67 protein-coding genes and 2 pseudogenes (1 of these 69 only partly in view) are annotated in these 51,844 nt (G+C 64.2%); 34 read left to right on the top strand and 35 right to left on the bottom strand.

All coding sequences use genetic code 11. The features are described from left to right. Positions 1-574, bottom strand: partial view of an ABC transporter ATP-binding protein gene (locus AC0L3K_RS26435; RefSeq protein ID WP_018459153.1) — the 5' portion only. The gene continues 182 nt to the left of window position 1, outside the view; 574 of the gene's 756 nt are visible here — the first part of the coding sequence; the start codon lies at positions 572-574; its stop codon lies beyond the left edge, outside the window. A 335-nt stretch (positions 575-909) separates the two neighbouring features. Between AC0L3K_RS26435 and AC0L3K_RS26430 the strand changes: the two genes are divergently transcribed. Next, positions 910-1,593: a hypothetical protein gene (locus AC0L3K_RS26430; protein WP_007592094.1), complete on the top strand. Its 684-nt coding sequence runs from the start codon at positions 910-912 to the stop codon at positions 1,591-1,593. Positions 1,594-1,596: 3 nt separating this feature from the next. Here AC0L3K_RS26430 and AC0L3K_RS26425 read toward each other — a convergent pair whose 3' ends face one another. After that, on the bottom strand, positions 1,597-1,971 hold the full coding sequence (locus tag AC0L3K_RS26425) for an ArsC family reductase (RefSeq protein ID WP_007592095.1): 375 nt from the start codon (positions 1,969-1,971) through the stop codon (positions 1,597-1,599). 105 nt (positions 1,972-2,076) lie between these two features. On the opposite strand from AC0L3K_RS26425, the gene AC0L3K_RS26420 reads away from it, so the two are divergent. From AC0L3K_RS26420 to AC0L3K_RS26410, 3 genes are all read left to right on the top strand, one after another. After that, positions 2,077-2,448 carry a tRNA-binding protein gene (locus AC0L3K_RS26420; RefSeq protein WP_007592097.1) on the top strand — a complete coding sequence of 124 codons (372 nt, stop codon included), beginning with the start codon at positions 2,077-2,079 and terminating at the stop codon, positions 2,446-2,448. 219 nt (positions 2,449-2,667) lie between these two features. After that, entirely contained in the window at positions 2,668-3,300 is a 633-nt protein-coding gene (locus AC0L3K_RS26415; protein ID WP_007592099.1) for a TetR/AcrR family transcriptional regulator, read from the top strand. 3 nt (positions 3,301-3,303) lie between these two features. Next, a complete protein-coding gene (locus AC0L3K_RS26410; RefSeq protein ID WP_473367153.1) occupies positions 3,304-4,086 on the top strand; it encodes a sulfite exporter TauE/SafE family protein in 783 nt (260 codons plus the stop codon). A 2-nt stretch (positions 4,087-4,088) separates the two neighbouring features. Here the strand turns inward: AC0L3K_RS26410 and AC0L3K_RS26405 are convergent, their stop codons facing one another. From AC0L3K_RS26405 to AC0L3K_RS26360, 10 genes are all read right to left on the bottom strand, one after another. Next, complete coding sequence (locus AC0L3K_RS26405; RefSeq protein WP_035994942.1) at positions 4,089-4,793, bottom strand: glutathione S-transferase family protein; 705 nt, start codon at positions 4,791-4,793, stop codon at positions 4,089-4,091. Positions 4,794-4,886: 93 nt separating this feature from the next. Then, positions 4,887-5,030: a hypothetical protein gene (locus AC0L3K_RS26400; protein WP_007592105.1), complete on the bottom strand. Its 144-nt coding sequence runs from the start codon at positions 5,028-5,030 to the stop codon at positions 4,887-4,889. Positions 5,031-5,144: 114 nt separating this feature from the next. Beyond that, positions 5,145-5,810: a DUF429 domain-containing protein gene (locus tag AC0L3K_RS26395; RefSeq protein WP_007592108.1), complete on the bottom strand. Its 666-nt coding sequence runs from the start codon at positions 5,808-5,810 to the stop codon at positions 5,145-5,147. A gap of 34 nt (positions 5,811-5,844) precedes the next feature. Then, positions 5,845-6,192 (bottom strand): carboxymuconolactone decarboxylase family protein, encoded by a 348-nt coding sequence (locus AC0L3K_RS26390; protein WP_007592111.1) that lies wholly within the window; start codon positions 6,190-6,192, stop codon positions 5,845-5,847. 3 nt (positions 6,193-6,195) lie between these two features. Continuing rightward, positions 6,196-6,717, bottom strand: a complete 522-nt coding sequence (locus tag AC0L3K_RS26385) for an RNA polymerase sigma factor (RefSeq protein WP_007592113.1) — start codon at positions 6,715-6,717, stop codon at positions 6,196-6,198. Beyond that, positions 6,714-6,923: a YgaP family membrane protein gene (locus AC0L3K_RS26380; protein WP_007592115.1), complete on the bottom strand. Its 210-nt coding sequence runs from the start codon at positions 6,921-6,923 to the stop codon at positions 6,714-6,716. Before AC0L3K_RS26380 ends, AC0L3K_RS26385 begins: the two co-directional genes overlap by 4 nt. Positions 6,924-7,022: 99 nt before the next feature. After that, positions 7,023-8,207, bottom strand: coding sequence for a serine hydrolase domain-containing protein (locus tag AC0L3K_RS26375; protein ID WP_473367152.1), 1,185 nt, complete (start codon positions 8,205-8,207; stop codon positions 7,023-7,025). Positions 8,208-8,282: 75 nt separating this feature from the next. Beyond that, positions 8,283-8,975, bottom strand: coding sequence for a GNAT family N-acetyltransferase (locus AC0L3K_RS26370; RefSeq protein ID WP_007592119.1), 693 nt, complete (start codon positions 8,973-8,975; stop codon positions 8,283-8,285). A 4-nt stretch (positions 8,976-8,979) separates the two neighbouring features. After that, positions 8,980-9,327: a Lin0512 family protein gene (locus AC0L3K_RS26365; RefSeq protein WP_007592122.1), complete on the bottom strand. Its 348-nt coding sequence runs from the start codon at positions 9,325-9,327 to the stop codon at positions 8,980-8,982. A 182-nt stretch (positions 9,328-9,509) separates the two neighbouring features. Next, positions 9,510-11,174, bottom strand: a complete 1,665-nt coding sequence (locus tag AC0L3K_RS26360) for an acetolactate synthase large subunit (protein ID WP_473367151.1) — start codon at positions 11,172-11,174, stop codon at positions 9,510-9,512. Positions 11,175-11,345: 171 nt separating this feature from the next. On the opposite strand from AC0L3K_RS26360, the gene AC0L3K_RS26355 reads away from it, so the two are divergent. The 3 genes from AC0L3K_RS26355 to AC0L3K_RS26345 all read left to right on the top strand — a co-directional run bounded on the left by AC0L3K_RS26355 (position 11,346) and on the right by AC0L3K_RS26345 (position 13,090). Next, positions 11,346-11,699: an MmcQ/YjbR family DNA-binding protein gene (locus tag AC0L3K_RS26355; RefSeq protein WP_007592125.1), complete on the top strand. Its 354-nt coding sequence runs from the start codon at positions 11,346-11,348 to the stop codon at positions 11,697-11,699. A 74-nt stretch (positions 11,700-11,773) separates the two neighbouring features. Next, entirely contained in the window at positions 11,774-12,646 is an 873-nt protein-coding gene (locus tag AC0L3K_RS26350; RefSeq protein ID WP_035992844.1) for a bifunctional helix-turn-helix transcriptional regulator/GNAT family N-acetyltransferase, read from the top strand. A gap of 57 nt (positions 12,647-12,703) precedes the next feature. After that, positions 12,704-13,090, top strand: a complete 387-nt coding sequence (locus tag AC0L3K_RS26345) for an ester cyclase (protein ID WP_007592129.1) — start codon at positions 12,704-12,706, stop codon at positions 13,088-13,090. 22 nt (positions 13,091-13,112) lie between these two features. Here AC0L3K_RS26345 and AC0L3K_RS26340 read toward each other — a convergent pair whose 3' ends face one another. The 3 genes from AC0L3K_RS26340 to AC0L3K_RS26330 form a co-directional block, all read right to left on the bottom strand. Beyond that, positions 13,113-14,333, bottom strand: a complete 1,221-nt coding sequence (locus AC0L3K_RS26340; RefSeq protein ID WP_007592130.1) for an MFS transporter — start codon at positions 14,331-14,333, stop codon at positions 13,113-13,115. A 271-nt stretch (positions 14,334-14,604) separates the two neighbouring features. Then, complete coding sequence (locus AC0L3K_RS26335) at positions 14,605-15,183, bottom strand: DUF308 domain-containing protein (protein WP_007592132.1); 579 nt, start codon at positions 15,181-15,183, stop codon at positions 14,605-14,607. Between the two features lie 105 nt (positions 15,184-15,288). Next, positions 15,289-15,873, bottom strand: coding sequence for a TetR/AcrR family transcriptional regulator (locus AC0L3K_RS26330; protein ID WP_007592134.1), 585 nt, complete (start codon positions 15,871-15,873; stop codon positions 15,289-15,291). A gap of 76 nt (positions 15,874-15,949) precedes the next feature. Between AC0L3K_RS26330 and AC0L3K_RS26325 the strand changes: the two genes are divergently transcribed. The 3 genes from AC0L3K_RS26325 to AC0L3K_RS26315 all read left to right on the top strand — a co-directional run bounded on the left by AC0L3K_RS26325 (position 15,950) and on the right by AC0L3K_RS26315 (position 17,400). Further along, entirely contained in the window at positions 15,950-16,447 is a 498-nt protein-coding gene (locus tag AC0L3K_RS26325) for a peptide deformylase (protein ID WP_007592136.1), read from the top strand. A gap of 110 nt (positions 16,448-16,557) precedes the next feature. After that, positions 16,558-16,971, top strand: a complete 414-nt coding sequence (locus AC0L3K_RS26320; RefSeq protein WP_007592137.1) for a GFA family protein — start codon at positions 16,558-16,560, stop codon at positions 16,969-16,971. 24 nt (positions 16,972-16,995) lie between these two features. Then, positions 16,996-17,400 carry an MAPEG family protein gene (locus AC0L3K_RS26315; RefSeq protein ID WP_007592139.1) on the top strand — a complete coding sequence of 135 codons (405 nt, stop codon included), beginning with the start codon at positions 16,996-16,998 and terminating at the stop codon, positions 17,398-17,400. A 37-nt stretch (positions 17,401-17,437) separates the two neighbouring features. Here AC0L3K_RS26315 and AC0L3K_RS26310 read toward each other — a convergent pair whose 3' ends face one another. From AC0L3K_RS26310 to AC0L3K_RS26300, 3 genes are read right to left on the bottom strand one after another with little or no spacing between them, the layout of a single operon-like run. After that, positions 17,438-17,800 carry an ArsR/SmtB family transcription factor gene (locus tag AC0L3K_RS26310; RefSeq protein WP_007592142.1) on the bottom strand — a complete coding sequence of 121 codons (363 nt, stop codon included), beginning with the start codon at positions 17,798-17,800 and terminating at the stop codon, positions 17,438-17,440. Then, positions 17,800-18,462, bottom strand: coding sequence for an SRPBCC family protein (locus AC0L3K_RS26305; protein ID WP_007592144.1), 663 nt, complete (start codon positions 18,460-18,462; stop codon positions 17,800-17,802). The genes AC0L3K_RS26310 and AC0L3K_RS26305 overlap by 1 nt, the downstream gene beginning before the upstream one ends. Positions 18,463-18,518: 56 nt before the next feature. After that, positions 18,519-19,316, bottom strand: coding sequence for an AraC family transcriptional regulator (locus AC0L3K_RS26300; protein WP_354163874.1), 798 nt, complete (start codon positions 19,314-19,316; stop codon positions 18,519-18,521). Positions 19,317-19,565: 249 nt separating this feature from the next. Here AC0L3K_RS26300 and AC0L3K_RS26295 point away from each other — a divergent pair, with 249 nt between their 5' ends. Then, on the top strand, positions 19,566-21,116 hold the full coding sequence (locus tag AC0L3K_RS26295; RefSeq protein WP_007592145.1) for a carboxylesterase/lipase family protein: 1,551 nt from the start codon (positions 19,566-19,568) through the stop codon (positions 21,114-21,116). A gap of 7 nt (positions 21,117-21,123) precedes the next feature. On the opposite strand, the gene AC0L3K_RS26290 is transcribed toward AC0L3K_RS26295, so the two are convergent. From AC0L3K_RS26290 to AC0L3K_RS26280, 3 genes are all read right to left on the bottom strand, one after another. Then, positions 21,124-22,383, bottom strand: coding sequence for a serine hydrolase domain-containing protein (locus AC0L3K_RS26290; protein ID WP_473367150.1), 1,260 nt, complete (start codon positions 22,381-22,383; stop codon positions 21,124-21,126). Positions 22,384-22,494: 111 nt separating this feature from the next. Continuing rightward, positions 22,495-23,253, bottom strand: coding sequence for an SDR family oxidoreductase (locus AC0L3K_RS26285; protein WP_473367149.1), 759 nt, complete (start codon positions 23,251-23,253; stop codon positions 22,495-22,497). 168 nt (positions 23,254-23,421) lie between these two features. Continuing rightward, entirely contained in the window at positions 23,422-24,303 is an 882-nt protein-coding gene (locus AC0L3K_RS26280) for an AraC family transcriptional regulator (RefSeq protein WP_007592151.1), read from the bottom strand. A gap of 323 nt (positions 24,304-24,626) precedes the next feature. On the opposite strand from AC0L3K_RS26280, the gene AC0L3K_RS26275 reads away from it, so the two are divergent. Further along, positions 24,627-24,974, top strand: coding sequence for a hypothetical protein (locus tag AC0L3K_RS26275; protein WP_007592152.1), 348 nt, complete (start codon positions 24,627-24,629; stop codon positions 24,972-24,974). Positions 24,975-25,045: 71 nt separating this feature from the next. Here AC0L3K_RS26275 and AC0L3K_RS26270 read toward each other — a convergent pair whose 3' ends face one another. Continuing rightward, complete coding sequence (locus AC0L3K_RS26270; protein ID WP_473367148.1) at positions 25,046-25,504, bottom strand: suppressor of fused domain protein; 459 nt, start codon at positions 25,502-25,504, stop codon at positions 25,046-25,048. Positions 25,505-25,880: 376 nt separating this feature from the next. Here AC0L3K_RS26270 and AC0L3K_RS26265 point away from each other — a divergent pair, with 376 nt between their 5' ends. Then, the gene (locus AC0L3K_RS26265) at positions 25,881-26,327 is read left to right on the top strand and encodes an Rrf2 family transcriptional regulator (protein ID WP_007592157.1); all 447 of its coding nucleotides are present in this window, start codon (positions 25,881-25,883) and stop codon (positions 26,325-26,327) included. 139 nt (positions 26,328-26,466) lie between these two features. Next, entirely contained in the window at positions 26,467-27,111 is a 645-nt protein-coding gene (locus tag AC0L3K_RS26260; protein WP_473367147.1) for an NADPH-dependent F420 reductase, read from the top strand. A gap of 75 nt (positions 27,112-27,186) precedes the next feature. Here the strand turns inward: AC0L3K_RS26260 and AC0L3K_RS26255 are convergent, their stop codons facing one another. The 3 genes from AC0L3K_RS26255 to AC0L3K_RS26245 form a co-directional block, all read right to left on the bottom strand. Continuing rightward, a complete protein-coding gene (locus AC0L3K_RS26255; RefSeq protein ID WP_473367146.1) occupies positions 27,187-27,591 on the bottom strand; it encodes a nuclear transport factor 2 family protein in 405 nt (134 codons plus the stop codon). A gap of 1 nt (position 27,592) precedes the next feature. Further along, on the bottom strand, positions 27,593-28,489 hold the full coding sequence (locus AC0L3K_RS26250; RefSeq protein WP_198288229.1) for an MBL fold metallo-hydrolase: 897 nt from the start codon (positions 28,487-28,489) through the stop codon (positions 27,593-27,595). Positions 28,490-28,561: 72 nt separating this feature from the next. Then, positions 28,562-29,206, bottom strand: a complete 645-nt coding sequence (locus tag AC0L3K_RS26245) for a DsbA family protein (RefSeq protein ID WP_007592163.1) — start codon at positions 29,204-29,206, stop codon at positions 28,562-28,564. A 106-nt stretch (positions 29,207-29,312) separates the two neighbouring features. Here AC0L3K_RS26245 and AC0L3K_RS26240 point away from each other — a divergent pair, with 106 nt between their 5' ends. Next, positions 29,313-30,218: a LysR family transcriptional regulator gene (locus AC0L3K_RS26240; RefSeq protein WP_007592166.1), complete on the top strand. Its 906-nt coding sequence runs from the start codon at positions 29,313-29,315 to the stop codon at positions 30,216-30,218. 49 nt (positions 30,219-30,267) lie between these two features. On the opposite strand, the gene AC0L3K_RS26235 is transcribed toward AC0L3K_RS26240, so the two are convergent. From AC0L3K_RS26235 to AC0L3K_RS26225, 3 genes are all read right to left on the bottom strand, one after another. Further along, positions 30,268-30,705, bottom strand: coding sequence for a type II toxin-antitoxin system VapC family toxin (locus tag AC0L3K_RS26235; RefSeq protein ID WP_007592168.1), 438 nt, complete (start codon positions 30,703-30,705; stop codon positions 30,268-30,270). A 3-nt stretch (positions 30,706-30,708) separates the two neighbouring features. After that, a complete protein-coding gene (locus tag AC0L3K_RS26230) occupies positions 30,709-30,951 on the bottom strand; it encodes a type II toxin-antitoxin system Phd/YefM family antitoxin (RefSeq protein ID WP_007592169.1) in 243 nt (80 codons plus the stop codon). A 104-nt stretch (positions 30,952-31,055) separates the two neighbouring features. Beyond that, positions 31,056-31,952, bottom strand: coding sequence for a LysR family transcriptional regulator (locus AC0L3K_RS26225; RefSeq protein WP_007592170.1), 897 nt, complete (start codon positions 31,950-31,952; stop codon positions 31,056-31,058). A gap of 262 nt (positions 31,953-32,214) precedes the next feature. Between AC0L3K_RS26225 and AC0L3K_RS26220 the strand changes: the two genes are divergently transcribed. The 5 genes and pseudogenes from AC0L3K_RS26220 to AC0L3K_RS26200 all read left to right on the top strand — a co-directional run bounded on the left by AC0L3K_RS26220 (position 32,215) and on the right by AC0L3K_RS26200 (position 35,510). After that, positions 32,215-32,949, top strand: a complete 735-nt coding sequence (locus AC0L3K_RS26220; protein ID WP_007592172.1) for an SDR family NAD(P)-dependent oxidoreductase — start codon at positions 32,215-32,217, stop codon at positions 32,947-32,949. A 52-nt stretch (positions 32,950-33,001) separates the two neighbouring features. Further along, complete coding sequence (locus tag AC0L3K_RS26215; protein ID WP_007592174.1) at positions 33,002-33,754, top strand: glucose 1-dehydrogenase; 753 nt, start codon at positions 33,002-33,004, stop codon at positions 33,752-33,754. 32 nt (positions 33,755-33,786) lie between these two features. Continuing rightward, a complete protein-coding gene (locus AC0L3K_RS26210; protein WP_007592176.1) occupies positions 33,787-34,386 on the top strand; it encodes an NADPH-dependent F420 reductase in 600 nt (199 codons plus the stop codon). A gap of 70 nt (positions 34,387-34,456) precedes the next feature. Continuing rightward, a pseudogene (locus AC0L3K_RS26205) lies at positions 34,457-34,860 on the top strand (nuclear transport factor 2 family protein). 17 nt (positions 34,861-34,877) lie between these two features. Then, a pseudogene (locus AC0L3K_RS26200) lies at positions 34,878-35,510 on the top strand (class I SAM-dependent methyltransferase). A gap of 122 nt (positions 35,511-35,632) precedes the next feature. Here the strand turns inward: AC0L3K_RS26200 and AC0L3K_RS26195 are convergent. From AC0L3K_RS26195 to AC0L3K_RS26180, 4 genes are all read right to left on the bottom strand, one after another. Then, positions 35,633-36,376: an SDR family oxidoreductase gene (locus AC0L3K_RS26195; protein WP_007592179.1), complete on the bottom strand. Its 744-nt coding sequence runs from the start codon at positions 36,374-36,376 to the stop codon at positions 35,633-35,635. Positions 36,377-36,620: 244 nt separating this feature from the next. Next, the gene (locus tag AC0L3K_RS26190; protein ID WP_007592181.1) at positions 36,621-37,031 is read right to left on the bottom strand and encodes an SMI1/KNR4 family protein; all 411 of its coding nucleotides are present in this window, start codon (positions 37,029-37,031) and stop codon (positions 36,621-36,623) included. A 76-nt stretch (positions 37,032-37,107) separates the two neighbouring features. Then, positions 37,108-37,491: a hypothetical protein gene (locus AC0L3K_RS26185; protein WP_007592184.1), complete on the bottom strand. Its 384-nt coding sequence runs from the start codon at positions 37,489-37,491 to the stop codon at positions 37,108-37,110. Next, complete coding sequence (locus tag AC0L3K_RS26180) at positions 37,491-37,643, bottom strand: integrase (RefSeq protein WP_035992850.1); 153 nt, start codon at positions 37,641-37,643, stop codon at positions 37,491-37,493. Before AC0L3K_RS26180 ends, AC0L3K_RS26185 begins: the two co-directional genes overlap by 1 nt. Positions 37,644-37,762: 119 nt before the next feature. On the opposite strand from AC0L3K_RS26180, the gene AC0L3K_RS26175 reads away from it, so the two are divergent. Next, a complete protein-coding gene (locus tag AC0L3K_RS26175) occupies positions 37,763-38,155 on the top strand; it encodes a VOC family protein (RefSeq protein ID WP_007592186.1) in 393 nt (130 codons plus the stop codon). A gap of 113 nt (positions 38,156-38,268) precedes the next feature. Here AC0L3K_RS26175 and guaA read toward each other — a convergent pair whose 3' ends face one another. After that, positions 38,269-39,867 (bottom strand): glutamine-hydrolyzing GMP synthase, encoded by a 1,599-nt coding sequence (gene guaA, locus AC0L3K_RS26170; protein WP_473367155.1) that lies wholly within the window; start codon positions 39,865-39,867, stop codon positions 38,269-38,271. Between the two features lie 148 nt (positions 39,868-40,015). On the opposite strand from guaA, the gene AC0L3K_RS26165 reads away from it, so the two are divergent. The 3 genes from AC0L3K_RS26165 to AC0L3K_RS26155 all read left to right on the top strand — a co-directional run bounded on the left by AC0L3K_RS26165 (position 40,016) and on the right by AC0L3K_RS26155 (position 41,423). After that, a complete protein-coding gene (locus AC0L3K_RS26165) occupies positions 40,016-40,387 on the top strand; it encodes a nuclear transport factor 2 family protein (protein WP_007592190.1) in 372 nt (123 codons plus the stop codon). Between the two features lie 235 nt (positions 40,388-40,622). Continuing rightward, positions 40,623-40,955, top strand: coding sequence for a DHCW motif cupin fold protein (locus AC0L3K_RS26160; protein WP_219683300.1), 333 nt, complete (start codon positions 40,623-40,625; stop codon positions 40,953-40,955). A gap of 258 nt (positions 40,956-41,213) precedes the next feature. Continuing rightward, on the top strand, positions 41,214-41,423 hold the full coding sequence (locus AC0L3K_RS26155) for a cold-shock protein (RefSeq protein ID WP_007592195.1): 210 nt from the start codon (positions 41,214-41,216) through the stop codon (positions 41,421-41,423). Positions 41,424-41,548: 125 nt separating this feature from the next. Here AC0L3K_RS26155 and AC0L3K_RS26150 read toward each other — a convergent pair whose 3' ends face one another. Beyond that, positions 41,549-42,847: an RsmB/NOP family class I SAM-dependent RNA methyltransferase gene (locus AC0L3K_RS26150; RefSeq protein ID WP_007592197.1), complete on the bottom strand. Its 1,299-nt coding sequence runs from the start codon at positions 42,845-42,847 to the stop codon at positions 41,549-41,551. 34 nt (positions 42,848-42,881) lie between these two features. Then, positions 42,882-43,304, bottom strand: a complete 423-nt coding sequence (locus AC0L3K_RS26145) for an MAPEG family protein (protein ID WP_007592199.1) — start codon at positions 43,302-43,304, stop codon at positions 42,882-42,884. Between the two features lie 169 nt (positions 43,305-43,473). Here AC0L3K_RS26145 and AC0L3K_RS26140 point away from each other — a divergent pair, with 169 nt between their 5' ends. From AC0L3K_RS26140 to AC0L3K_RS26095, 10 genes are all read left to right on the top strand, one after another. Beyond that, complete coding sequence (locus tag AC0L3K_RS26140; RefSeq protein WP_007592201.1) at positions 43,474-44,133, top strand: hypothetical protein; 660 nt, start codon at positions 43,474-43,476, stop codon at positions 44,131-44,133. A 70-nt stretch (positions 44,134-44,203) separates the two neighbouring features. Then, on the top strand, positions 44,204-45,046 hold the full coding sequence (locus AC0L3K_RS26135; RefSeq protein ID WP_007592203.1) for a metallophosphoesterase family protein: 843 nt from the start codon (positions 44,204-44,206) through the stop codon (positions 45,044-45,046). Positions 45,047-45,186: 140 nt separating this feature from the next. Beyond that, the gene (locus AC0L3K_RS26130; protein ID WP_007592206.1) at positions 45,187-46,482 is read left to right on the top strand and encodes an alanine racemase; all 1,296 of its coding nucleotides are present in this window, start codon (positions 45,187-45,189) and stop codon (positions 46,480-46,482) included. Between the two features lie 11 nt (positions 46,483-46,493). After that, the gene (locus tag AC0L3K_RS26125; RefSeq protein ID WP_007592208.1) at positions 46,494-47,153 is read left to right on the top strand and encodes an amino acid ABC transporter permease; all 660 of its coding nucleotides are present in this window, start codon (positions 46,494-46,496) and stop codon (positions 47,151-47,153) included. Positions 47,154-47,164: 11 nt separating this feature from the next. Next, entirely contained in the window at positions 47,165-47,815 is a 651-nt protein-coding gene (locus AC0L3K_RS26120; RefSeq protein WP_007592210.1) for an amino acid ABC transporter permease, read from the top strand. Next, a complete protein-coding gene (locus tag AC0L3K_RS26115) occupies positions 47,802-48,530 on the top strand; it encodes an amino acid ABC transporter ATP-binding protein (protein ID WP_354127921.1) in 729 nt (242 codons plus the stop codon). The genes AC0L3K_RS26120 and AC0L3K_RS26115 overlap by 14 nt, the downstream gene beginning before the upstream one ends. 35 nt (positions 48,531-48,565) lie before the next feature. Continuing rightward, positions 48,566-49,363: a transporter substrate-binding domain-containing protein gene (locus AC0L3K_RS26110; protein ID WP_007592214.1), complete on the top strand. Its 798-nt coding sequence runs from the start codon at positions 48,566-48,568 to the stop codon at positions 49,361-49,363. Between the two features lie 56 nt (positions 49,364-49,419). Next, positions 49,420-49,764 (top strand): RidA family protein, encoded by a 345-nt coding sequence (locus AC0L3K_RS26105; RefSeq protein WP_354127920.1) that lies wholly within the window; start codon positions 49,420-49,422, stop codon positions 49,762-49,764. 63 nt (positions 49,765-49,827) lie between these two features. Next, positions 49,828-50,856: a succinylglutamate desuccinylase/aspartoacylase family protein gene (locus AC0L3K_RS26100; RefSeq protein ID WP_007592216.1), complete on the top strand. Its 1,029-nt coding sequence runs from the start codon at positions 49,828-49,830 to the stop codon at positions 50,854-50,856. Positions 50,857-50,998: 142 nt separating this feature from the next. Then, positions 50,999-51,844 (top strand): LacI family DNA-binding transcriptional regulator (locus AC0L3K_RS26095; protein ID WP_473367145.1); only part of this gene is annotated, 846 nt, incomplete at its 3' end.

Below are 51,844 nucleotides of genomic sequence, written 5' to 3'. Positions count from 1 at the left end.
TCAGCGCCGCGATCTTGTCGATGTCCTCGTGGCCCATGCCGGCCATCGGCTCGTCCAGCAGCATCATCTCCGGGTCGAGCGCGAGCGTGGTTGCGATCTCCAGTGCGCGCTTGCGCCCGTAGGGCATCTCGACCGCGGGCGTATTGGAAAACTCGCTGAGGCCGACATCGTTCAACAGCTCGCGCGCGCGATCGTTGAATTGGTTGAGCACGGACTTTGAGCGCCAGAAATCGAAGGAGCTGCCGTGCTGGCGCTGAAGCGCGACGCGGACGTTTTCCAGCGCGGTGAGATGGGGAAATACGGCCGAGATCTGGAACGAGCGAACCAGCCCCAGGCGGGCCACGTCGGCGGGCGCCATCGCGGTGATGTCCTGCCCCTTGTACAGGATTTTTCCGGCAGACGGTTTGAGGAACTTGGTCAAAAGATTGAAACACGTCGTCTTGCCGGCACCGTTCGGGCCGATCAACGCGTGAATGCTCCCACGGCGAACCTTGAGCGCAACGTCGCGGACGGCGAAGAAGCCCGCGAACTCCTTGGTCAAGCCTTCCGTTTCGAGAATGAACTCATCGGCCAAACAGTTTTCCCCCTGCCCGCACAACGCGCGTGGCTATCCTTGTTGCTTCGGCTTTCCGGAGGCCTTGGAGCCACTCCCTGGAGCCCATCCGGAACGCCGCCTCCGGGCGCGGAATATGCCGGAGGTGACGGGGGTTAGGCAAGGCGGAAAGCTGAGCAGGTCAGGCCTCCGGCCGGGAGACTTATGCTCCCTTAGTCGGACGTGTTTTGATGTCGCGCCTGCCCGGCTTCCCGGTTCGCAAAGCGCCGATCATCAAGCCGTCGTTAACGGTCTTTCGTTCCATGCGCCAGCCTTCATAGAAAATTTTCCCGCAGCGAGGATCATGCGCGGGTTTCATGCGTCCGGAATTTCTATTCGCCGGGAATATTGTCTTGGATTTTGCAAGCGCCGCTCCTTCCGTGGTCAAGTCGATCAGGCAGCGTGATCTCCTGAACACGTGGCTGCGGCTCTATGCGCGCGAGCAGACGGCCCCGGCGATTTGGGAGTACCAGCCTGCGCGGCTCGAGGAAGAGCTCTCCGATCTGATCTATTATACGGTGGACATGTCGACGCCGACACCGCGTCTGACCATCCAGAGCGAAGGTACGCGCATCTCGCGCGCCTATGGACACACCGGCAAGGGCGTTCTGCTCGACGACTATATCGGGCCGCGTCTCGTGCCCCTGGTAATGCCGGTCTATCATGAATGCGTGGCGCGCGGGGTGCCAGTCTACAGCGTTGCCGACGTCGATGACATCTACGGCCGTATCGTCGCCTATGAGCGCCTGCTGCTGCCGTTCCAGACCGACGGCAAGGTCTGTCACATCATCGCATCGCTCAAGACCTTCTGCGAGGACGGCGGCTTCGAGATCAAGAATCTGATGCGCGGAAATGACGCGCTGCCGCGCCCGAGATTGCGCGCGGTGATCGACCGCGACCTGTTCCACCGCACCCCAGGCCGCATCGCGCCGGCCGAACTGGTCGAGTTCGCGGACCAGCAGGGCTCCGGCCTTCCCAGCGAGATCATCGAGCTGAACTAGCGCTCAGCGCGATTTGGCGGCCGCTTCCTTGGTCTTGACTTCCTTGGCATAGACGTCCGGCTTGAAGCCGACCAGCAGCTTGCCACCAAATTCAAGCACCGGCCGCTTGATCATCGATGGTTGCGCTAGCATCAACGCCAGCGCCTTTTTCTCGGAGAGGCCTTCCTTGTCGGCATCGGGCAGCTTCTTGAAGGTCGTCCCGGCGCGATTGAGCAGCGTCTCCCAACCGACCTTGTCGCTCCACTGCTTGAGCTTGTCCTTCTCCACGCCCGCCGTCTTGTAGTCGTGAAACGCGTAGGCGACGCCATGGGTGTCGAGCCAGGCGCGCGCCTTCTTCATGGTGTCGCAGTTCTTGATGCCGTAGATGATGTTGGGCAAAACGTTCCTCGCGCATCCGTCGTATCGTGATCCCAAGGCGTTGTACGCAACTCCGGTTCGCGCGACAATATTGCGAATGATGCCATCTCTTCGAACGGACACTCCATGCACGTCACTCACGATCCAGCCGCGACTGCGTCGCCAACCATCGACTTCGACACCTTCCTCGCGGTCGATATCCGCGTCGGCACCATCGTCGATGCGAAGCCCTTCCCGGAGGCGCGCAAGCCGGCCTGGCGGCTGTGGATCGACTTCGGTCCCGCGATCGGTGTGCGCAAGAGCTCGGCACAGATCACCGAAAACCATCCGCTTGAAACGCTGGTGGGCCAACAGGTGGCCGCGGTCGTGAATTTCCCGCCGCGCCAGATCGGCCCGGTTGTCTCGGAGGTGCTCACCCTCGGTTTCCCCGATACCGACGGCAAGGTCGTGCTGGTGCAGCCGAGCAAGCCCGTGCCGAACGGCGGACGGCTGTTCTAGCACCGCGCGATCAAGGGACGGTTCCAGGCCGCCGGCGGCGTCCCATTTAACGGTTCAGCCCTCCTGTTTCCCGACCCGGGGGCGTCGGGATTGACCGGGATCCTTTTTTGATAATATAAATGACTGACTGATCGTTTTTTATCTCAGCCGCCCTTATCAACTACCTCCTCCGAGGAACGAATAAAACGATCGACCTGTCAGTTATTTATGGATAGCCGGATGCCCAAGATCAGCGACAAGCAACGCGAAAGCCGGCGGCAGCAGATCCTCGAAGCCGCTCTTGCCTGCTTCGCCGAGGACGGTTTTCACCAGACCGGGATGGCCGACATCGTCAAACGGTCGGGGCTGAGCCACGGTGCGGTCTATCTCTACTTCCAGAGCAAGGACGATCTGATCGAGGCACTCGCCGACGACCGGCACCGGCGCGAGGCCGTGCTCAACTCGGTCGCGCAAGGATCGGGCGATCCGATCGAAGGACTTCACGCACTGGTCGGCGTCTACGCGCAATGGCTCACCGACCCCGCCGGCGAAGCGCGCCGCCGTGTCGGTATCCATGGCTGGGCCGAGGCCCTGCGCAACCGACGCGTCCGCACCAGCGTCGTGCAAGGCATCGACATGCCGCGCGCCCTGATCGTCGCACTGGTCGAGCGCGGCCAGCATGACGGCCTCATCAAGCGCGATCTCGGTCCTGAAGCGATCGCGCGCGTGCTGATCGCGATCTTCCAGGGATTTCTGCTGCAAAAATGCTGGGGCCAGGATTTTGACATCGAGGCCTGCATGGCGGCCGTGACCGGCGTGATCGATGGTTTTCGCACCACGAAGGCCGACGTCAAGCGACGGACCAGGAACTGAGCGATGTCGTGGGTCCACGACCTGCTCGCAGGCATTGGGGTCGGTCTCATCGGCGGGCTGATATCGGGCTTCATGGGCACGAGCCCAGGAGGCGGTCTCGTGATTTTCAGCGTGCTGCTGCTCGGCGCCGAGCAACACGTCGCCCAGGGCACATCGCTGATCACGCAGGTTCCACCGACAGGACTCGCGGGTGTTCGCCGCTATTGGCAGAACGGCAATCGCAGCCCGTTGCTGTGGATCGTCTGGATCGGCATCGGCTTTCTGTTCGGCGGCGCCGGCGGCGGCTACGCTGCGGCCGCAGTCTCCGACGCGGTGTTGCAATGGACCTACGTCGTCTATCTCGTCGCACTGATCGCTCTCCTGATCCTGCGCCGCGACCGCGAGGACAAAAGCAATGAGACCGGCGACCGAGACGAGCTGCCGTGGCTGCCGCTGCTCCTCATCGGCATGCTTGCCGGATTTTCCTCCGGCTTCATGGGCATCGGCGGCGGGCTGGCGATTACCGTCGGGCTGGCGGCAGGCCTGCGGGTGCCGCAGCATCAGGCGCAGCTCGTCAGCCTCGTCTTCTCGGTCATCCCGACCAATATTCCGGCCGCGTGGATCTATTGGAGCAAGGGGCTCATGGTCGGCTGGCCGGCCATCATCGGCATCCTGGCCGGCCTCTGGGTCGGCACCGATCTCGGTGCACGCGCTGCCAATGGCGTCAGCAAATCGGTACTGCGCCGGGTCATGATCGCCCTCATCCTGCTGATGGCGCTCTACATGACCCACAAGGCGCTAACCTGATCTTACGGCCGCTTCGGAATGTTCAGCCCGCGCTCGACCGCCGGACGCGCCAGCCCGCGTTCGAGCCAGGCGGCGACGGATTTGAACTGGCTGAACTCGACGAGATCGCCGGCGCCGTAGAAGCCGATGAGGTTGCGCACCCAGCCGAGCATGGAGATGTCGGCGATGGTGTAGTCGTCGTCCATGAACCATTGCCGGCCGGCAAGATGCATCTCCATCACCCCGAGCAGCCGCTTGGCCTCGCCCACGTAGCGCTCGAGCGGCCGCTTGTCCTCAAAGTCCTTGCCGGCGAATTTGTTGAAAAAGCCGACCTGGCCGAACATCGGCCCGATACCACCCATCTGGAAATGCAACCACTGGAGGGTCTGGTAGCGGCGCGCGGGATCCTGCGGCAGCAGCTTGCCGGTCTTCTCCGCGAGGTATTGCAGGATCGCCCCGGATTCGAACAGCGGCAGCGGCCTCCCGCCGGGACCGTCGGGATCGAGGATCGCCGGGATCTTGCCATTCGGATTGAGCGAGAGGAATTCCGGCGTCTTCTGGTCGTCCTTGCCGAAATCGACGAGATGGACTTCGTAGGGAAGCCCGATCTCTTCCAGCATGATCGAGACCTTGACGCCGTTCGGCGTCGGCAGCGAATAGAGCTGGAGCAGCTCCGGGTGCTTGGCCGGCCAGCGCTTGGTGATGGGAAAGGCGGATAGATCGGACATCAGGACCCCGGCTTCGTTCATGAGATGCCGCCTAGTCTAGGCAAGCGGACGAACGACGCAAGGTCGAGTGGTCAGATCATTTTCCCGCACAGGTCACAGCGGCCGCAGCAAATGGTTGGTGGCGTGCATCACATCGCGCTGCGCGCGTTGCTCGATGAAAAGTTGGCCGGTGACCAGCAGTGCTCCGGTGAAGACGAGCGCAAGCATCGCGGTCGCGAATTGACTGCCATCCCTCATCGGACGAGCTTCTCCGTGTTCGGTTCGCACGAGGAACGCAGGCCAGCCGTCGTCTGTTCCTGCAAGCTTCAAATAAATTGCAGCTTTTTCCCGGCCCCTCGCACGCCGACAGGCTCAATAATTGATCTCCATCCGCAAGCCCCTCGGGTCGGTCTCCTCTCCGCCGAACCTCTGCGTGCTGTCGCGTGCCGCGATGGCGCAGGCACAGGCGTCGATGAGATCGTTACGGCCGATGCCGGTGCCGTGTCGTTGAGTCAGCCATTTCGGCAAACGCGCGAAGCCGCGCTGCTCCAGGAGTGCGATGCGCTGCTCGCGGCCCTCTGCCGAGGCCTTCTTTGCGAGCCGGGCCCGCCCAGCCAGATTCCAAAAAATCAATTCCGGATGCGCTTCGCCGATGGTCGCCTGCCGCTCCGGCGTCATGATCTCGTCGACGTCCCTGATCTTGTCCCTGATGTTCCAGAGCTGCGCCGACACGCCCCTGCCCTTGCCCTCGCGCTCCCAGTAGTGCCGGTTAGCTGCAGCCATATCGGCAAATCGCCAGAGGTCACGGCGCGCGCCGAGAAACACGGCGGGACCGACCCGCTCGCGTGCGCGCAAATCGCAGATGCGGTATCCGCTCCATTTCAATCCGATCGGCATGTCGATCATCGCGCGTGCATGCGGCAGCGCGAGCAGCCGCGCGAGACCCGGCGAATACTCGAAACCGTGATCGCCGCGCTGGTCGATCCAGGCGGCAACCCAGCCGAAGCGAAATCCGTCAAGGCCGAGATAGTTTGGCAACTTCCTGATCCCTGACGGGCGTCCGCCCGCTCCTTTATCCGGGTTCCTCGCCCCGATGTCGCTCGAACAGGCGCTGAGCCAACAACGCATGGCCGAGCGTGCTGCCGGCGCGAACCGCCGCCGCAATCAGCGCGGCTTCCGCGATTTCTTCGCGCGTTACACCGGCCTTCACCGCTTGCGCCGTGTGCACATCGAGGCAATAGGCGCATTGCGTGGTGAGCGCGACCGCGAGCGAGATCAGCTCCCGATATTTTGGCGGAATCAATCCATCCTCGCGCTCGACCGCGTGGTTGAACGCAAGGAACGCGCTGGCCTCGACCGGCGCGAGCGCCACGAAGGCCGCGATGGATTTCAGATCGTCAGGGCTTTGATAATCGCTCATGGCTCATCTCGTCAGATATTCGCGCATCAGAGCGCGGGCGCGATGCAGGCGTGCCTTCACGGTCTGCCGGGTCGCACCGAGTGCGACGGCGATTTCGTCGATGGTCATTTCCTTGACGTCGCGCATCAGCGCGACGTCGCGGTAGTGCGGCGGCAGCGCCTCGAAGGCCGCCGCGACGTCGAGCCGCAAATCGGCCTCAGGACGCGACAGCAGCAGCGCCTCCGCCTCCGCGTCGTCGATCGCCGGCGCAAGGCCCGCCTTGCGGGCGAGCCGCAGGCATTCGCGGCGGACCACACTGAACAGCCAGGCCGAAAACGCCAGCCAGGAGCGGATCGTGCCGACATGGCGAAACAGGATCCACAGCGCCTCCTGCGTCGCATCCTCGGCATCCGCCGAGCTGCGACAGGTGGCGCGGGCGTAGCGGCGGATGTTCGGTTGCGCCGTCTCGAGCAGCGACGCGATCGCCTGGGGATCGCCGAGGCGCGCGGCCTCGAACAGGTCCGGCGAGATCACAGTGGCGCTCATGACACGCCTCCCCTGCCGATACCGGCCATCGCGCACATCGGACAATAACCGACGAGGCCGGTCAGCGCGAAACCGGCGCCGCCGAGCGCAACCAGCCACAGCGCGGCGCCGGTGAGATACACGAATGCCGCGACGGCCACCGCGACGCCCAAGGCGATCCGCACGGCCTGATGCAGGCCGCCGATATTCTTCCTGTAAAAACCCATCACATCCTCCGAGATGAGCCGAGGCAAAATGCCTCGACCGTCAAGAGAGGGCGCGACGACCAGAAAGGATTCGCGGCAACGTGCAGATTTTTTTCGCGATCAGCCTCCGACGGCCTGATAGGCCAGACGCTTGAATTCGAAGAAAAACGGATTCCAGAAGCCCATGTAGCGCTGCGCCATCAGCACGCCGGCGGTATTGGCCTGCGGGCAGATCCACCAATGGGTGCCGGCAAGGCCGCCCCACTGGAATTCGCCGGTCGAATTCGGGGGATCGAACGGCGTCGGCGCGAAGGTGACGGCGCCGCCGAGGCCAAAGCCCTTGCCGGGGATCGGGCCGAGATTGGCGAAGCGGATGTTCTCGCCGGCGGGCAACTGGTTCGTCATCATCAACCGCAGCGTCTCCGGCTTCAGCAGAGCATCCGAGCCGGGGAGCAGCGCCCGTATCAAAGCAAGCATGTCGGGCAAGGTCGAGACCAGTCCGCCGCCACCTGACAGCCGCGGGAATTGCCGCCGATAGGCCTGCGGATAAGGCAGGTCATCGGCCCGGGTGAGGCCGGGCTTCATGGGATCGAGGACATCCGCGCCGTTGTAGAGGGCCACCAGCCTGCCCTGCTGCGCGTCCGGCACGTGGAAGCCGGTGTCGGTCATGCTGAGCGGCTCGAAGATGCGCGCCTTGAGGACGGCGTCGAGCGGCTTGCCGGAGACCACCTCCACGACACGCCCAAGCACGTCGGTCGCAACCGAATATTCCCAGGACGTGCCGGGATGAAAGGACAGCGGCAGATCGGCGAGCTGGTCGATCATGCCGGTCAGCGGCGTCAACGGATTGAGAACGCGCGCCTCGTTATAAGCTTTGAACAGCACCGTACCGGGATCGAAGACGCCGTAGCTGAGGCCGGAGGTGTGAGTCAGAAGCTGCCGGATCGTGATCGGGCTCTTCGCCGGTTCGACGTCGGCAAGGCTCAAAGCGCCCGGCTTCAGAACCTTGCGATTGCCGAGTTGCGGCAGGAATTTCTCGACAACGTCATCGAACCCGATGCGGCCTTCCTCGACCAGCAGCATGATCGCGCAGGTGACGAAGATCTTGGTATTGGAGAACGCACGAAAAATGTGATCGGGCCGCAGCGCGGTGCTCGCCTCGCGATCGGCGAAACCGACGCATTGCTGATCGACGACCTCGCGGCCCCGCAGCACCGCCCAGGATGCACCCGGAATGATCTCCTGATCGACGTAACGCTGCATTGCCGTCCGCGTGGCGGAAAAATCAGGTGTTCTGGCGTCCATGTGCTTCCCCCAATGATGGTTGGGATCGATATAGCGTGAATTCGCCGGATATGAAGCCTGACCGGACGGCGCGGCTCATTCCTGCTTCATGAACGCAGTGACGTGCAGGCGGCGCCGAATCCGCATCCCCTGGCGCTGGTACAGCGCGATGGCCGATGAGTTGCTCGAGAACACGTGCAGGAACGGAATTTCGCCGCGCGCCTCGATCTGGCGCGCGACCGCCGCCAGCAGCGCCTGCGCGTAGCCCCGGCCTCGATGGTCGGGGTGGACGCAGACGGCCGTCATCTCGACGAAATTGCCCGGCTTCATGCGCTCGCCGGCCATCGCGACCAATTCGCCGCCGGCGTGGATGCCGAGAAACGTCCCGAGCTCGTGCGTGCGCCGGGCGAATGGACCGGGCTTCGTCAACTCCGTCAGCGCCAACATGGCGGGAACATCGGCCGCACCCAGCCGGACGATCTCGGCATCGCGAAGCGGACTGTCTGCCGGAGAGCCGATCATCTGCTCGCCGGTCTCCGCAAGGACGACCTTGAAGCCGGCGGGAACGTCGACGGCCTCCGGCGTGAACAGCGCGGCGACCTGCGAGCCCGACAGGAGATCACGAAGCGCGGCAAAGCTCGCCTCGGACATGTCGACCATGTCGGCAAAGGGCGTCATGTCCACCGGATAGCGCAACGCTCGCGGGCCACCCTCGGCCAGATGTTTGTGGCTGGTCGTCAGCGCGCTCCAGATCGGGCGATCCAGCAGCGTCACGTCACCGTCGGACACCGTCTCACTCCTTCTCGAAGCTGACGATGACGGCGGCATTGGCGATGAGGATGGGGTCGTTGCCCTGTTCCGGGGCCGAGGGAATCTCTAGCCCGCCCTTCACCGCGTTGACGGTGACAGTGCCGTAAGGCAGCTCCTTCGCGACCGCGTCCTTGTCGACGGCTTCGGGATTCGGCACTGCAATCGTGACGTCCACGAACATGTCGTTCGCAGTCTTGTCGATCATCCGGAAGAAGCCGAGGCTCGAATGCCTGATGGCGTCAGACACGGCACGCTTCGCCGCCTTGGTGGCGTCCCTGCCGTGGACGTCGACGCCCATGCCCATCTCGGTGATACAGCGAACGCGAGCCATGTTCTTATTCCTGTGGTTGATTGGATGATATGGACGCGACTTGTTATCGTATTCAGGCCGGCCCGCATACTCCGTCATTGCGAGGAGCAAAGCGACCGAGCAATCCAGGCCGCCCCCGCGGAGACAACCTGGATTGCTTCGCTTCGCTCGCAATGACGCGGGGGCAGCAGCATCGCACAAACTCACGCCTTCGACTTCTCCCGCGCCCGCAGCTCCTCAACGAGCACCCGCACATTCTCCGAATAATCGATCGGGATCACGACCAGATGCACGCCGCCCTCCTTGAAGGCGGCATCCAAGGTCGGGCCAAAGCTGTCGATGCTCTCGATGCGATGTCCTTTCGCTCCATAAGCCCTCGCGTACAGGACGAAATCGGGATTGCCAAAAGTCATGCCGAAATCGGCGAAGTGATCGACGGCCTGCTTCCAGCGGATCATGCCGTAGGCGTTGTCCTCGAGCACCAGCACGACGAGATTGAGCTTGAGGCGGACGGCGGTCTCCATCTCCTGGCTATTCATCATGAAGCCGCCGTCGCCGGCGACCGCGAGCACGCGGCGCTCTGGATAGAGCATCGCGGCCATCATCGCCGACGGCAGCCCGGCGCCCATCGTCGCCAGCGCATTGTCGAGCAGCAGCGTGTTGGCGACGCGGGTGCGGTAGTTGCGCGCGAACCAGATCTTGTACATGCCGTTGTCGAGCGCGACGATGCCGTTCTCCGGAATGACCTGCCGAATGTCGTGCACGATGCGTTGCGGCGTCGGCGGCCAGCGCGCTTCTGTGGCGCGGTCGGCGATCTGCGTAAGGATCTTTTCGCGCAGTGGCAGCAGCGCGGCGGCTTGCGGCAGCTTACCTTCGAGCCGGTCGGCGAGTAGCTCCAGGCTGGGGCCGACGTCGCCGACGACTTCCGCATCGGGAAAATAGACCAGCTCGACGCTGGCCGGTGTGTAGCTGACGTGAATCACCTTGGGGCCCGATGGTCCCATGATAAAGGGCGGCTTCTCGATCGGGTCGTGACCGATCGCGACGATCAGATCGGCGGAGTCGATCGCGTCATGAACGTAGTCGCGCTCGGACAGCGCGGCGGTGCCCATGTAGAGATTGGTGCCGCCGGGCACCGTGCCCTTGCCCATCTGCGTGGTGAAGAAGGGAATGCCGGTCCGCCGCACGAAACTGGCGATGCCGTGTGTCGCGCGCGGCCGGCTGGTCGCAGCGCCCATCATCACCAGCGGATGCTTCGCGGCCAAAATCATCTCGGCGGCGCGGTCGAGCGCGGCGCGATGGGCGACCGGGATCTCGATCGGATGAACCGGGATCACCGGGACCTCAGGCACTTCATCGCCTGCGATATCTTCGGGCAGTTCGAGATGCACGGGCCCTGGCCGCTCCTCCATCGCCACGCGAAACGCGTCGCGGACCACGGTGGGGATGCTGGAGGCGCTGATGATCTGCCGCGACAGTTTCGTCAACGGCTTCATGGTGGCGACCACATCGACGATCTGGAAACGCGCCTGCCGGCTGCTCATGATCGGCTTCTGGCCGGTGATCAAGATCATCGGCATCGCGCCAAGATGCGCATATGCCGCGCCCGTCGACAGATTGAGCGCGCCCGGGCCGAGCGTGGAAAGACAAACTCCGGGCCTGCCGGTCAACCGCCCGTGCGTCGCGGCCATGAAGGCGGCGGCCTGCTCGTGGCGAGTCAGGATCAGTTCGATTTTGGAGGTGCGGAGCGATTCCACCAGATCGAGGTTCTCCTCGCCGGGCACGCCGAAGATGCGGTCGACACCTTCGTTCTCAAGCGCCGCGACGAACAGGTCGGATCCTTTTGCTTTGCGTTCCCGCCCACTCATGTCGCCTCCCGGTCACAATGTCGGCTCCCGTGTTCCACGGCCGCCGGCACATGGTAACGGTCCGCAGCGCGGGCACAACTCACAAAGAGGCGCGCAACTGCATCATCCCTGTGGCGACAACGCTCGTCCCTCTCGTGTCCTTGCCGCGTGCGCTGTGCTATCGCTCGGGCGATGACTCCTAATACCTTCGAAACCCGCTGCCTGCGCCTGCCCGCCGTCACCAAGGTGGTGCAGTGGGAGGGCACCTCCGTGTTCAAGGTCGGCGGCAAGATGTTCGCACTCGGCGGCGGCTTTGCCGCGCGCTCCGGCGGCTACATGTTCAAGGTCTCGAACATGGCCTATGCCATGCTGATCGAGCACGGCCTTGCGCGGCCGGCGCCCTATCTGGCGCGCGCCAAGTGGGTGCAGCTCGTCGGCAACAACGCGCTATCAGACGCCGAGCTCACGAGCTATCTGGCGCAGGCGCACGCGCTGGTCGCGGCGAAACTCACGCGGAAGTCCCGCAAGGCGCTGGGCCTCGAGTGAAGTGCAGCCGGTGCCGAAGCGAAAGCCTGCGCTGATTGACATCGATGATATGCCTGACTAAAGTCAGATATATCATGCTCGACCCTGTTTCCCGCGTCCGCCGCTTCAACCGTGCCGTCACGTCCGCTGTCGGTGCGCTCGACACGTCATTCCTGGGGCGCGGGCGGCCGTTGGGGGCGGCGCGCGTGCTCAACGCGATCGGGCATGGACGTTCGGACGTGGCCGAGATCCGCGACTATCTCGGCCTCGATTCCGGCCTGATGAGCCGCCTGCTCCGCAGCCTCGAGGACGAGGGGCTGGTCGAGACCATTGCGCATGAGGAAGATGCGCGCCGCCGCGTGGTATCGTTGACTCGTGCGGGCCGGCGCGAGTTCGCGGCCTATGAAGCGCTGTCGAACACGCAGGCCGAGGGCTTCCTTGCCCAGCATTCACAACGCGAGGCGCTGCTGGCGGCGATGGATTTGATTGCTTCCGCATTGACGCGCGAGCGCGTCACGCTGGACGAGATGGATCCGCGGAGCGAACAGGCCCGTTATTGCCTCGGCGAATATTATGGCGAGCTCGGCCGCCGCTTCAAGCAGGGCTTTGACGTCTCGCTGTCGCGCGATCCTGACGCCAAGGATATGCGCCGCCCGCGCGGCACGTTCATCGTCGCGATGTCGGACACGCTGCCGGTCGGCTGCGTCGGGCTGAAAGGCACGGATCACGGCTATGCCGAGATCAAGCGTCTGTGGGTCGCACCGGCGGCGCGCGGATTGCGGCTCGGCCGGCGCCTGATGGACGCGAGCGAGGATGTCGCGCGCGGGCTCGGCATCAAGCTGCTGCGGCTCGACACCAACAGCGCGCTGGCGGAGGCCGGCCAGCTCTACCGAAGAAGCGGCTGGAGCGAGATCCCCCGCTTCAATGACGATCCCTACCCGGACCTGTTCTTCGAAAAACGTCTGTGAGCGCGGGCGCCGATCGCCCTGTTGCCGCGTTATGGCCGGAGCCGCAGGAGCAACGCCATGACCAGGTCCGACCTCGCCGACATCTACCGCAATTACATCGCCTGCCTGAACCGGCAGGATTGGCCCGCCCTCGAACAGTTCGTTCACGGTGACGTCGTCCACAATGCGCGACCGTTCGGATTGTCCGGCTATCGTGCCATGCTGGAGCAGGATTTTCGCTCAATTCCCGATCTGCATTTCAACATCGAGCTGCTGGTCTGCGATCCGCCCCAAATCGCCTCCCGGCTGACGTTCGATTGCACGCCGGCTGGAACGTTTCTGGGGCTGGATGTGAACGGCAGGCGCGTGTCCTTCTGCGAAAACGTGTTCTATCAATTTCGCGACGGAAAAATACGGCACGTGTGGTCCATCGTCGACAAGCCCGCGATCGAGGCGCAGCTCTAGCGCTGCGCCTCGATGAAGCTGCTTACGCAGCCGCCGGCGCCAACTCCGCTCGCGGCTTCGGGAACGGCTTGAAATTCATCGCCATCAGGAAGGCGCCGAGGCCCATCGCCCAGGAGGCGATATAGAGCCAGGCGTAGCTCGAGAACGCATCGTAGATCAGGCCGCCGGCGAGCGGGCCCGTGGCCATGCCGAGACTGCCGGCCATCGCGGTGCCGCCGATCACCGTGCCCATCATCTTGAGCGGGAAGTTCTCGCGGATCAGCACCGCGTAGAGCGGCATGGTGCCGGCATAGATGAAGCCGAAGACGGCCCCGACGGCGTAGAATGTCGTGAGCTGGTGCGCGAAGACATAACCCAGCGCACCGAACGCCTGCAACAGCAGGCCCGAGACGAGCACGCGCTTGGCGCCGAAGCGGTCTCCCATCAGGCCGAAGGCGATGCGCCCGCCGAGGCCAGCAAAACCCTCGATACTGTAGATCGTCACCGCCGCAACGAGCGGGATGCCGCAGCTCACGGCATAGGAGACGGTGTGAATGATCGGGCCGGAATGGGTGGCGCAGCAGAAGAAGTTAGTGGCGAGCAGGATCAGGAATTGCGGCGAGCGCAGCGCCTCCCCCATCGACATCTCGGCTTGCCCGGCGCCCTCGCCCGCAGGCGCGGCCACGGCGTGCGCGAGCGCCGGCGGGCGGCGCACCAGGAACGAGACCGGGATCATGATGGCGCCAACCACCAGCGCTACGATCTGCATCGCGGTGCGCCAGTCATGGTTGGAGACGAGCCAGGCCGCGAGCGGCGCCATCGTCATCGGCGCCATGCCCATGCCGGCCGACACCAGCGAGACCGCGAGGCTGCGATGGGTGTCGAACCAGCCGGTCACGGTCGCCATCATCGGCGCGAAGATCGCCGCACAGGACGCCCCGACCAGAAGGCCGAAGACGAACTGAAACGCCAGCAGCGAGGTGGCGTGGCTCGCCGCGAACAGGCTCACGGTCAGCACCGTCGATCCCATCAGCACCACCGGCCGCGGCCCGAACCGGTCCGTCAACGTGCCCCAGGCCATGCTGGTGAAGGCCATCGCCAGAAAGCCGATCGTCATCGCGCTGGAGATGCCGGTCACCGACCAGCCGGTGTCCTTCGCGATCGGCTGCAGGAACACCGGCAGCGAAAACATGCCGCCGATGGCGACGCAGCCGAGCAAGCCGCCCGCGGCGACGATCACCCAGCGATAGGAGGAAGAGTTCATTTTTGGTCTCCCGTCAGGTCTGTCTGGGTGGAAGACGAATGGGAACATGGTGGACCGACAGGCCGACGCAAGTTTTTGCGGCAGGCTTTTGTGACCTGCCAAACGAAAACGGCGAAAACAACCCCATGCACAGTAGCCGGGCGCTTTGGGATCAAGGACTTACAGCGCAGCCCTTTGCCGTGCGAGGAACCGCCGTTTGACTCGTCGGGCAAAACACCTGCATCATGGCATCATCCCGCCGGTATCGATCTCGTCCCCTCGCGAACAGGCTTCAAGCAGCCACGCCGCGCCGCCACTCGCCGACCGTGAGCCAGACCGCAGAGACCAGGAAGTAGAGCGCACCGACGGCGGCATAGCCCGCGACATTCGCGATCGAGGGAACCGCAGGCGTCGTCGCCTGAAAGATGAGGAAGCCGCCTGCAAGCGCCGATTGGCCACCGCTGAGCACCATGGCCCACTGCGCGCCAAAACTCCGCCAGCGGCGGATGGCCGTCTCCAGCTGCAGCAGTCCGGACACAATCGCCCATGCCCCGAAGATTCCGAGAACCCGGTTCATGCTTGTTTGCAGAGCGACAACGACTGCGATGGTTGTCGCAACGCTCGCCAGAGCGTTGAAAACCTGGGTGCGATTCTGATTGAAGCCGCCGCTGCGAAGCGCGTCCGCGCAGTTGGCTGCAGCGTCCCATGCGGGATAGAGGACGAGCAAGGCGCCGGCGATCACTGGAGAAGAAGCCCCGGCGGCAAACGCAGCAGCGACCCAGGCGACGGAGAACGCCGCTCGCACGAAGTAGTATTGCTTCAGCCATCGCTCGCGGTCGGTATGAACCGGATCCAATTGATATCGCGCCATTGCAGTCTCTCCTATACCTACTAGTTGGTAGTTTTCTTACACGCGGCGAAACCGACTTCGCTCCAGCCCGCTTGCGGGCTGTCGCGATCGTCTCGCCGATGTCTCTCAATGCTTGTTGGCCAGCCGGTCCAGCAGCGGGGTGGTGATCACACCGAATATTTTTGGATCGCCATAGGCACGCGCCGACAGCATCGCGCCGTGAATGGTCGCCATGAATCCTTCGGCCTCGACGCGGGCTGTGCCGGAGAGTTTGAGTCGCCCCTTCCGCTTGCCGCGCTCCAGGACGTCCGTCAGCCAGGAAGCCAGGGAGCGGAAGTGCGCACGGACTTCGAGCGCAACCTCCTCCGGCAGGATCGGAAGCTCGCTGGCCAGCAGCGCGCAGACGCAGAACGGCGCCGTCGCATCATTGATGCACGCCTCCCAGTACGCGACATAGTTTTCGAGTTGTTCGCGCGTATCAGGGACATTGCGCTCGAGCGCGGACAGTCCCGCCTCGGCTTCGGCACGGTAGCGCGACACGAGGGTGCGAACCAGATCGACCTTGCTGGCGAAATGATGGTGGATGCTCGGCTTGCGAATGCCGACAACATCGGCCACGTCGGCATAGCTGAAACCGTTATAGCCGCCCGCGATGATCAAGCTGCGCGCGCAGGCCAGGATGTCGTCGGCAGTTGAGGAGACGTTGGTCATGGGCCTTAACTACCTTCCAGTTGGTAGGGCGTCAAGAACGGGATGCTTCAACCATCCGTGAGTGCTAGGAGCCTGCATGACCATTCGCCCGATCGTCCGCTATCCCGACCGCCGCCTCGCGCTGCCGGCCCGCCCCGTCACCGCGTTCGACGCCGGTTTGCGTGAGCTCGCAACGGATTTGCTCGAGACCATGCGCGCCGCGCCCGGCATCGGCATCACGGCGCCGCATGTCGGCGTGCCCTTGCGCGTCGTCGTGCTCGAACTCGACCCGAAGGACGGACCGCGGACCTACGTCAATCCGGAGATCGAATGGGCCTCGCCCGAGATGATCATGCATCGCGAGGGCAGTGTCTCGATGCCCGGCGTCAACGACGACATCCAGCGCCACGCGCGCGTGCGGATCAGCTATCAGGATCTCGACGGCAACGTGCACAGCGAGGAGTCGGAAGCCTTGCGCGCCGTCTGCCACCAGCACGAGATCGACCAGCTCGACGGCATGTTCTGGATCCAGCGCCTGTCGCGGCTGAAGCGCGAACGGCTGGTGAAGAGGTTTGAGAAGATGTCGCGCGGGTGAGCGGGCCGGCGAAGATCAGGCTTGTGTGAAATCGCGCCGGCTGCTCGATGTGGCGAAATCAAGCCAGCCTGATATGATTGGAACGGTCGGCCCCGTCGGGAGGGAGACGAATGAAATATTCAGGTCGCTGCGCCTGTGGCGCGGTTTGTTACACCATCGCGTCCGCGCCGATCCGCGGCTTCCAATGCCAGTGCAGCGACTGTCAGCGCGACACCGGCAGCGGCCACAGCTCCATCTTCGTGTTCGCGCGCAGCGCAGTCTCGGTGACAGGCGAGGTGCGCGAAATCGAGCGCACCGCCGACAGCGGCGCAATCAAGCGCAAAGGGTTCTGTCCGAGCTGCGGCTCGCCGATCTACAACAAGCCGGACGAGAAGCCGGAGTTCATCGGCATCTATGTCGGCACGCTGGACGATGCCAGCACGTTCAAACCGTCCGTCGTGCTGTTCTGCTCGCGCGGATATGCCTGGGATCACCTCGATCCCGAGATTCCCAAACTCCCGGAATGGCACCCGGGATCGCGCTGATTCTTGCAGATTGAGGGACAGCCAATGGCGATGAGCTTCGAGCTATCGATGCTGGCCGCCGCAATCGTCTGGGGCTTCGTACAGCTTGTCGCCGCCGCGCAAGCCGCGAACCTGCAGTACGGCCTCAGATGGGCTGCGAGCCCGCGCGACACCGAGATGCCGCCGCTCAAGCCCATCCCCGGCCGCCTCAACCGAAATTTCCGCAACTACATGGAGACGTTTCCGTTCTTTGCCGCAGCGATCCTCATCTCTCACGCCGCAGGCGTTCACAATGAGCTGACTTATTGGGGATCGATCGCCTATCTTGGCGGACGCATCGCCTACACCGCGCTTTACCTATCCGGCATACCTCTCGTCCGCTCGCTGTTCTGGAATATCGCCAGCTTTGGCATGCTTGCTGTCTTGGCAGCGCCTTTCGTGCCTCACTGAAGCGGCGAGATGCTACGTGGCCTTTGCCGCGATGCCTTCACGCCCGCTTCCCGCCCCGCCTGGTCATTGGCGCGTTACGACGCTCGCGTTTGCCGCGCGCGATTTCCGTCGCCAGCGCATCCAGCTTCGGCTCCCAGAAATTGCGGAACTGACCGACCCATGCATCCACCGCTTGGAGCCCGGCAGCATCGACCGAATAGAGCCGTCGTTGCGCCTCCGCGCGAACCGTGGCGAAGCCGCTCTCGCGCAGCACCTTGAGGTGCTGCGACACGGCGGCCTGCGTGATCCCGAACTCCGCCCCGATCACTTCGACGACCTTGCCGGAGGCCATCTCGCCGGGCGCAAGCAGCTCGAGGATGCGACGGCGGACGGGGTCGGCGAGGACCTCGAAGATTTGCATCAGCTTCCTGTGCCCGGATGCGCCGCGTCGGGCGGCGTCTCGCCGCGATAGAAGGCGATGGTGCGGTCCGAGCGCTGCTTCGCGGTGGCAGGATCCACGCCGCTTGCGACATGCGCTGCGCGCCAAGACTCGCCGCTGCTCGTCATGAATTCCTTGCCCGCGGGAGAGCCCATCCATGCCTCAGCCGTCTCATGGTCGACCGATGCCCCGGTCGCAACATATCGCTCCAGCCCCGCAATGGCGAGATCCCAGCCGATCCCGACTGCCCCTGGACCGAACTGATTCCAATGATCCTCGATCATCGCGGTGTGCTCAAGCGTCAGCCGCGCCTGGCTTCGTTCTGCCGTCAGCTTGACGTCGATCCAGCTCATCGCGCCGCCGAATTCCCACGTCGCCGCAAAATGGGTCGGCGGCGTACACGCCGTGATGGTCCCGCCGGCATTCCCCTTGAGCTGGTACTTTCCGCCGAGCCGGAGATCTCCCTCGACCGGCAAGAACCAGCGCGGAATGCGTTGTTCGCTGGTCACTGCGTCCCAGAGATCGTCGACGCTGGTTTCGTAAAGCCGCGTCAGTATCACCGCACTGGCCGCTTTCCCGTCCTTGTCGAAATTCCTCACCGAACGCGTAACCAGCCCCAATACCCTGACGACGTCGATCTCCATGGCGCTCCTCCTCGTCGTTTCGTGCCAGGATGAATATCGGTTGAAGCTAATATAAGTCAACTCTTATATTCAGGGAAAATGCCGCTCAGATATTTCCCCGGCGGTTTGCCGAGCGCCTTCTTGAACATGGTGATGAAGGCCGCGACGGAGTCGTAGCCGAGATCGGCGGACACCTGCTGGACGCTCGCGCCGGACGTCAGCTCCCGCAAGGCGACGATCAGATGCAATTGCTGGCGCCAGCGCCCGAAGCTCAAGCCCGTCTCCCGGACGACGAGACGCGCGAGGCTGCTCTCGCTCAGCGCGACGCGATCGGCCCATTCGGCCAGCGTCCTGCGATCGGAAGGGTTTTTCGCCAGCGCTGCGGCAATCTTCTTCAACCGCGGCTCGGGCGAGAGCGGCAGATGAAGCTGCTGAACGGGCATGCGGGGAAGCTCGCGCAGAAGGACGCTGGCCAGAAGGTCCACCCTCGCCTCGTCATCCGCGATCTGATCGGACAATTCGACGATCACTTCACGCAGCAGCGGGGAGATCGAGAGCGTGCAGCAACGATCCGGCAGGTCCACGCGGTCAGGCTCGATATAGACGAAGAACAGCCGGGCATTTTCTGTCGCGAGGTTGCTGTGCTGCATGCCCCCGGGCACCCACACTGCGCAATGCGGCGGCACCATCCACAGACCGGTGGGAATGCGGCATGTCACGGCGCCTCCCAGCGCAAAGACAAGTTGCCCCTTCCGGTGCCTGTGATCGGGCACCTCGCCCTTGGTCCCGATCACGTCGACGCGCACCGCGATAACGGGCGCGGAGACATCATCCACGTCGAGATCAGGCCATGGAAAACGGAGCGGCTGCCGCATGCTTGCCGGTTTTTAGCAATCGATTGGCAGAATATCTAAATCGAGCGAACAAGAAAGTCGATAGGATCTCGGCGTGGCAGCGGTTTCGCTGTGGCCATCCTTCGAGACGCCCGCGTCGGCGGGCTCCTCAGGATGAGGTCTTGTTTCGCGGCACAATCGCAAATCCTCATGGTGAGGAGCCCGCTCTCAGGCGGGCGTCTCGAACCATGAAGGCCAAGCTTTGTGTGCGAATGCCCTGGAGATGTGACCATGCATGGTTCCACAAGTGTGACAGCAGCCGGGCTGCAACGAGTGGTCCGCACGCAAGCAGGCTTCGTGCGTGGCGGCCCGCGCGATGCAAGCGGCGTGATCGCGTTCAAAGGCATTCCCTACGCAGCACCGCCGGCCGGACCTCTGCGTTGGTGCGCACCGCAACCGCCGGCGCCCTGGGATGGCGTGCGCGATGCGCGCGTGTTCGGCGCGGGCTGTCTATCGGCGCTCGAAAACGACCAGCGGCCGGGACCGCGCGACGAGGATTGCCTCTATCTCAACGTCTGGACCGGGGCGAAGCGCGCGGATGAGAAGCGGCCCGTGATGGTGTGGATTCACGGCGGCGGCTTTCAGTTCGGCTCCTCGGCCAATCCTGCAACCGATGGCAACGCGCTAGCAGTGAAAGGTGTCGTCGTCGTCAGCTTCAACTACCGCCTCGGCATCTTCGGCTTCCTCGCCCATCCCGATCTCGACATGGAGGCGCCATCAGGCAATTACGGCCTGCAGGATCAACTGGCGGCGCTGCGCTGGGTCAAGGCCAACATCGCCGGCTTTGGCGGCGACCCCGACAACGTCACCCTGTTCGGCGAATCCGCCGGCGCCATGGCCGTCGGCATCTTGATGGCCTCTCCGCTCGCGCACGGACTGTTTCACAAGGCCATTGGACAGAGCGGCGCGTTCTGGGACGGCAAGCACGGCCCACTCCAGGGCTTTGAAGAAGCCCGCGCGCGTGGTCTGGCTTTTGCCCGGCAACGGGGCAACGGGTCGATCGCAGCTTTGCGCAGCATGCCGGCCGATCGATTGAATGCAGCCGCGCCATGGAGTTTCAGGACCAGCCCGGTCGTGACGGCCTTCTCGCCGAGTATCGATGGTCATGTTGTGCCTGATGTGCCCGCACGGCGATTCCTTCGCGGCGAACAGATGCACATCCCGCTGCTGGCAGGCTGGAATGCCGCCGAAGAATTTCCTTTCCGTTCGCAGTCACTCCCCGACCAATCGGCGCAAGCCTTTGTCGCCGCGGCTGAGGCGATGTTCGGCAAGGAGCGCATGGCCGATTTCCTGAGGGTCTATCCCGCGGCGACCGACGCGGAGGCCAGGACTTCCGCGGCGGCGCTTAACGGCGACTATGTGGTCGGGGAGCAATGCTGGCAGTGGCTGCGTCTGCATCGGCGCGGGCGACAAGCGCCGGTCTACGGCTATCACTTCAGCTATACCTCGCATTACACGCCGATCGCCTCGCACGTCACTGAAATTCCGTTCGTGTTCGGCACACTGACACCGCAACAGGTGATCGGCAGCTCGGCACCGCCGGCCGAAGAGGACCGCGCGCTGGCGCGGACCATGATGGCCTATTGGGTCAATTTCGCCGCGCATGGCGATCCCAACCGATCGGACCTGCCACCCTGGCCCGCCTATGACGAGAACGACGTCGTGCAGATCCTGGGCAAACCGATCGAATCCCGCCCCAATCCGCAAGCCGCCCGCTTCCGCTTCCTCGATAGCTTCAGGCAGGACGGCATTTTGCCGATGCGCTGGCGGGAGCTGCCGTGAGGCGGCCTCACCCGCCCGCCATCAGCTGCTTCGCCAGCGCCATGTAGGCCGGCAGCGTCACGGGGTCGTTGGCGGCGTTGCCCGCTACGGGGTGCGAGGCGTAGCGCGCGATCACCATCTCGGCCTTGGGATCGATATAGATGCCCTGGCCGTGAACGCCGCGCGCCATATAGGCGCCGTGGGCGTTGTGCGTGACCCACCATTGATTGCGATAGGACGTACCTGTTAGCGTGGTGTAGCCGGCCGGCTTGAATTTTTCGGGATCGCCGCCGCGCACGATGTCCTCGACGACAGACGAAGGCACGATCTGCCGGCCGTTGAAGCGGCCGTGATTGCGCATGGTCTCGCCGAAGCGGGCGAGGTCGCGCAAGGTGGTCGACAGGCCGCCGCCGCCGCTTTCGGTGCCGATGCGATCGACGTGGTAATGCGCGTCTTCCTCCGCGCCCATCGGCTGCCAGATCCGCTCGGAGAGCAGATCGGACAACGTCATGCCGCTGACGCGGCGGATGATCCAGGCCAACGCGTCGGTGTTGACGGTCTTGTAGGCAAAGGCCTTGCCGTGCTCGCCCTGCTTCTTCTGCGCGACCAGGAAATCGAAGATGGTGGTCGCACCGTCATAGCCGGGTGGAATCGGCGCCATGCCGTTGGCGCGCCGCAGTCCCCACACATGCGAGTTCTTGTCGGTATAGACCTCCGTGTATTCGAGCCCGGTGGTCATATCCATGACCTCGTGCACGCGCGCATCGCCGAAGGCGCTGGCCTTCAGCTCAGGCACATACTCCGCGACAGGCGCCTGCCGATCGATCTTGCCCTCGGCGACCAGAATGCCGGCGAGCACGCCCGTGAACGACTTCGTCACCGACATCGCGATATGCGGCTTGTGCGGCTTCAACGCGCCGAAATAGCGCTCATAGATCAGCTTGCCCCGGTGCAGCACGGCGATGCCGTCGGTGTAAGTCTCGTCGAGCATCTTCGCGAACGTGATGGGACGCCCGTCCATCGTGACGCAGGCGACCGCGCCGATGTCGTGGTCCTCGCGCGGCAGCGCCGACGCAGGCCCCGCCCCGCGCCAGACGTTCACGATCGGCACCAGCTGGCGGATGTTGCTCCAGGCCCAGCGCAGCTCGGGGAAGCTGCGGAACGAGCCGTCCTGGAAACTGATGGTGCGGTCGGGGGAAGGCGGGAAGCCTTTCATCCAGCCGAGTGTTTCGGGATCGGTTTCGGCGGCGCTTGCGGGCGGCTGAGTCGGGGCGGTGGCGGCGGACATCAATATTGGGCTCCGGAAGCGAACGACGGGATTTCGTATCATGGCGATTGGTGGCGAACATCCCGTGTTTGCGCCGAGGTGACCGTCGTCGTGCGCTTGGCGGGTTCGTCGTCAGGTCAGGCGCACCGACATGCCACCGTCAACCGTCATGGGACTGCCCGTCATGAACGATGCCCGGTCGCTCAGGAGAAAAACCGCCGCCTGCGCGATCTCCTTGGGACTCGCCATCCGCTTCATCGGGTGGAGCCCGGCGATAAAATTCAGGGCGTCGGGATTTCCTTCGCCTGCCGCCGGGGTGATGGTCCCTCCAGGCAGAAGCGCGTTGACGCGAATGCCTTCGGCCGCATGCTCGGCGCCCAGCGATTGAGCCAGGCCGATCAGTCCTGCCTTGGAGGCTGCGTACGCCGCCATTCCCGGCATGCCGCCGTTGCTGAACCCAACGAAGGACGACGTGAAAACGATCGAACCGCCGCCCTGCTTGCGCAGCGCCGGGAACTGCGCCTTTGCGCTGAGGAACGCCGAGGTGAGATTCACCGCGAGCACATCGGTCCAGTTTTCGACGCTCATCTCGGGGACCGGCGTCATCTCGCCGACGATGCCGGCATTGTCGAAAGCGCCGTCAAGTTTTCCGAACGTCGTGACGGCGTGCTCGACAAGGCGGGCAGCATAGCCGGTGTCCCGAACGTCGCCCGCAAGAAAAGTCGCGCGCCCTCCGGCGCTCTCGATGCTTGCAACAACCGCCTGCAGCTCGGGGACGCGACGAGCCCCGAGCACCACATCGGCGCCTTCGAACGCGAACAGCGACGCCGCGGCAGCACCGATACCGCTGCTGGCGCCGGTTATGATGATCGTCTTGTTTGCCAGTTCCACCGCGAGACTCTCCTGATGTCAAACAGGATCCGAACAAGACATCAGGCACCGGCGAGCTGCCACCCGTTTCCCGAGTTGAACGCGGGAGCGGATCGCGGCGGACTTGATCGGGGAATGGCGGCCTGTCGGTTTCCGTGATTGGAAGCGACAGGCCGCCGTCAGCGGTCGCTACTTCAGCGGCAAGAAAACGTCCGCAACAGTCTCGTGCTCCGGCACCTCCGGGAAGAAGCTCAGCCGCTGGCAATAGATCGGGAAGTCGCGGGCTTCCTCGCCGCTGGCTGGAAGCCAGTCGCGATAAAGAAAGAGCGCGGCAGGCTCCAGATTGTCGGTGTAGCCGACGACGCGCAGCACCGCGCAGCGCCCGCCAGGGATCTCGCCGGTCTTGATCTCTTCGCCGTTCGCCGCGATCGGCTGGTCGGTGCCGACACAAAGGTCGATGCTGTATTCGTCCCGCTGCGCCGGACGCCTCTCGGAATGCCAAACAGTGAAGGTCGGACTTGTCCTGGGATGCAGGTTCGCCGCCTTGCGCCACGCGATGAAGCGCTGGATGGTGGCGGGAAGCGTCGCCGGGTCGCCGCGATGCTCCATGATTGCCACCGGCGTCGGGGGCACATCACGGATCGTCACGTCGTTGGTGGTAAAAATCTTCTGCATGAGCTTGCTCCTGGCATTGTCGAGAGGCCCCAAGGCCGCAAGCCACGGCTCCCAGTCGGGAGACTTCCGGAAGGACGACGGCGATTGCCCGAACCGTTGCCGAAAGGCGCGAGCGAAGGCATCCGGTGCATCGTAACCGGCATCCATCGCAATCTCCGTCACATCAAGGGCGTCCATATAGGCTAGTTGATGCGAAGCGCGCTTCATGCGGGCCAGCTGGACATAGCGATGCACTGATAATCCGAAGGTTGCCGAGAACTGCCGGTGGAAATGATACTTTGAGAAAGCCGCAACAGCACTCACCGTGTCCAGATCCAGATCACCGTCGAGATGCCGATCGATATGATCCAGCACCCGTCGCATCCGGTCCTGATAGTTTTGCAGCGCCGCCTTCATCGTCCCTCCTCCGTGGCGGCTCCATCTAGTCGCTGACGGCAATGACACGCTCGACCGATCTTGCGGTTTGGCCGAGTCTGGCCAATCCTAGTTCGAATGACCACGCCGATTGCAAGCACCTTCCTCTCCGCGCTAAACTGTCGGAACCCCCTTGACCCACAAGTGGCGTTCCCCTTCGAGCCGACTTCCCGAACATGCACGAGCTGACGCCCGACTTCGAACGCTTTATCCGCGATCTCGAGGACTTCAATCGTGGCTGATGCGGTCAGCGGCCATCCGGGCTGCGGCTTCGGGGAATTCTCATTCGCAAACGGAATCCAAGCATGAATGCAACTCTATCCATCGTCGTCCTGGCTGCCGAGCTCCTCATCAGCGCGTTGGGCGCGTTCGTGTCAATTGCCGCGCTTGGCTTTGCGGGAGAGGTCACGCGATCCAGGGATTTGACCGCCTTTGGCTGGGTCCTGGGGGCGCTTTACTTCGTTGTCGCCTTTACGCCCCTCGTCGCAACCGCATGGGTGGCGCACAGAAGGTTTGTTTCAGACAAAGCATTCCCGGTGCTGGAGGTCATTTCGTCGCCGTACCTGGTGCCGGTGGTGCTGTGGGTTGGCGCAGCGATTTTCTGCATTGGGCTGTTGGCATTTCAAAACGGCGCGGGGCTGGCGCCGCGGTAGCGAGACGCGAAGCGATACCCTTCGGGCCAGGCGAGTCGCAGGCGTCCACGAGGATAGCGGCGGTCAAGGTATCAAAGAGCGCTGGGACGATCGATATCGAATACGTCGATCTGTCGGTCCTCGAACAGATCCTCCAGCGCTTCGGGCCCGTTCGCCAGCGCGTAGTCCCGCTCGGCGTCCGAAATAGGTAGCACCTGCAGCCAGGCGACGGACTTGGCCGAGAAGGACTGTGTTTCAAGGTTCCACAAGAACGGAGAGATGAGCATGGCGTGCTTCATCTCGCGCCCTTCGCCATACAGTTCCAGGGCTCGCGGAATGACGACGCCGGGCAAGGGTGTGATTTCGCCCTTCTTGATGCTGAAAGCGCAGGTCGCGATCATGTTGGCGCCCTCGGCGCATTCCGTCGCCAGAGCCAGCAAAATCTCGACGCCCAGGGCCTTGCCGCCGGACGTCAGGCCTGTCTTCGCGTCGGAGAGCGCGAGGCTGGCATAGGTGGAAACGCCTCCTGCCGGGACGTTCTTGATGATCATGATATCGACGTCGCAGACGTGGGCATCATCCCAATATTTCGTAACCGTCGGTGAGCCCTGCGTAGCATCTCTCAAATAGCGGGCGAGAGATCTGTTGTCTTCCGAAACCACCATGGCTCCTCACGTCAAATCCAAGATCGTCGGCAGTCATATCTTCACCGTGATGACTGCGAGCATACGATCATCGCTCTGTCCTGTCGTGCGACCTCGGTATAGACGGGGCCGGTGGTCATATCCATGACCTCGTGCACGCGCGTCGCCAAAGGCGCTGGCCTTTAGCTCCGGCACAGCCGCGCATCCAGCCGCTTGCAGACGCACCAGTGTTGACATCGCCGAAAGTGTGTAATAGTGATGGTTACACACAAACGAGATCGTCATGCCGACCAGCACCCGCTTCGCCGTTGCCGTTCATATCCTCACCGGACTTGCCGTGAGCGACGGAAAGCCGCTGCGGTCCGAGGATCTCGCCTGGTCGGCCAACACCGGTGCCGTCGTCATCCGCGGGCTTTTGTCCCGCCTGAGCGATGCCGGGCTGACGCGTTCGCAGCTCGGAGCGGGTGGCGGCTCCTTGCTGGCGAAACCGGCAAAGAAGATACGGCTGCTCGATGTCTATGCGGCGGTCGAGGACACCGAGCTGTTTTCGCTGCACCGGACCCCGCCCTGCGAGAGTTGCGCGGTCGGCGGCAATATCATCGCGGCGATACAACCCGCCCTAGACCGCGCGCGCAAAGCGCTCGAGGCTGAACTCGCAAAAACGACAGTGGCGGATGTTGCAGCCGAGGTGGCGCGGCTGGGCAAGTTCTCCATTCCGCTCGCCTGGTGATTTGTTTTGCTCTTAAATGTAATCGTGTCATCGACACATAATATCTTCAATGCCGAACGGCATCGATCAGTAACGACCGACCAGCCTTCGGGGCGCTGGCGGTCCTTCTTTCAAGCCCCTCACCTCACAGGAGTCCATCATGAGTATTGGTATCATCGGTTCTGGCGCCCTCGGCTCGAACCTCGCACGCGCTCTCGCCAGGAAAGGCATCTCGGCCACTATCTCCAACAGCCGCGGACCGGAATCGCTGGCGTCGCTGATTCAGGAGTTCGGCCCTTCAATCAAGGCCGGCACCGTGCAAGAGGCAGCCGGCGCCGATATCGTAATCGCCGCCATCCGCTGGACTGATGTGGAGAAGGTGTTCAGCCGCTTGCCGGCCTGGAACGGTCGCATCGTCGTCGACGCCACCAATCCGGTGGAATTCCTCGATCCCAACTCGGCGGATGCGAAGGACCCGAGCAACCCGCTCGCGGCCTACGGCATCAAGGCCGTCGATCTCGGCGACAAGCATTCGAGCGAGGTCTTCAGCCAGTTCGTTCCGGGCGCCCGCGTGGTCAAGGCATTCAACCATAACGACGTCGCGGCGCTGTCGAATCCGGACGTTGCGGGTGGCCGGCACGTACTGTTCTATTCGGGCGATGACGCTGCCGCAAAGGCCGAGGTTCGCAAACTCATCGAAGGCACCGGCTTCTTCCCGGTGGATCTGGGCTCGCTCGAGGTCGGCGGACGATTGGCAACACTGCCCTTCGGCGCGCTGGCCGCGCACAACTTCATCAAGATCTAGCAGGCGCCGGAACGAAAAAGGGGAGCCCGCATGTCGCGGGCTCCCTCTCTCGTACATGCCGACGTCAGCCGGCTCTCAGTGGCCGGCAGGCTCCAACGCCTTCTGCACCATCGCGGTGTTGACATATTGCGTCATGCTGGCGATCTTGCCGTCCTTCAGCAGATAGAGATGCGCGAAATTGGCGCGCATGGATTTGCCCGTCGCCTTGTAGGTCCCGGAGTAGACGCCGAAGGCGGCGACGCGGTCGCCGTCTTCGAGATAGGTGTGAACATCGGCGCGGTAGCCGGTCCATTCGGTGGCGAGACGCCGGAATACGCCTGATATGATCGCGTCGGGTCCGACATAGGTGCCCGCGTACGGAAACCCTTCCGCTTCGGTCCACGCGGCATCGGGAGCGAGAGCGGCCAGGAGATTCCGGCCGTTCTGTTCCGACGATGATCCCTCATAGGTGGCGCGGATCAGATCGAGGTTGCGAGCCATCTCAGCCCCACTTCATCTCGCCGGTGGCGACCTTGGCGCCGATGTCGAGCGCAACGCCCATGCCGAGGCCGGGGAAGCGCGCTTCCATCGCTGCCTTGAGCGCGGCGGAATCCTTGGCCTTGGCCAGCTCTTCGTCAAACGCCTTGAGGTAAGCGATGGTGTGCTCGACACCGGACAGGTCGGTCTTCGCATCCACCGACAGATGGCCGGGCACGACAATCGCCGGCTTGCGCGCCGCGATCTTTTCGAGATTGGCGATCCAGGCCCCGCGCTGCTCCTTGGTCGGCGTGTCGGCGGTCCAGACATGGACGCCGGAGAAGATCAGCACGCCGCCGAACACCGCGTTGAGCGAGTGCACGAACAGATAGCGCCGGTTGACCAGGCCGTCTGCGCCGACGATCTCGATGCTCTCGCCGTCCACGCTGAGCGTCTTGCCGTCGAACGCTTCGGGGATCACCACATCGGCGAGCACCTGCGGGCCGTTCGCCTTGAGCTGCGGTCCCCAGACCGCAAGCTTCTTTTCCACACTGGCGTTAATGGCCGCCACCGTCGCGGGCGCCGCCAGCACGCGTGCCTCGGGGAAGACCGCCTTGATGGCGCCGAGGCTGAAGTAATAATCCGGGTCCGACTGGGTGATGTAGATGGTGGTGAGCTTCTTGCCGGTGGCCTTGATGGCGTCTGCGACAGCCTTGCCATCTGACAGCGTGAAGCCGCCATCGATCAGTACGGCTTCGCTCGGCCCGGACACCAGAACGGGAGCCCGGAAGAAACCGTTCTGTCCGGCTGGAAAATGCTTCCAGGTGAGCCCGCCGGCGGCATGGCCAAGCCCTGCGGGTGCGAAGAGTGCGGCGGCGCCCGCGGCGAGAGTGGTTTTCATGATGGTTCTCCTTGTCGGCATGTTGGTCTCCTGGTGCTGGTCTGGGATCGCGAAATTCAAACTGGATGGTCCGGTCTCTGTTGAGCGCGGCGCTCAGGCCGCCTTGAGTCCGTCGACGAGGACGTCGAGGCTGCCGAACAGCGCGCTCGCCTGCATCAGGCGGCGATCATGGCCCGTCCCTACGATGAGGGCCGGGACACCGTTGACGCCGAACCGGCGCATCTCGGCACGCGCAGCCTCCAGGCGCGCGCGGTAGGCGATGATCAATGCGGTGTCGGGGCTCGCCAGACGCGCGGCAACCTCAGGCAAATTCATCGTGCGCAGCACGTCCGACAGAACGGAGATATCCGTGCTGTCGCGGCCCTCGACATAGCGGACGAGCTGGAAGGCCTTCAGCGCCGCGAACTCCCGATCCGGGGCCATGAGCGCGACTGCCGTGAGCGCCAGTGTCGTCGGGCCGGAATCGAACAGGCGCGTGCGGTCGCCCAGCACATCGCGGCGATAGGCTTCGCTGAAGGGCTGGCCGCTCAAGCGCGAAATCCGCTGGTCGTTGCTCCAGGCATAAGCGGCAAAGCCGTCGTCCATCGGACGCGCGCCCTCGCCGGCAAACAGGCCTGTCGGCGCAAGTTCGACAGCGAAATCCGGCCGGGCGACGAGCTGTTCGAGCAGCGCGGCGGCGCCGTAGCACCAGCCGCAGAGCGGATCGAACAGGTAGGTGATGGGAATGGGCGCGGACATGGCGATCTCCTTGAACCGCAATGTGGCACGCGCACATTGGTAGATAAATATCAACAGAATATACAGAATGTATGCTATTGACTGACAATAGATGACCGGACGAGCCATGAACCTGAACCGCCTCGCCTATTTCGCAGCCGTCGTGGACACCGGATCCTTCACGCGGGCAGCCGAACGGCTCGGCATCACCAAGGCCGTGGTGAGCCAGCAGGTGGCGCAGCTGGAGCGCGACCTCGGCACCAGCCTGCTCGTGCGCACGACGCGCCGGGTCCATCCGACCGAGGCGGGCCGGACGTTTCATGCGCGCTGCGTCATGATCCTGCGCGAAGCGGAGGATGCCTTCGACGAGCTCGCCCAGGCAGCCGCCGAGCCGACCGGCACATTGCGGATCACGGCGCCCAACGACTACGGCACGGCCGTCGTCGTTGCCGTCGTCACCGCCTACGCGGCGCGCTATCCCAACTGCCGCGTGGAGTTGACGCTCGAAGATCAGACGGTCGATCTCGCCTCAGGCCAGATCGACATGGCGATCCGTGTCGGCTGGCTGGTCGATTCCAGCCTGCAGGCGCGCAAGACCGGATCGTTCCGGCAATGTCTGGTCGGCGCTCCCGCGTTCACGGATCGGATCGCCGCCGCGCGCGATCCCGACGACATCGTCACGCTGCCGTTCATCGCCAACATGGCGCTGCGCGAGCCGCTGCTGTGGCAGTTTTCGCGCGGCGATCTCGATCGACGCGCTGTGCGGCTGCAAGCAAGCATCGCGATCGACACGACGCCGGGGGTACTCGCGGCCGTGCTCGCCGGCGGCGGCCTTTCGGTGCTGCCAGACTTCCTGGTGGCCGACGATCTCGCGGCGGGCCGCCTCATTCACATCCTGCCGCAATGGCAACTGCCATCCGGCGGCATTCACACGGTCTACCCCGCGGCCCGCTTCCGGCCGCCCAAGGTGACGGCGTTCGTGGAGATGCTGATCGCGGCTCAGCGACAGGCGGGTTCGGTTGGGGCGGAGTAGCGGTGGGCAGCCAATTAGAGGCCACGCCCTCCCTATGCCTGCGCGATGATCAGGACGGCGGCAGCTCGTCGAAGGGATCATGCACGGGTACGCCGAGCGGCAGGAAATGCCTCGCGTTGCGTGACAAGACCGTCAACGAGTGCTGACGCGCAGTTGCGGCAATCATGATATCGGCAAATCCCGGAGAATGCCCCTGCCCTCGCGCGCGGTCCGACAATTGTCCGGCGATCCGCGCAGTGGGGGTATCGAACGCCAGGATTCGATCCTCATACAGGTGCAGCACGGCTTCCAGCCGTTGAGCCAAATCTCTACTCCTGCGCGTGGCTTTCTCGCGTCGCAATTTGGCTATTCCGTCCTCAACCTCCGCAATCGTCACGACGGACAAGAACAAGGAGGCGGATTGCGCATCCATCCACGCGACGAGTGCCGCAGGCGTCGGCCGGTTCGGCGAGGCGGCAGATATGACATTGGTATCGACGAGATACACGTCTCAGAAGTCGGTCTTGCGCAGCTTGGCGCGATTACGCGTCGGCACATCGCCGGCCCGCACGGGGGCCGCCATCAGCAGGCGCCCGAAGCTCGGCACCTGCGACAGACGCCGCCACTCCTCATAGCTCAAGACCACCGCCTGCTTTTTACCGTGACGCGTGATGATCGCGGGCTTGCCATCGACCGCTTCATCGACGACCGCGGAGAGGTTAGCCTTTGCGTCACGAAGCTGAATCTCTCGCATGAGTCCTCCAATATGACTACAGTAGTCATATTGGAGGGCGGCTTGTATTTCAAGGCATTCCCGGCCGACCACCGGACGGCATCCGAATGGACCGACCTGCCCCGTCAGTCGCGCGATACGGACAGCCCCGCGAGAAGCGGCGCGTACGCGGCGAGCCTGCGGGATACGAACTCGGTGAAGAGCCGCACGCGCTTGGTCTTGCGTGTCTCGCCCTGTGTGAGGAGCCAAACCGTTCCGTACATGTGTAGCTCGGTGCCCGGCACCCTCACCAGCAGGGGGTCGGCATCGCCGACGAAGCACGGCAGCGTCGTGATCCCGAGCCCTTGCCGGACCGCAGCGATCTGCGTCCCGGCGTCTGAGGTCCTGAATGGAACGCCCGTGGTGCGGACCTCGCCCGCGCTGGCCCAGTCCGGGATGCCGTGCATGCTGATGACGATCCAGCGCAAGGGATCAGGCGCGCCCGCGCGCCAGGCGGCCAGCCGATCCCTGGATATGTAGACGGCGCCGAACAGCTCCGGTCCCTTCATGCCGTGAAGATTTTGCGGGAGGGTTTTGCGGTCATAGACGACGCGGATCGCGACGTCGGCCTCCCGGTTGGTCAGATTAGCCAGCTCGCCGGCCGACAAGATATCCATCTCGATATCAGGATGCAGGCGCGCAAAATCGGCGAAATCGGGCATCAGCAGGTGCGTCGCAAGCGGCGGCGCCAGCGTCACCCGCAGACGCCCACGCACGCTCTGGTCGCGCCCGAACACACGCGTCTCCAGCAGGTGTGAGGAGGCTTCCATCTGGTCCGCGAATTCGAGGACCTCCTCGCCCGCAGCCGTCAGGCGGTAGCCCGAAGGCAGCTTTTCGAACATCTGCACCCCGAGGCGTTCCTCGAGCTGGGCGATGCGTCGCAGCACGGTCGCGTGGTTCACACCGAGGTGCTCGGCGGCCGCCCGCACCGAGCCTCCGCGCGCGACGGCTAGAAAATAGCGAACGTCATCCCAGTCGATCATGGTGCAATCCCGCACCGCGCGGTGCGCCTTCCAAAGCCCGGATCTGACGCCTCCTACAGCAGTCCGAGGGGTCATCATAGCCAGTTCCGACAAATACGACCCAGTTCCGAACGGCGGACCGTCGCGGCTGGCGTCGGACGCGCGGCCGGATCGATTTTGCACCACCGATGTGCGCGCTTCCGCACTCAACGCCTGACGCCGGCGGACCTATGTCGGGGACGTCGGGGGCAGATGCTGTCCCGGCACCACGACAGGAGAAATTATGGGAAAGCTTGACGGCAAGGTTGCAGTCATCACGGGTGGCGCGACCGGCATCGGCCGCGCCGCGGCAAGGCGCTTCATCGAGGACGGCGCCTTCGTCTTCATCTTCGGCCGCCGGCAGCAAGCGCTCGACGCGGCCGTCGCCGCCCTCGGGCCCAATGCCCGCGCGGTGAAGGGCTCGGTCTCGGATGAGCCCGACCTCGACCGACTCTACGCGGCGGTGAAGGCTGAGCGCGGAACCCTCGACATCGTCTTCGCCAATGCCGGCGCGGGAAGCCAGCTTGCGCTCGGCAAGATCACCGCCACGCATATCGACGAAACCTTCGACACCAATGTGAAGGGGACGATCTTCACGGTGCAGAAGGCGCTGCCGCTGATGCGCCGGGGCGGTTCGATCATCCTGACCGGATCGAGCGCCGGCACCACGGGCGCGCCGGCCATGAGCGCCTACAGCGCGAGCAAGGCGGCCGTGCGTAACCTCGCGCGGACCTGGGCGGAGGACCTGAAGGGCAGCGGCATCCGCGTCAACGTGCTGTCGCCCGGGGCGACTGCGACCGAACTCGCGAAGGAAGCGTTGGGCGAAGAGGGACAGAAGGTCTTCGCCGCGATGACTCCGCTGCAGCGCATGGCCGATCCCTCGGAGATCGGAGCCGTCGCGGCCTTTCTCGCCTCGTCGGACAGCAGCTTCATGACCGCCAGCGAAGTCGCCGTCGACGGCGGCCTGGCGCAACTCTGATCCCGGCGCAGTCCCGCGCCTGGCCCACACACACAACGAAGGAAGAAAGATCATGAAAAAACTAGAAGGCAAGATCGCAGTCATCACCGGCGGCAGCAGCGGGATCGGGCTGGCCACAGCCAAGCGCTTCGTGGACGAAGGTGCGCATGTCGTGATCACCGGACGACGCGAGAAAGAACTGAAGGAAGCCACGGCCTTCATCGAGAGAAACGTGACGACGGTCATCGGCGACGTGTCGCGCCTGGAAGATCTGGACCGGCTCTATGCCGTCGTGAAAGAGAAACATGGTCACATCGACATTCTCTTCGCGAACGCGGGCGCGGGAACGATCGCACCGCTCGCGATGGCTACCGAGGCCCATTTCGACCAGACCTTCGACGTCAACGTGAAGGGGCTGTTCTTCACCGTGCAGAAGGCCCTCCCCCTCTTCAGGGACGGCGGTTCGATCATCCTGAACTCTTCGGTGTCGAACGTGAAGGGGTTGCCAGGGTTCAGCGTCTACGCCGCGAGCAAGGCGGCGGTGCGCAGCTTCTCGCGCGCCTGGACGCTGGAGCTGAAGGACCGCAAGATCCGTGTCAACACGATGAGCCCCGGACCAACCGAAACCCCTGCCCTGGAAACAACGACGGGCTTGACCGCCGAGCAAGCCAAGCAAGCCGCCGCCGGATTTGCTTCACAGGTCCCGATGGGTCGCAGGGGCAAGCCGGAGGAAATCGCGGCTGCCGTCACGTTCCTCGCCTCCGATGAAAGTTCTTACGTCACCGGCGTGGATCTCGCCGTCGATGGCGGCATGGCGCAGGTCTGACCGCGCCATCGACACAAGATCGGAGAAACATCATGAGCTACGCAATTATCGGCTTCGGCCATATCGGCCAGGCCCTGGCCAGGGCGTTTGCCCGCAATGGCATCGAAGTATCCGTTGCAACCACGCGCGACCCGGAAAGCTTTGCATCCGCCGCGGCCGCGATCGGACCCACGATCATTCCCAAAAAGCTGGCGGACGCCGTCAAGGCGGACATCATCGTTTTGGCCGTCCGTTTCGAGTCGCACCAGGATGTCGCGAAGGCGCTGCCCACCTGGCAGGGCAAGACGATCGTCGATGTGACCAATGCCTACGGCGTGCCGCCTGAGAAACTGGGAGGACGACCTTCTTCCAAGGCCCTCGCGCAAGCCTTCACCGGCGGTCGACTGGTCAAGGGCTTCAACCATTTGGGTGCTGCCGTGCTTGGCCAGGATCCGGCCGTCCATGGTGGCAGGAGAGTCGTATTCCTGGCGAGCGACGACGACGCTGCCGCAGCGGAAATTGTCGCGCTTGCGGAAAAGCTCGGCTTCGCGCCGATCAAACTCGGCGGGCTTTCCGAAGGCGGACTGCTCGTGCAGGCGCGCGGAAACAGCTGGGGCCACCTGATCTTCAAGGATCTGGTCAAGTTCGGCTGATGAACACGGGGACACGAAGCATGCGATCGGATCGCGCGCGATCCGATCCGAGCGAAACGGAGAAATTCCCATGAGTATCGAGAAGAACATCCAGACCGTGAAGGACTTCTTCGCCGCGATCGGCCGTGGCGACAGAGAGGCTCTGCTGGCGCTGGTCACTGAGGACATCGAGTGGATCATTCCGGGCGAGGACTGGCCGCTGGCCGGAACGCATCGCGGGCACGACGGGGTGACGGATCTGCTGGAGACGGCATCCAGGTCGGTCGAAACGTCCACCGAACCCCGGGAGTTCGTCGCGCAAGGCGACCGGGTCCTGGTCGTCGGCTTCGCGAAGGGGAAGATCAAAGCCACGAACAAGACGTTTAGGGACGACTGGGTCTTCGCCATAACGTTCGCAACGGCAAACTGACGAACATCAGGGAATACATCGACACGCAGGCACTGGCACGAGCCGCGCGCGTGTCGAATGCCTAAGCCTAAAGGAGATCCAGATGTACGACCAATCCAAGCTGTCCAAGTTGATCCGGTTCGCACGCATCAATGCGGGCTCCACCGTCATCGACGTTTACCCAGGCGATGGCGACTGGACCCGTCTCTTCTCCGAGATCGTGGGAGGCTAAGGACGGGTTGACAGCTTCGTGCCGGCCGAAGTGGCCCACTTCAAGAACGATCCGCTCGGTCGCATCCAGGCGCTTGCAAGGGAGCCGGGTCGAGACAACGTCGAAGCCGTCTCGGCGGACCTCGTGGCGATGCCGGAGGTCACGCGACCGGCGGATGTGCTGTGGCTGCACCTGTTCTACCACGATCTCCACACCGCACTGATCCAGGCCCGGGGCGCGACGGCGGCCCAATTCAATCGAGCCGTCTACGAGCGGCTGAAGCCCGGCGGGTGCTACGTCATCGTCGACCACGCCGCCGCGCTCGGGGCGGGCACGAGCGAGGCCCAGTCGCTGCATCGGATCGAGCCTGCATCCGTTCGCAAGGAGGTGGAGGCGGCCGGCTTCGTGCTGGACGCACAAAGCACCCTGCTCGCGAACAAGGACGACCCGCACACGATCAAGGTGTTCGATCCCGCCATCAAAGGCAACACCGATCGCTTCGCCTATCGGTTCGTGAAGCCGTGACGCCTTCCCCGCGAAAGCAGCGCGCGACCCTTCACTCCCGCACAATCGACCGCGCCGGGATGCCCGCGCCGATCAGGATGCGGCAAATCCCTGAATGTTTGTTACCCGGCATGACGGCGGGCTCAGGCCTGCTGGGTGGGATAAAGCGTGAGGATGTTGACGTTGACCCTGGGCGGTTGCGTCACCGCGTAGAGGATGGCAGCGGCGATGTCCTCGCTCTCGAGCTGCTCCATGTCTCCCAGTCTGGTCTCCACCGCCTGGCGGACATCGGGACGCATCTGCGCGACAAACTCGGTTTTGACGGCCCCCGGCTCGATCGTCGTGACGCGGATGCCGTCCTTCCCGACTTCGCGTCGAAGCGATTCCGCCATGGCGCTGGCAGCATGCTTGGTCCCGGAATAGACCGTTGAGGCATGGATATAGCGTCCGGTGCCGGATGAGAGGATCACGATATGCCCCGAACCTTGCCGCTTCATTCCCGGCAGCGCGGCATGGATCGGGTAGAGCAGCCCCAGGAAGTTTACGTCGATCATCTGACGGTATTCAGCTGTCGTGGTGTTCTGGAACGGCGCGGCGACGCCAACGCCGGCTATGCAGAGCAACATGTCGAGCCGCCCAAACTCCTCGATAGCGCGCAGCACCATCGCCGAGACCTGCGCCTCGTCCGAAACATCGACTTCGAGCGGAAGCGCCTGGCCGCCGGCTTGGCGTATCCGCTCCGCAAGATCTCCCAAGCGCTGCATGCGCCGGGCTGCGATCGCCACGCGCGCTCCTTCGGCTGCAAGAGCCACGGCCGTTGCTGCTCCAATCCCGGATGACGCTCCGGTCACCAGCGCGACTTTTCCGATCAGTTTGCCTGTGCCCATGCGATGTCTCCGTTCGTCTTGCTCCCGCGGCTCACAGCATTGAACGACTTCTTGACGAAATCGCGGTGCGGCTTGTGCGGAGCGGACGCGCGAGTATCCGAGGCGAGGCTGCCGCGCAGCAGCAGCAAGCCCCAATACGAATGCGACGGATTTCGCTTTTGGCGGCGGGCTTCAGCAGCTCCAAACCGGCCGCTGGGCATCGACCTGACAGCGAAGTTGATCGTCGGCGCCCACGCGCGTGCTGCTATGAATCGGGGACCAGAACGGCGAGAAACTCCGGGAAGCTCGTCGCGACCAACTCCACGCGGTCCTCGCCAGGCTCCTGTTCGTGATCCCACCAATAGATGGCTCCGGTGCTCGGACCCATGCGGCAATCCAAAAGGTAGAGGTTACCACCTTGGTCTTCGCCAACTGCCAGCATCCCTTCGGGAAGGACGTCGCCAACCAGTTCATAACAACCATCGAGTTGGAGGTAGTCTTCAGCGTCCCCGATTTCGAAGATGCAGCTCACATCCCAGTAGTCTGGATTGGTCGAGACGACCTGAACCGGACGAGACGGCTCTTCCCTGTGTGACCGCAGGAAGGCGAGATACGTCACGGGCAAGCTGGCCCCAAGCGCTGCTTCCAAGCTCTCAATTCGTCGTTCGGCGTCCATAACGCGATGCTAGCGCTCGGCCCGCTCTGGCTCAATCGTCATCCCGCCCTCGTTCTTGAGCTTTCGGTCAGCCGGATCACTTTTGGGCCCTGCCGTCAGATGACTGCTCTGCCGACCCGCCGATTTTCTTCGCGACCACATAGACGTCGACGCCGCTCATCGAGCATTCCTCGCTTGATGCCTGGCTTTTCGTGATGACCTCGATTGTCTTGCCATCCTTGGTGTGAAACGTGATGTCGTAAACCTCCTGGTGGAGGTCCTTGCCGATCTTTTCGGATGCGAGACGAACGGCCTTGGTCTGCGCCTCGATCACGGATGGAATATCGATCAGGCCGGCGTTCTTGAGGTGCACGAGGGCCATGTTCGTGGGCCAACTCGCGCAGTCCGGAGACTTCGCCAGAGCCACCGCAGCCGGCATCACAAATATTGCGGCCAGTACCACTTTCAACGCGGCGCGCATCAATGCACCACCTTGATCGAGTGGTCGCCACTTTCGCAGATCTGCTTGCGCCTATTGATGGGCAGGACGGTAACGTACATGCCGTCGCGGTCGCCGCGCTTGTAGAGCTTCTTGCCAGGCTTAAGCTTCGGAAGTCCCGTATCGGTCAACAAGGTACTCTCCGTTCGGTTCGCCGCCAGATACTATCATGGTACTGCTTCATTATTCTCAAATACGTTGTTATCTTTTTGTCAAAAGAAACTCGACTGCCCTGTCAACTGAGGCCCTGCGAATGAAAAGCTTGAACAATCTAGAGTGCGTGACCCTCTTCGTTGACGACCTCGCGCGCGCGAGGGCATTCTACGAGTCCGTGTTCGACGCCAGGCCGATCTATTCCGACGCCGTATGCAGCGTGATCGGGCTCGGTGGCGTAATGGTCAATTTGCTACAGGAGACGGAGGCACTGCAGCTTGTGCAGCCGGTGGTGCCGGCTGCTTCGAGCGCCGGACCTCGCATGCTCATGACCATTCGAGTCGGCGATGTCGATGATGCCTGTGAGAGGCTCCGGCAAAACGGCGTAGACTTGGTGAACGGCCCGATCGATCGTCCCTGGGGTCGCCGCACCGCCGCCTTTTCCGACCCATCCGGTCATATGTGGGAGATCGCACAGGAGATACCCTCCTAACATCCGTCATCCGCACCGGGACGTCTGCACCAAAGCGGTTCTCATTGGCGAGTGGCAGAGCATTGCTCCGATGGCATCAACAGGGCCAATCGGGCGATAGCGCCGCTATCCCCCTACTCCCACTCAATCGTCCCCGGCGGCTTGCTCGTCACGTCGTACACCACCCTATTCACGCCCTTCACCTCGTTGATGATGCGCGTGGCGGTCTCGCCCAAGAACTTCATATCGAACTGGTAGAAATCCGCGGTCATGCCGTCGGTTGAGGTGACGGCGCGCAGGCCCACGACGAAGTCGTAGGTGCGGCCGTCGCCCATGACGCCGACTGTCTTGACCGGGAGCAGCACCGCAAAAGCCTGCCAGATGTCGTCGTAGAGGCCGTGCTTCCGGATCTGGTCGATGTAGACGGCGTCGGCCTTGCGCAGGATATCGAGTTTTTCGCGCGTGATGTCGCCGGGGCAGCGGATGGCGAGGCCGGGGCCTGGGAACGGGTGGCGGCCGACGAAGATTTCGGGCAGGCCGAGCTCGCGACCGAGCTTGCGCACCTCGTCCTTGAACAGCTCGCGCAGGGGCTCGACGAGCTTCATGTTCATGCGTTCGGGGAGACCGCCGACATTGTGGTGCGACTTGATCGTCACCGAGGGGCCGCCGGTGAAGGAGACGCTCTCGATCACATCAGGATAGAGCGTGCCTTGCGCGAGGAAGTCGGCGCCGCCGATCTTCTTGGCCTCCGCCTCGAATACCTCGATGAAGAGGCGGCCGATGGTCTTGCGCTTCACTTCCGGGTCGGTGACGCCTTCGAGCTCGCCCAAAAACTGCTTCGAGGCATCCACGTGCACGAGCGGGATGTTGTAGTGGTGGCGGAACAGATCGACCACGGTCTTGGCTTCGTCGAGGCGCAGCATGCCGTGGTCGACAAACACGCAAGTGAGCTGCTCGCCGATCGCTTCGTGGATCAGCACGGCCGCGACCGCGGAATCGACGCCCCCGGAGAGGCCGCAGAGCACCCTGCCCTTGCCGACCTGGGCGCGGATCTTGGCGATCTCCTCCTCGCGGAAGGCGCGCATCGTCCAGTCGCCGGAAAGGCCGGCGATCTTGCGGACAAAATTGCGGATCAGCTTGGCGCCGTCGGGCGTGTGCACCACTTCGGGGTGGAACATCAGGCCGTAATATTTGCGCGTCTCGTCCTGGATGATCGCGAACGGCGCGTTCGGCGAGGTGCCGGCCACCGAGAAGCCCGGCGGCATCTTGGTGATGCGGTCGCCGTGGCTCATCCAGACCTGGTTCTTGCCGCCTGGTGACCAGACGTCCTCGAACAGCTTGCTCGGCGCCTTCACCTCGACATCGGCGCGGCCGAATTCGCGGTGATGGCCGCCCTCGACGGTGCCCCCGAGCTGCTCCGCCATGGCCATCTGGCCGTAGCAGATGCCCATCACGGGCACGCCGGAATCGAAGATCGCTTGCGGCGCGCGGGGCGAGCCGGCCTCATGCACCGATTCAGGGCCGCCGGAGAGAATCACCGCCTTCGGCTTCATCTCGTTGAAGGCCTGTTCGGCCTTGTTGAACGGGACGATCTCGCAATAGACGCCGTCCTCGCGCACGCGACGCGCGATCAGCTGCGTCACCTGGCTGCCGAAGTCGACGATGAGAATCTTGTCGTGCGCCGAGGCCCCCGAGGGCGTCGACGCGGAGCGGTCGGTCTGTGCTGCTGTCATGGCAAGCAGATACGCGACGGGGGCTTTTCCCGCAACCGCGCGGGCCGCGCGCCCACATTCTTCTTTGGGCATGGACAAATCGATATAGGTAAGTATTATTGACCTAATATGGCCCGCCACTCACCAAGGGCCGATCAGGGAGAACGTCATGCCACACCATCATCAGCCGTCGAATCTCGCCGCGCTCGGCCGCACCTGGGTCGAGGCCTGGAACGCACGCGATCTCGAGCGCGTGCTCACGCTCTATGCCGAGGACGTCGTGATGACCTCGGACCGCATCCCCGCGATGGGATTCGATGAAAGCGGCACCGTCCGCGGCAAGGATTCGTTGCGGGCCTATTGGAGCAAGGCGCTCGCCCTGTTGCCGGAGCTGCATTTCTCGCTCATCGAATTGTTCGTCAGCCCAGATAGCGTGGTGGTGTTCTACGAGAACGAGCGGGGAAAGCGGATCTGCGAATATCTGCGGGTGAATGCGGCCGGAAAGATCGTGCAGGGATCGGCGAATCATTTGGTGGGCTGACGCTCACCCACCGCTGTCATTCCCCGCGAAGGCGGGGAATCCAGTACGCTACGGCCTCTCGATTCAATTAGTGCGGCCTCTGGAATACTGGATCGCCCGCCTTCGCGGGCGATGACAGCGCGTGTCAGGCGTGAGCATGCCCCAAGCGCGATAGTGCGGGCGCCGCAATGACGGAGACTGTGGCGAGCGCATACGCTAACAACACCGGCGCCGGCACCGAGACAGGACCCTCCCCATGAAGCTCCCCACCTCCCCCTTCACCGTCACCGACTGGAGCAAGGTCGAGCCGACCATCCATCCCGGCGAGACCGGGCAAGCCCAGTGGCGCACGCTCAACATCGGCGATCTCCGGGTGCGGATGGTCGAATATACGCCGGGCTATCTCGCCGACCATTGGTGCGACCGCGGCCACGTGCTCTACGTGCTGCAGGGCGAGCTCGACAGCGAGCTGCGCGACGGCCGCAAGTTCAAGCTCACGGCGGGGATGAGCTATCAGGTCTCGGATTTCGGCGACGCAGCGCACCGGTCCTCGACCGCGACGGGGGCGACGCTGTTTATCGTCGATTGAGCGCCCGGGAAGGGTTAATTTGCACCGCAAAATAGCAAAATGCGGCGACATTCCGAGCGACGGGTGGTGCCTTGAAGTGGCCCCAAAATCTCGCTATATTGTGATCATCGATACTTGGCCGAACGACTGGGCCGCTTCGCTTCGTTGCTGACGGGCGCGCACGCTTCAGATGATTTCTCCAACATCGACTGATCAGGATTATGGGCGCAATAGTGCGTACCGGTCCGCGTGTTAACTTCTTAAGCAAAGGAAATTCCCATGGCTATGGGCACCGTGAAGTGGTTCAACAATCAAAAGGGTTTTGGTTTCATTCAGCCGGATGACGGCGACAAGGACGTGTTCGTGCACATCAGCGCCGTCGAGCGCGCCGGCCTGTCGACCCTCAATGAGGGCCAGAAGGTCTCGTTCGACATCGTCGCCGATCGTCGCAGCGGCAAGTCCTCGGCTGACAATCTCCGCGTCGGCTAACGCCAGCGCACCGTTCTGACCACGGACGTACCGGCAGAACGTCAAGTTAGAAAACCCCGCGACCGGGTTCCGGTTTGCGGGGTTTTTGTTTTGGGGGCCGCCGCAACCCGCGGTGACGGGGAGGGCTATGCCTTCTTGAAGACCGAGACGAAGAACCCGTCCGTCCCGGTCCGCCGCGGCGTCATCAGCCAGCCTTCCGGCGATTGCAGCGCGGCTTGCGCAAACTCCTCCGCCTTGTCCCAGAGCACGCTCGCGGTCTGCTCTGGCGGCACCACCGCGAACTCAGGATGGCGGCCAGTGAACGCCCTCACCTGCTCGCCGTTCTCCTCCGAAAGCACCGAGCAGGTGATGTAGGCGATGCGGCCGCCGGCCTTGACCAGCGGAACCGCGCGATCGAGCACCTCGGTCTGGTCCCGCAGGCGAATCTCCAGGGCGCCCGGGCGCATGCGCCATTTGGCATCGGGGTTGCGGCGCCAGGTTCCAGTTCCCGTGCAGGGCGCGTCGATCACGACGAGGTCGGCGGTGGCGCTGATCTCGGCCAGCGGATCGGCGTCGCCCTTGGGCGTGCGCACATCGGCATTGTGGACGCCGGCGCGCGACAGGCGGTCGTGGATCGGCGCAAGCTGCCGCTTGTCGCTGTCGGTCGCGATCAGGCGGCCCTTGCCCTGCATCATCGCGGCGAGCGCCAACGTCTTGCCGCCGGCCCCCGCACAGAGATCGATCACCTGCTCGCCGGGTTTTGCCGCGGTCAAGGCAGCCGCAAGCTGCGACCCCTCATCCTGCACTTCGATGGCGCCCTTGATGAAATCCTCTTCGGCCTGGATGCCGGGGTTGCGCGCATCGGCCGAAAGCTCGATGCGCAGGCCGGTTGCGGACCACTGCGTCGGTTTCGCATGAAGATGAGCAAGCGCCCCCAGCACCTTGTCGCGATTGGATTTTAGCGTGTTGACGCGCAGGTCGAGCGGCGCCCGGCTCGCCATCGCGGCCGCCTCCGCGACGCGCTCGTCGCCGAAGGCTTTTGCCAAATACGGATCCAGCCATTCCGGATAGTCGCCGGCGATCGCGGCCGGGGCACCTTCCAGCGACCGCGAGGCGAGCGCGGCCTGCTCGGCCTCAGTCAACGGCGCCGGGGCAAAGCGGTTGCCGTCGAACAGCGCAGCCATCGTGGCCGTATCCATGTTGCGCTCGAGGCGAAGCATGCCGATCAGCCGCGACCGCGCGGTGTCCGAATCCATCAGGTAGGCGCTCGAGGCGTAGCGGCGCAGCACGTCCCAGACGAGGCCGGCAATGGCGGCGCGGTCGCCGGAGCCGGCGAAGCGGTGCGCGGTGCCCCACTCCTTCAGCGCCTTGGCCGCAGGCACGCGGTCTTTCTCGATGGTGTCGATCAGTTCGATGGCTGCGGACAGCCGGGCAGCGGGAGTCATTTGAATCTTTCAGATCAGGATCGGCGAGTAGCGCCTAGATCAGCAACAGCATTTTCAACGCGAAGTAGATCCACATCGCGAGCAGGACAAGCACGCCGGCGAGCCAGATCGTGGAGCGGCGGCCGAGATTGTTGGAGGAGACGAAGATTCCGGCATGGACGAAGCGCGTCACCACGAACACCCAGGACATCAGCACGATGAACAGATCGGCATGGCGCAACGGGAGCGCCAGCGCGATCAGGGCGTAGAACAGCACCGGCAGCTCGAACTGGTTGCGGTAGCAATTGGCGATTTGTGTGGCGCCCTTGGGCCAGTTGGGCTCGCCGAGCGCAATGTCGCGGCTCTTGGTCTCGCCGGAGACGAGCGCGCGCCGGCGTCCCATCGCCATGGCGATCAGGAGCGCGAAGGTGAGACCGACCTGCACGAAGACCGGCAGCAAAACCATTTGAATGGACATCGGAATTTCCCGGGATTTTCCCATCCGGCGGAAGGCATAGCTAGCGTCCCTTAGCGGTCACCGCTGGTCCTGACAATCAACGAGTTGAACCGGCGTTCCCGATGAGGCGACCAACGGTCGACAGTTAAAGCGATTTTGCCCCTCGGGGCGCGCAAGGCGAGAGACCGCCATGAACACCCTCTTCAGCCTGATCGCCAGCCTGACCGGCGCTTTGACCGAGTCCGCCGACGGGCAGTTCGGCATCCTGATGTCGGCGCTGGCCGGCATCGCGACGGCGCTTGCGGTGGCGCTGGCGATGACGGTCTACTTCCGAATGAGCTATCGGACCTGGCGAGATGTCCTCAGGCACGGCGTCGCTGCGCTCGCCGCCCTCGCGCTGTTCGCGTTTGCCGCCTACGACATGCGCCATGCCGCGCTGGCCTATCTCGGCCTCAATCCATCGAAACCCGCGGTCGAGTTCGAGATCAGCATGCCCAGGGAGACCTTGGCGGCGGCGACCGACACCCAGATCGAGCTGCATACCGACCGCAACCAGACGCTGGCGCTGGTCGAGGGCGTGCAGGAGCTCGGTGATGGCCGCTCCGTGCTGCGCGGCGCGGTGGCGCTCAACCACCGCACCGCGGACCGCGTGCTGGTCGTGAACCTGCCCGGCAAGGGCACCTTCGAATTCCGCCTTCGCCTGCCGGCCGAGCCGCATCGCTCCGAGCAGTTCGGCCCTCAGTTCGGTCCTCAGTTCGGTCCTTGGCACCTCGCCGACCGCATCGCCTCGCCGCTGGCAAGCCCGGTCGCGCCGCAGGACGCCTACACGATCCGCTATCGCGTGCTTTAAACTTTGTTCGATCGCTGACCGCGGACCCGCCGTCATCGTTCCGACGTCGGGCGTGGCCTATGATCGATACATGTCCGAATTTCGCCTGACGCAGATCTCCGACACCCATCTTGGCCGGCGCTTCCCCGGCCTGATCGCAAACTTCCAGGCGCTCAGTGAGCATATCGACACCGATAGGCCCGATCTCGTCGTCAACACCGGCGATGTCTCGTTCGACGGGCCGACCAGCCGCGACGATGTCGAATTCGCCAAGGCCCTGCACGATGCCCTGCCCGTCGCCTGCCGCTACATCCCCGGCAATCACGACATCGGCGACAATCCGACCGCGATCGGCCCTGCGCCGAAGCCGCCGGTCGCGGAAGCGCATCGCCAGCAATTCCGCGAGATCATCGGCGAGGACCATTGGTCGTTCGAGGCCGCGGGCTGGTGCTTCATCGGCGTCAATTCGCTGGTGATGAACTCAGGGCTCGCCTTCGAGGCCGAGCAGTTCGACTGGCTCGCCTCGGAAGTTTCGCGCACGAACGGCAGGCCGGTCGCGCTGTTCGTACACAAGCCGCTGTTTCTCAACCTGCCCGACGACCCCGAGACGCCGGAGACCTCGATCCGCTACGTGCCGCAGCCGGCACGCGCGCGGCTGATCGAGATGTTTGCGCATGTCGACCTGCGCCTCATCGCCAGCGGTCACGTGCACCAGCGGCGCGACTTCACCTGGCGCCACACCCGCCACGTCTGGGCGCCCTCGGCCGGCTTCAAGATCAACGACAAGCGCCAGGACCGGATCGCGATCAAGGAGGTCGGGCTCGTGGAGTACCGCTTCCAGCCCGACAGCTTTGAGGTACGCCACGTCAGGGCCGCGGGCCAGGTCGACGTCGACATCGAGGAGCTGTTGGCCCAGATGGGTGGCGAGCACTAGCCCAATTGGCGGGCACGATTCCTTATCCTGATACCTCATTGCACCGAATTCGATCCAAAATGGCTAGAAGATACTAATGACAACGTTGTCATTCCGAAATATCGTTCTCCAAGCGGGCAAGGGCCGCGGGCGGAGTGACGATGCATTTCTTGTCCCGGTGGGATAGCCAACGTCTTTCAACGACCACGCGGGGTATTCCCCTGGTCGCCGGTCTGTCGATCGATGAGATCGCCGATCAGCATTGGCGGCCCTCTCGTGGCGACCTCGCCCTCCCCGCGCTCACGTTCGATGAGACCGCCTTCGCCGCCAATCGCGACCTTTTCCTGCGCTGGTGCAAGGGCGCCGGCGTCACTGTCGCGCCGCACGCCAAGACACCGATGTCGCCGGAGCTGGCCCGCTCGCTGCGCGAGGCCGGCGCCTGGGGCACGACGGTCGCCAACATCCAGCAGGCCGCGGTGCTGCTTGCGCATGGCGAGCGGCGGTTGTTGCTGGCCAACGAAATCGGCGGGCTCGCAGCCGGCCGGCGGCTCGGCGCTGTCCTCGGCGCGTATCCCGAGACGGAGTTTTACGCCTTCGCGGATTCACCGGCCGCGGTCGCGGCACTGGCGGAGGCTGCGCTGATCGCGGACCGGCGCGAGTTGTCCGTGCTGGTGGAACTCGGCGCCGGCCGCGCCGGCGCGCGCGATCGCGCCGCGGTCGAAGCAACAATTGCCGCGGTGCTCGCGGCCGACCGGCTCGTGCTGGGCGGCGTCGCGACTTACGAAGGCGCGGTCGCAACGTCCGATTCCAATGAGACGATGCGCGCGATCGCAGCGCTGATGGAGCGCACCATCGAGACCTTCGCGCTGGTGCGCGCTGCGGCCCCGCGCCTGCCGCTGATCATCAGCGCGGGCGGCTCCGCCTATTTCGACATCGTGGCACGCGCGCTCGCACCCGTCGCCCATGGCGACGGCAACGCCATCGTTCTCCTGCGCTCGGGCGCGCTGTTCTTCGCCGATCACGGCATCTATGCCCGCGCCCTCGCCGAGCTCGACCGGCGCGGCGGTCTACTCGTCGACGGCGCGCAACGCTCCGCCGCCGAAGGTTTTCGCCCGGCGCTCACGCTGTGGGCCGAGGTGCTGTCGCGGCCGGAAGCAGGCCTTGCCATCGGGGGCTTCGGCATGCGCGATGCCTCGTTCGACCAGGGACTGCCGGTGCCGCTGCGCGTCTTCCGCGACGGCGTCGCCCAGCAAGGGCTCGCCGCGACCTTGTCGGTCACACGTCTCAACGACCAGCATGCGTTCCTGTCGCTCGCGCCCGATAGCACGCTTGCGGTCGGCGACGTCATCGCCTTCGGCATCTCGCATCCCTGCACCTGTCTCGACCGCTGGCGTGTCATCTTCGCCCTCGATGCCGATGGCGTGGTGACGCGCGCCCTCCCCACCCAGTTCGGCTGAGAGCGGGCACGATGAATTTCCTGCCGCTCTGGCGCTATCAGAACCAGCTCATCGACGGGGCCATCGTCACGCTGGAGCTGACCGTGATCGCAGCGGTGGCAGGGCTTCTGATCGGCGTCGCCGGCGCGGTCGCGCTGAAGGGCCGCGTCACGCCGCTGCGCTGGCTCGTGCGCGCCTATATCGAGCTGTTCCGCAACACGCCGTCGCTGATCCAGATCTTCATCGTCTTCTTCGTGCTGCCGAATTTCGGCCTGAAGCTGCCGGCGTTCGAAGCCGCCTGTGTGGCACTGTCGCTCTATTTCGGCGCCTATTCGGTCGAGATCATCCGCGCGGGCCTCGACTCCGTGCCGAAGAACCAGATCGAGGCCGGCCAGTGCCTCGGTCTCTCCACCTGGCAGGTCTTCCGTCACATCCTGCTGCCACCGGCTCTGCGCAATGCCTATCCTGCCGTGACCAGCCAGTTCGTGCTCCTGCTGCTCGGCACCTCGCTTGCCTCGCAGGTTGCCACCGACGAGCTCTTCCACGTCGCAGGCTTCATCGAAAGCCGTACCTATCGCAGCTTCGAAGTCTACGCGGTGATCTGCGCGGTCTATTTCGCCATGGCGATGTCGTTCAAGGCGCTGTTTGCCGTCATTGGCGCGGCGGCCTTCCGCTGGCCGCGACGGCGCTGAGGGATCGGGCGATGCGTTCCTTCTCCCTCATCGATCTCGTCTCGCTCGTCGAAGCCCTGCGCTGGACTGTCGCGCTCGTCGTGCTCGCGCTCGCCGTCGGTACGCCGCTGGCGCTCGGGCTCGCCGTCGGCCGCATCAGCCGGTCCGCCGCCCTGCGCTGGACGATGGCGGCGTCCATCCAAATCATCCAAAGCGTGCCGCTGCTCGGCCTGCTGTTCTTCTTCTATTTCGGCATGCCGGTGTTCCTGGGCATCCAGGTGCCCGCGACCGTCGCGGTGACGGTGGCCTACACGCTCTACACGGCCGCCTTTCTCGGCGAGATCTGGCGCGGCGGCCTGGAGGCCGTGAAGCAGGCGCAGTGGGAGGCTGGCGCCTGCCTCGGCCTCTCCGCCTGGCAGCAGTTTTGCCACATCATCGCGCCGCAGGCGCTGCGGCTGTCGCTGCCGCCGACCGTCGGCTTCCTGGTGCAGCTCATCAAGGGCACCTCGCTCGCCTCGATCCTCGGCTTCGTCGAGCTCGCGCGCGCCGGCCAGGTGGTGAGCGCGGCGACATTCCAGCCGCTGCTCACCTACGCACTGGTCGCCGCGATCTATTTCGCGCTGTGCCTGCCGCTCACGCTCTGGTCCCGCTCCCTGGAGGCCCGCCTCGATGGCTCTCGTTGAAATCCGCGACGTGCACAAGACATTCGGCCGGGTCGAGGTCCTCAAGGGCGTCTCGCTCGACGTCGAGGAAGGCGAGATCGTCACGATCATCGGCCGCTCCGGCTCGGGCAAGTCGACGCTGCTCCGCTGCATCAATGCGCTCGAGAGCGTCGATTCCGGCGATATCCGCGTCGAGGGCTTGAAGGTCCATGCCGAAATGCGCGACCTCAAGAAATTCCGTCAGCGCGTCGGCATCGTGTTCCAGGCCTTCAACCTGTTTCCGCATCTGAAGGTCGAGCGCAATATCACGCTCGCCCCGCTCCTCACCGGCCGCATCGACAAGGCCCGCGCGCGGGCGCTGGCCGAGGATGTGCTGACCCGCGTCGGTCTCGCCGACAAGATCGACGCCTGGCCGGAGCAGCTCTCCGGCGGCCAGCAGCAGCGCGTCGCGATCGCGCGGTGCCTGGCCATGGCGCCTCAGCTCATGCTGTTCGACGAGGTGACCTCCGCGCTCGACCCCGAACTCGTCGGCGAAGTGCTGAAGGTGATGGAAGCGATGGCAAAACAGGGCATGACGATGATCCTGGTCACCCACGAGATGGGCTTTGCCCGCAATGTCGCGGACCGCATCGTCTTCATGCACCAGGGCCGAGTCTGGGAACAGGGGCCGCCGGCAAAGCTGTTCGCCAGTCCTGACACGCCCGAGCTCGCAAGCTTCATCGCGTCGTCGAGATGACCATCGTTCACCAAATCCGCCACCAGGAGAGAGCCATGAGAAAACTGAAGTCACTCTTCACCATCGCAGCCGCGGCGCTTGCCGTTCTCGCAGCGCCGAACCTCGCGAACGCCGACAAGCTCCAGGACGTGCTCGGCTCAGGCAAGCTGCGCATCGGAATCCTCACCGATGCGGCGCCATGGGGCTTCAAGGACGACAAGGGCGAGATCGCAGGTCTCGACGCCGATCTCGCCAGGCTGATTGCTGCCGACATGGGCGTGAAGCTCGAACTCGTCCCGGTAACCGGCGCCGCGCGCATCCCGAGCCTGCTGTCGGACAAGATCGACATGCTGATCGCGGGCCTCGGCGCAACGCCCGAGCGCGCCCAGCAGGTGATGTTCTCGCAGCCTTATGCGGTGGTGAATCTCGGCGTCTACGGCGCCAAATCGTTTCCCGCCGCGACCGGCAAGAAGCCGGACAATCTCGACGGCCGCAGCGTTGCAGTGGCCAAGGGCTCGACGCTGGATGTCTGGCTCACCGACAATGCACCGAAGGTGAAGCTTGTGCGCTTCGAGGACACGCCCGCCGCACTCGCCGCGTTTCTCGCCGGCCAGGCCGAGACCTTCGCCGAGAACAGCGCGATCGCACTCAAGGTGCAGGAGCAGAACCCCGCCAAGGAAGTCGAGCTCAAATTCCTGATCCGCCAGTCGCCGGCCCATGTCGGCGTGCGCCAGGGCGAGCAGAACCTGCTCAACTGGATCAACACCGACATCTTCACCAACAAGCTCAACGGCAAGCTCGGCGCGCTGCAGTTGAAGTGGTTCAAGGAAGAGCAGTCGCTGCCGACGCTGTGAGCCAGCACGCGCTCCCGCGACCCCGCGGGAGCCACTGTCACGAGGAGGTATTTCAGATGATCAAACGTTACGTCGTGGGCTCGCGCATGAGCCAGGCCGTCGCCGCCGGCGGCATGGTGCATATCGCCGGCCAGGTCGCGGACGACCGCAAGGCCGGAATCGTATCCCAGACCCAGCAGGTGCTCGCCAAGATCGACGCGCTGTTGAAGGAAGCCGGCTCCGATTGCTCCAGGTTGATCGCGGTCAACGTCTTCCTGCCGCACATCATCGACTTCGACACCATGAACTCGGTCTACGATTCCTGGATCGATCCGGTCAATCCGCCGGCGCGCGCCTGCGTCGAAGCCCGCCTCGCCGATCCCGACCTGCGGGTCGAGATGACCGCGGTTGCCCTGCTGTAGCGGCGCCGCCCTTTCATTCAACCTTCGGCCGGCGTCGGCGACGACGCGGCCCCGAGGCAAGCCATGCATACCGGACTTTTCCACGACATCGATTTCGAGAAGGACCAGAAATGGTCCGGACATCTCGGCATTCCCTTCTCGATCGACCGCTCTCCTTACTACCAGCTCAAGATCCCGATCTTCCGGATCAAGAACGGTGCCGGCCCAAAACTCCTTTTGATGGCCGGCAATCACGGCGACGAATATGAGGGCGAGATCACGCTGACGCGGCTGTATCGCCGGCTCGATGACGCCGCCGTGAAGGGCGAGATCACCATCCTGCCCTTCGCCAACCTGCCGGCGGTGATGGCAGCACGGCGCCGCTCGCCGCTCGACGAGGGCAATCTCAACCGCGCCTTTCCGGGCGATTCCGGAGGCACGCCGACGTTCCGCCTCGCGCACTTCCTCGAGCACGAGCTATTTCCGCGGCACGATGTCGTCTTCGACATCCACTCCGGCGGCACCTCGATGGCGCATGTGCCTTGCGCGCTGATCGAGCGCCAGGGACCGCCCGAGATGTTCGGCCGCGCGCTGCGCCTGATGGAAGGGCTGGGGATGCCCTTCGCCTTCGTCGCCGAGAACGGCGCCACTGCGCCGACCTCGATGGCGGCCGCCGCACGTGCCGGCGCGATCGGACTCTCCGGCGAGTTCGGCGGCGGCGGCACCGTCACGCCGCAGACGATGGCCCTGACCGCGCGCGCCGTCGATCGCCTGTTGCTCGCGCTCGGCCTGGTCCAGGCCCCGGTGCTGGGGCCACATGCGCCGGTCGAGCGCGCCACCGAGCTGTTGGCATTGCAAAGCCATGCGCAAGCGGTGTTCGCCACGCGGCGCGGCTGGTTCGAGCCTGCCGTCACGGTCGGCGCGCGGGTTGCGGCCGGCGACGTCGCGGGCTGGTATCATGATTTCGAGCGCCCGGAGCTGGCCGAAGAGATACTGCGCTTTCCAGCCGACGGCATCGTTATCTCGCAAAGGCTGCACACCGACAGCCAGAGCGGCGACTGCCTCGTCCAGGTCGGCCGCGCGCTGGCACGCGATGAGGTGGGGACGCACTGAGCTTTGGAGACGGTACCGACTTCGATTAAAGCGCGATGAGATTGGGATGAATCGTCATCGCGCTTTAGGTTGTTATTTGAGCATGATCTTTTCGGAAAACCGCTTCACACTTTTCCGGATCATGCTCTAGCCTCGGGATTCGATGACCGATCCGGCAAAGCCGACCTATGACGACGTGGTGCGCATTCCGGCGCCGCCCGGCCGCAGCAGCGCGACCGGACGGCCGCCGCGCATCGCGGAGGTGGCGGAGCGCGCGGGCGTTGCGCCGATCACGGTGTCGCGGGTGCTGCGCCATCCCGAGAAGGTCAATCGCGAGACCCGCGAGCGTATCCTCGAAGTGATCGAGGCGACCGGCTATGCGTCCAACCCGCACGCGCGCGCGCTGCGCTCGGGCCGATCAAACGTGGTCATGGCTTTCGTCTCCAACATCCTCAGCCAGCAGTTTGGGCTGGCGGTGCGCAGCTTCGCCGCGACGCTGGAGCCGGAAGGCTTTGAAGTGCTGATCGGCCAGACCTCCTACTCCTATGCCAAGGAGGTCGCGATGATCCAGTCGCTGCGCGGCATCCGGCCTGCGGCCGTGATGTTCACCGGCGTGATCGAACTCGAGGAGAATCGCGCCGCGCTCGAAGAGCTCGGCATTCCCGTGATCGAGACCTGGGCGTTTCCGCGCGATCCCATCGACATGCTGGTCGGCCTTCCCAACGCCGATGCCGGTGCGATGGCGGCGCGAAGGCTGGCTGAGGCCGGGCATCGCCGCGTCGGTTTCATCGGACGCAGCGTTGGGCGCGGTGCGCTGCGCCGCGACGGTTTTCGCGCGGCCGCGGCACAGCTCGGGCTCGAGATCATCCATGAGATCGGTGTCGGCGAAATCACGGGGCTCGTCGACGGCCGCGCCGCCTTCACCGCCCTGCTCGACCGCGGCGACCGCATCGATGCCGTGTTCTGCGCCAACGATCTGCTCGCGACCGGCGCACTGATCGAGGCGCGC

The sequence above is a fragment of the Bradyrhizobium sp. MI1.10 genome, assembly GCF_055811035.1.
This window is presented reverse-complemented; position numbering and strand designations above follow the sequence as displayed.

Excerpts from the sequence above, each read along its gene's own strand:
- AC0L3K_RS26430 (WP_007592094.1), top strand. The coding sequence starts at position 910 with ATGCGTCCGGAATTTCTATTCGCCGGGAATATTGTCTTGGATTTTGCA.
- AC0L3K_RS26420 (WP_007592097.1), top strand. The coding sequence starts at position 2,077 with ATGCACGTCACTCACGATCCAGCCGCGACTGCGTCGCCAACCATCGAC.
- AC0L3K_RS26415 (WP_007592099.1), top strand. The coding sequence starts at position 2,668 with ATGCCCAAGATCAGCGACAAGCAACGCGAAAGCCGGCGGCAGCAGATC.
- AC0L3K_RS26410 (WP_473367153.1), top strand. The coding sequence starts at position 3,304 with ATGTCGTGGGTCCACGACCTGCTCGCAGGCATTGGGGTCGGTCTCATC.
- AC0L3K_RS26405 (WP_035994942.1), bottom strand. The coding sequence starts at position 4,793 with ATGTCCGATCTATCCGCCTTTCCCATCACCAAGCGCTGGCCGGCCAAG.
- AC0L3K_RS26400 (WP_007592105.1), bottom strand. The coding sequence starts at position 5,030 with ATGAGGGATGGCAGTCAATTCGCGACCGCGATGCTTGCGCTCGTCTTC.
- AC0L3K_RS26390 (WP_007592111.1), bottom strand. The coding sequence starts at position 6,192 with ATGAGCGATTATCAAAGCCCTGACGATCTGAAATCCATCGCGGCCTTC.
- AC0L3K_RS26385 (WP_007592113.1), bottom strand. The coding sequence starts at position 6,717 with ATGAGCGCCACTGTGATCTCGCCGGACCTGTTCGAGGCCGCGCGCCTC.
- AC0L3K_RS26380 (WP_007592115.1), bottom strand. The coding sequence starts at position 6,923 with ATGGGTTTTTACAGGAAGAATATCGGCGGCCTGCATCAGGCCGTGCGG.
- AC0L3K_RS26375 (WP_473367152.1), bottom strand. The coding sequence starts at position 8,207 with ATGGACGCCAGAACACCTGATTTTTCCGCCACGCGGACGGCAATGCAG.
- AC0L3K_RS26365 (WP_007592122.1), bottom strand. The coding sequence starts at position 9,327 with ATGGCTCGCGTTCGCTGTATCACCGAGATGGGCATGGGCGTCGACGTC.
- AC0L3K_RS26360 (WP_473367151.1), bottom strand. The coding sequence starts at position 11,174 with ATGAGTGGGCGGGAACGCAAAGCAAAAGGATCCGACCTGTTCGTCGCG.
- AC0L3K_RS26355 (WP_007592125.1), top strand. The coding sequence starts at position 11,346 with ATGACTCCTAATACCTTCGAAACCCGCTGCCTGCGCCTGCCCGCCGTC.
- AC0L3K_RS26350 (WP_035992844.1), top strand. The coding sequence starts at position 11,774 with ATGCTCGACCCTGTTTCCCGCGTCCGCCGCTTCAACCGTGCCGTCACG.
- AC0L3K_RS26345 (WP_007592129.1), top strand. The coding sequence starts at position 12,704 with ATGACCAGGTCCGACCTCGCCGACATCTACCGCAATTACATCGCCTGC.
- AC0L3K_RS26340 (WP_007592130.1), bottom strand. The coding sequence starts at position 14,333 with ATGAACTCTTCCTCCTATCGCTGGGTGATCGTCGCCGCGGGCGGCTTG.
- AC0L3K_RS26335 (WP_007592132.1), bottom strand. The coding sequence starts at position 15,183 with ATGGCGCGATATCAATTGGATCCGGTTCATACCGACCGCGAGCGATGG.
- AC0L3K_RS26330 (WP_007592134.1), bottom strand. The coding sequence starts at position 15,873 with ATGACCAACGTCTCCTCAACTGCCGACGACATCCTGGCCTGCGCGCGC.
- AC0L3K_RS26325 (WP_007592136.1), top strand. The coding sequence starts at position 15,950 with ATGACCATTCGCCCGATCGTCCGCTATCCCGACCGCCGCCTCGCGCTG.
- AC0L3K_RS26320 (WP_007592137.1), top strand. The coding sequence starts at position 16,558 with ATGAAATATTCAGGTCGCTGCGCCTGTGGCGCGGTTTGTTACACCATC.
- AC0L3K_RS26315 (WP_007592139.1), top strand. The coding sequence starts at position 16,996 with ATGGCGATGAGCTTCGAGCTATCGATGCTGGCCGCCGCAATCGTCTGG.
- AC0L3K_RS26310 (WP_007592142.1), bottom strand. The coding sequence starts at position 17,800 with ATGCAAATCTTCGAGGTCCTCGCCGACCCCGTCCGCCGTCGCATCCTC.
- AC0L3K_RS26305 (WP_007592144.1), bottom strand. The coding sequence starts at position 18,462 with ATGGAGATCGACGTCGTCAGGGTATTGGGGCTGGTTACGCGTTCGGTG.
- AC0L3K_RS26300 (WP_354163874.1), bottom strand. The coding sequence starts at position 19,316 with ATGCGGCAGCCGCTCCGTTTTCCATGGCCTGATCTCGACGTGGATGAT.
- AC0L3K_RS26295 (WP_007592145.1), top strand. The coding sequence starts at position 19,566 with ATGCATGGTTCCACAAGTGTGACAGCAGCCGGGCTGCAACGAGTGGTC.
- AC0L3K_RS26290 (WP_473367150.1), bottom strand. The coding sequence starts at position 22,383 with ATGTCCGCCGCCACCGCCCCGACTCAGCCGCCCGCAAGCGCCGCCGAA.
- AC0L3K_RS26280 (WP_007592151.1), bottom strand. The coding sequence starts at position 24,303 with ATGAAGGCGGCGCTGCAAAACTATCAGGACCGGATGCGACGGGTGCTG.
- AC0L3K_RS26275 (WP_007592152.1), top strand. The coding sequence starts at position 24,627 with ATGAATGCAACTCTATCCATCGTCGTCCTGGCTGCCGAGCTCCTCATC.
- AC0L3K_RS26270 (WP_473367148.1), bottom strand. The coding sequence starts at position 25,504 with ATGATCATCAAGAACGTCCCGGCAGGAGGCGTTTCCACCTATGCCAGC.
- AC0L3K_RS26265 (WP_007592157.1), top strand. The coding sequence starts at position 25,881 with ATGCCGACCAGCACCCGCTTCGCCGTTGCCGTTCATATCCTCACCGGA.
- AC0L3K_RS26260 (WP_473367147.1), top strand. The coding sequence starts at position 26,467 with ATGAGTATTGGTATCATCGGTTCTGGCGCCCTCGGCTCGAACCTCGCA.
- AC0L3K_RS26255 (WP_473367146.1), bottom strand. The coding sequence starts at position 27,591 with ATGGCTCGCAACCTCGATCTGATCCGCGCCACCTATGAGGGATCATCG.
- AC0L3K_RS26250 (WP_198288229.1), bottom strand. The coding sequence starts at position 28,489 with ATGCCGACAAGGAGAACCATCATGAAAACCACTCTCGCCGCGGGCGCC.
- AC0L3K_RS26245 (WP_007592163.1), bottom strand. The coding sequence starts at position 29,206 with ATGTCCGCGCCCATTCCCATCACCTACCTGTTCGATCCGCTCTGCGGC.
- AC0L3K_RS26240 (WP_007592166.1), top strand. The coding sequence starts at position 29,313 with ATGAACCTGAACCGCCTCGCCTATTTCGCAGCCGTCGTGGACACCGGA.
- AC0L3K_RS26230 (WP_007592169.1), bottom strand. The coding sequence starts at position 30,951 with ATGCGAGAGATTCAGCTTCGTGACGCAAAGGCTAACCTCTCCGCGGTC.
- AC0L3K_RS26225 (WP_007592170.1), bottom strand. The coding sequence starts at position 31,952 with ATGATCGACTGGGATGACGTTCGCTATTTTCTAGCCGTCGCGCGCGGA.
- AC0L3K_RS26220 (WP_007592172.1), top strand. The coding sequence starts at position 32,215 with ATGGGAAAGCTTGACGGCAAGGTTGCAGTCATCACGGGTGGCGCGACC.
- AC0L3K_RS26215 (WP_007592174.1), top strand. The coding sequence starts at position 33,002 with ATGAAAAAACTAGAAGGCAAGATCGCAGTCATCACCGGCGGCAGCAGC.
- AC0L3K_RS26210 (WP_007592176.1), top strand. The coding sequence starts at position 33,787 with ATGAGCTACGCAATTATCGGCTTCGGCCATATCGGCCAGGCCCTGGCC.
- AC0L3K_RS26195 (WP_007592179.1), bottom strand. The coding sequence starts at position 36,376 with ATGGGCACAGGCAAACTGATCGGAAAAGTCGCGCTGGTGACCGGAGCG.
- AC0L3K_RS26190 (WP_007592181.1), bottom strand. The coding sequence starts at position 37,031 with ATGGACGCCGAACGACGAATTGAGAGCTTGGAAGCAGCGCTTGGGGCC.
- AC0L3K_RS26185 (WP_007592184.1), bottom strand. The coding sequence starts at position 37,491 with ATGCGCGCCGCGTTGAAAGTGGTACTGGCCGCAATATTTGTGATGCCG.
- AC0L3K_RS26175 (WP_007592186.1), top strand. The coding sequence starts at position 37,763 with ATGAAAAGCTTGAACAATCTAGAGTGCGTGACCCTCTTCGTTGACGAC.
- guaA (WP_473367155.1), bottom strand. The coding sequence starts at position 39,867 with ATGACAGCAGCACAGACCGACCGCTCCGCGTCGACGCCCTCGGGGGCC.
- AC0L3K_RS26165 (WP_007592190.1), top strand. The coding sequence starts at position 40,016 with ATGCCACACCATCATCAGCCGTCGAATCTCGCCGCGCTCGGCCGCACC.
- AC0L3K_RS26160 (WP_219683300.1), top strand. The coding sequence starts at position 40,623 with ATGAAGCTCCCCACCTCCCCCTTCACCGTCACCGACTGGAGCAAGGTC.
- AC0L3K_RS26155 (WP_007592195.1), top strand. The coding sequence starts at position 41,214 with ATGGCTATGGGCACCGTGAAGTGGTTCAACAATCAAAAGGGTTTTGGT.
- AC0L3K_RS26150 (WP_007592197.1), bottom strand. The coding sequence starts at position 42,847 with ATGACTCCCGCTGCCCGGCTGTCCGCAGCCATCGAACTGATCGACACC.
- AC0L3K_RS26145 (WP_007592199.1), bottom strand. The coding sequence starts at position 43,304 with ATGTCCATTCAAATGGTTTTGCTGCCGGTCTTCGTGCAGGTCGGTCTC.
- AC0L3K_RS26140 (WP_007592201.1), top strand. The coding sequence starts at position 43,474 with ATGAACACCCTCTTCAGCCTGATCGCCAGCCTGACCGGCGCTTTGACC.
- AC0L3K_RS26135 (WP_007592203.1), top strand. The coding sequence starts at position 44,204 with ATGTCCGAATTTCGCCTGACGCAGATCTCCGACACCCATCTTGGCCGG.
- AC0L3K_RS26130 (WP_007592206.1), top strand. The coding sequence starts at position 45,187 with ATGCATTTCTTGTCCCGGTGGGATAGCCAACGTCTTTCAACGACCACG.
- AC0L3K_RS26125 (WP_007592208.1), top strand. The coding sequence starts at position 46,494 with ATGAATTTCCTGCCGCTCTGGCGCTATCAGAACCAGCTCATCGACGGG.
- AC0L3K_RS26120 (WP_007592210.1), top strand. The coding sequence starts at position 47,165 with ATGCGTTCCTTCTCCCTCATCGATCTCGTCTCGCTCGTCGAAGCCCTG.
- AC0L3K_RS26115 (WP_354127921.1), top strand. The coding sequence starts at position 47,802 with ATGGCTCTCGTTGAAATCCGCGACGTGCACAAGACATTCGGCCGGGTC.
- AC0L3K_RS26110 (WP_007592214.1), top strand. The coding sequence starts at position 48,566 with ATGAGAAAACTGAAGTCACTCTTCACCATCGCAGCCGCGGCGCTTGCC.
- AC0L3K_RS26105 (WP_354127920.1), top strand. The coding sequence starts at position 49,420 with ATGATCAAACGTTACGTCGTGGGCTCGCGCATGAGCCAGGCCGTCGCC.
- AC0L3K_RS26100 (WP_007592216.1), top strand. The coding sequence starts at position 49,828 with ATGCATACCGGACTTTTCCACGACATCGATTTCGAGAAGGACCAGAAA.